Source organism: Pseudomonas sp. NFIX10, assembly GCF_900111955.1.
Taxonomy (GTDB): domain Bacteria; phylum Pseudomonadota; class Gammaproteobacteria; order Pseudomonadales; family Pseudomonadaceae; genus Aquipseudomonas; species Aquipseudomonas fluorescens_AA.
In genome coordinates this window covers 1-57,671 of record NZ_FOKH01000033.1, presented here as the reverse complement: position 1 = coordinate 57,671, position 57,671 = coordinate 1, and the positions used below count along the sequence as shown (strand labels likewise).

The 57,671-nt window shown below is 61.6% G+C and carries 45 protein-coding genes, 3 tRNA genes and 3 pseudogenes; 20 read left to right on the top strand and 31 right to left on the bottom strand.

Annotated features, from left to right (window positions below):
- Nucleotides 1-31: 31 nt before the first annotated feature.
- From BM321_RS24325 to nudC, 9 genes are all read left to right on the top strand, one after another.
- Nucleotides 32-526: a hypothetical protein gene (locus tag BM321_RS24325; protein WP_092445276.1), complete on the top strand. Its 495-nt coding sequence runs from the start codon at nt 32-34 to the stop codon at nt 524-526.
- 91 nt (nt 527-617) lie between these two features.
- Complete coding sequence (locus tag BM321_RS24320) at nt 618-1,289, top strand: DUF3313 domain-containing protein (protein ID WP_092445274.1); 672 nt, start codon at nt 618-620, stop codon at nt 1,287-1,289.
- A 118-nt stretch (nt 1,290-1,407) separates the two neighbouring features.
- Nucleotides 1,408-1,908: a thiol peroxidase gene (tpx, locus tag BM321_RS24315; protein WP_018602018.1), complete on the top strand. Its 501-nt coding sequence runs from the start codon at nt 1,408-1,410 to the stop codon at nt 1,906-1,908.
- Between the two features lie 191 nt (nt 1,909-2,099).
- Complete coding sequence (locus tag BM321_RS24310) at nt 2,100-3,413, top strand: MdtA/MuxA family multidrug efflux RND transporter periplasmic adaptor subunit (protein WP_092445272.1); 1,314 nt, start codon at nt 2,100-2,102, stop codon at nt 3,411-3,413.
- Nucleotides 3,410-6,505, top strand: coding sequence for an MdtB/MuxB family multidrug efflux RND transporter permease subunit (locus BM321_RS24305; protein ID WP_092445270.1), 3,096 nt, complete (start codon nt 3,410-3,412; stop codon nt 6,503-6,505). Before BM321_RS24310 ends, BM321_RS24305 begins: the two co-directional genes overlap by 4 nt.
- 199 nt (nt 6,506-6,704) lie before the next feature.
- A complete protein-coding gene (locus BM321_RS24300; protein ID WP_092445268.1) occupies nt 6,705-9,809 on the top strand; it encodes an efflux RND transporter permease subunit in 3,105 nt (1,034 codons plus the stop codon).
- Nucleotides 9,806-11,281 carry an efflux transporter outer membrane subunit gene (locus BM321_RS24295; protein WP_092445265.1) on the top strand — a complete coding sequence of 492 codons (1,476 nt, stop codon included), beginning with the start codon at nt 9,806-9,808 and terminating at the stop codon, nt 11,279-11,281. Before BM321_RS24300 ends, BM321_RS24295 begins: the two co-directional genes overlap by 4 nt.
- 220 nt (nt 11,282-11,501) lie before the next feature.
- Nucleotides 11,502-12,314 (top strand): crotonase/enoyl-CoA hydratase family protein, encoded by an 813-nt coding sequence (locus tag BM321_RS24290; protein ID WP_092445263.1) that lies wholly within the window; start codon nt 11,502-11,504, stop codon nt 12,312-12,314.
- A gap of 6 nt (nt 12,315-12,320) precedes the next feature.
- Nucleotides 12,321-13,151 (top strand): NAD(+) diphosphatase, encoded by an 831-nt coding sequence (nudC, locus tag BM321_RS24285; RefSeq protein ID WP_092445261.1) that lies wholly within the window; start codon nt 12,321-12,323, stop codon nt 13,149-13,151.
- Here nudC and BM321_RS24280 read toward each other — a convergent pair.
- The 3 genes from BM321_RS24280 to BM321_RS24270 all read right to left on the bottom strand — a co-directional run bounded on the left by BM321_RS24280 (nt 13,119) and on the right by BM321_RS24270 (nt 16,004).
- On the bottom strand, nt 13,119-13,898 hold the full coding sequence (locus tag BM321_RS24280) for a TSUP family transporter (protein ID WP_072405699.1): 780 nt from the start codon (nt 13,896-13,898) through the stop codon (nt 13,119-13,121). The genes nudC and BM321_RS24280 overlap by 33 nt on opposite strands.
- A gap of 112 nt (nt 13,899-14,010) precedes the next feature.
- A complete protein-coding gene (locus BM321_RS24275) occupies nt 14,011-15,183 on the bottom strand; it encodes a zinc-dependent alcohol dehydrogenase (RefSeq protein WP_072405698.1) in 1,173 nt (390 codons plus the stop codon).
- A complete protein-coding gene (locus BM321_RS24270) occupies nt 15,183-16,004 on the bottom strand; it encodes an SRPBCC family protein (protein ID WP_175534961.1) in 822 nt (273 codons plus the stop codon). The genes BM321_RS24275 and BM321_RS24270 overlap by 1 nt, the downstream gene beginning before the upstream one ends.
- Nucleotides 16,005-16,366: 362 nt before the next feature.
- Between BM321_RS24270 and BM321_RS24265 the strand changes: the two genes are divergently transcribed.
- Both BM321_RS24265 and BM321_RS24260 read left to right on the top strand, forming a co-directional pair.
- Nucleotides 16,367-16,440 (top strand) — tRNA-Cys (locus BM321_RS24265).
- 192 nt (nt 16,441-16,632) lie between these two features.
- Nucleotides 16,633-16,719, top strand: a tRNA-Leu gene (locus BM321_RS24260).
- Nucleotides 16,720-16,794: 75 nt separating this feature from the next.
- Here BM321_RS24260 and BM321_RS24255 read toward each other — a convergent pair.
- Nucleotides 16,795-17,157, bottom strand: a complete 363-nt coding sequence (locus BM321_RS24255) for an NUDIX hydrolase (protein ID WP_092330303.1) — start codon at nt 17,155-17,157, stop codon at nt 16,795-16,797.
- A 283-nt stretch (nt 17,158-17,440) separates the two neighbouring features.
- Between BM321_RS24255 and BM321_RS24250 the strand changes: the two genes are divergently transcribed.
- Nucleotides 17,441-17,626, top strand: coding sequence for a hypothetical protein (locus BM321_RS24250; RefSeq protein ID WP_092330377.1), 186 nt, complete (start codon nt 17,441-17,443; stop codon nt 17,624-17,626).
- Between the two features lie 84 nt (nt 17,627-17,710).
- Entirely contained in the window at nt 17,711-17,938 is a 228-nt protein-coding gene (locus BM321_RS24245) for a PLD nuclease N-terminal domain-containing protein (RefSeq protein ID WP_092445256.1), read from the top strand.
- Nucleotides 17,939-17,971: 33 nt separating this feature from the next.
- Here the strand turns inward: BM321_RS24245 and BM321_RS24240 are convergent, their stop codons facing one another.
- The 3 genes from BM321_RS24240 to BM321_RS24230 all read right to left on the bottom strand — a co-directional run bounded on the left by BM321_RS24240 (nt 17,972) and on the right by BM321_RS24230 (nt 19,153).
- Nucleotides 17,972-18,397: a hypothetical protein gene (locus tag BM321_RS24240; protein WP_092445254.1), complete on the bottom strand. Its 426-nt coding sequence runs from the start codon at nt 18,395-18,397 to the stop codon at nt 17,972-17,974.
- Nucleotides 18,398-18,515: 118 nt separating this feature from the next.
- Nucleotides 18,516-18,746, bottom strand: a complete 231-nt coding sequence (locus tag BM321_RS24235; RefSeq protein ID WP_092199408.1) for a hypothetical protein — start codon at nt 18,744-18,746, stop codon at nt 18,516-18,518.
- A gap of 152 nt (nt 18,747-18,898) precedes the next feature.
- Complete coding sequence (locus BM321_RS24230; RefSeq protein WP_060742222.1) at nt 18,899-19,153, bottom strand: DUF6555 family protein; 255 nt, start codon at nt 19,151-19,153, stop codon at nt 18,899-18,901.
- Nucleotides 19,154-19,392: 239 nt separating this feature from the next.
- Here BM321_RS24230 and BM321_RS24225 point away from each other — a divergent pair, with 239 nt between their 5' ends.
- Both BM321_RS24225 and BM321_RS31075 read left to right on the top strand, forming a co-directional pair.
- The gene (locus tag BM321_RS24225) at nt 19,393-20,292 is read left to right on the top strand and encodes a polysaccharide deacetylase family protein (protein ID WP_092445252.1); all 900 of its coding nucleotides are present in this window, start codon (nt 19,393-19,395) and stop codon (nt 20,290-20,292) included.
- Nucleotides 20,293-20,393: 101 nt separating this feature from the next.
- Nucleotides 20,394-20,585, top strand: a complete 192-nt coding sequence (locus tag BM321_RS31075; protein ID WP_092445299.1) for a DUF2188 domain-containing protein — start codon at nt 20,394-20,396, stop codon at nt 20,583-20,585.
- Between the two features lie 166 nt (nt 20,586-20,751).
- Here BM321_RS31075 and BM321_RS24215 read toward each other — a convergent pair whose 3' ends face one another.
- The 3 genes from BM321_RS24215 to BM321_RS24205 all read right to left on the bottom strand — a co-directional run bounded on the left by BM321_RS24215 (nt 20,752) and on the right by BM321_RS24205 (nt 23,901).
- Nucleotides 20,752-22,569 carry a DAHL domain-containing protein gene (locus BM321_RS24215; protein ID WP_092445249.1) on the bottom strand — a complete coding sequence of 606 codons (1,818 nt, stop codon included), beginning with the start codon at nt 22,567-22,569 and terminating at the stop codon, nt 20,752-20,754.
- A gap of 265 nt (nt 22,570-22,834) precedes the next feature.
- The gene (locus tag BM321_RS24210) at nt 22,835-23,689 is read right to left on the bottom strand and encodes a prohibitin family protein (RefSeq protein WP_092445246.1); all 855 of its coding nucleotides are present in this window, start codon (nt 23,687-23,689) and stop codon (nt 22,835-22,837) included.
- A 124-nt stretch (nt 23,690-23,813) separates the two neighbouring features.
- A tRNA-Ser gene (locus BM321_RS24205) sits at nt 23,814-23,901 on the bottom strand.
- 124 nt (nt 23,902-24,025) lie between these two features.
- Here BM321_RS24205 and BM321_RS24200 point away from each other — a divergent pair.
- On the top strand, nt 24,026-24,697 hold the full coding sequence (locus BM321_RS24200) for a Bax inhibitor-1/YccA family protein (protein ID WP_025213780.1): 672 nt from the start codon (nt 24,026-24,028) through the stop codon (nt 24,695-24,697).
- A gap of 383 nt (nt 24,698-25,080) precedes the next feature.
- On the top strand, nt 25,081-26,427 hold the full coding sequence (locus tag BM321_RS24195) for a hypothetical protein (RefSeq protein WP_092445244.1): 1,347 nt from the start codon (nt 25,081-25,083) through the stop codon (nt 26,425-26,427).
- Between the two features lie 41 nt (nt 26,428-26,468).
- Here BM321_RS24195 and BM321_RS24190 read toward each other — a convergent pair whose 3' ends face one another.
- Entirely contained in the window at nt 26,469-26,906 is a 438-nt protein-coding gene (locus tag BM321_RS24190; RefSeq protein WP_092445242.1) for an Lrp/AsnC family transcriptional regulator, read from the bottom strand.
- Nucleotides 26,907-27,039: 133 nt separating this feature from the next.
- On the opposite strand from BM321_RS24190, the gene BM321_RS24185 reads away from it, so the two are divergent.
- Complete coding sequence (locus BM321_RS24185; protein ID WP_092445240.1) at nt 27,040-27,933, top strand: DMT family transporter; 894 nt, start codon at nt 27,040-27,042, stop codon at nt 27,931-27,933.
- A 15-nt stretch (nt 27,934-27,948) separates the two neighbouring features.
- On the opposite strand, the gene BM321_RS24180 is transcribed toward BM321_RS24185, so the two are convergent.
- The 17 genes and pseudogenes from BM321_RS24180 to BM321_RS31385 form a co-directional block, all read right to left on the bottom strand.
- On the bottom strand, nt 27,949-29,574 hold the full coding sequence (locus BM321_RS24180; RefSeq protein WP_092445237.1) for an NADP-dependent glyceraldehyde-3-phosphate dehydrogenase: 1,626 nt from the start codon (nt 29,572-29,574) through the stop codon (nt 27,949-27,951).
- A gap of 242 nt (nt 29,575-29,816) precedes the next feature.
- Entirely contained in the window at nt 29,817-30,731 is a 915-nt protein-coding gene (locus tag BM321_RS24175; RefSeq protein WP_092445235.1) for an autotransporter domain-containing protein, read from the bottom strand.
- Between the two features lie 293 nt (nt 30,732-31,024).
- Complete coding sequence (locus BM321_RS24170; RefSeq protein WP_092445231.1) at nt 31,025-33,484, bottom strand: autotransporter family protein; 2,460 nt, start codon at nt 33,482-33,484, stop codon at nt 31,025-31,027.
- Between the two features lie 180 nt (nt 33,485-33,664).
- The gene (locus BM321_RS24165) at nt 33,665-34,429 is read right to left on the bottom strand and encodes an endonuclease/exonuclease/phosphatase family protein (RefSeq protein ID WP_371856648.1); all 765 of its coding nucleotides are present in this window, start codon (nt 34,427-34,429) and stop codon (nt 33,665-33,667) included.
- Between the two features lie 252 nt (nt 34,430-34,681).
- On the bottom strand, nt 34,682-35,446 hold the full coding sequence (locus tag BM321_RS24160; RefSeq protein ID WP_092445226.1) for a PIG-L deacetylase family protein: 765 nt from the start codon (nt 35,444-35,446) through the stop codon (nt 34,682-34,684).
- A 251-nt stretch (nt 35,447-35,697) separates the two neighbouring features.
- The gene (glgX, locus tag BM321_RS24155) at nt 35,698-37,857 is read right to left on the bottom strand and encodes a glycogen debranching protein GlgX (protein ID WP_092330264.1); all 2,160 of its coding nucleotides are present in this window, start codon (nt 37,855-37,857) and stop codon (nt 35,698-35,700) included.
- Nucleotides 37,858-38,086: 229 nt separating this feature from the next.
- On the bottom strand, nt 38,087-38,440 hold the full coding sequence (locus BM321_RS24150) for a DUF2934 domain-containing protein (protein WP_092445224.1): 354 nt from the start codon (nt 38,438-38,440) through the stop codon (nt 38,087-38,089).
- A gap of 20 nt (nt 38,441-38,460) precedes the next feature.
- On the bottom strand, nt 38,461-41,247 hold the full coding sequence (locus tag BM321_RS24145) for a malto-oligosyltrehalose synthase (RefSeq protein ID WP_092445220.1): 2,787 nt from the start codon (nt 41,245-41,247) through the stop codon (nt 38,461-38,463).
- Complete coding sequence (malQ, locus tag BM321_RS24140) at nt 41,244-43,322, bottom strand: 4-alpha-glucanotransferase (protein WP_092445217.1); 2,079 nt, start codon at nt 43,320-43,322, stop codon at nt 41,244-41,246. The genes BM321_RS24145 and malQ overlap by 4 nt, the downstream gene beginning before the upstream one ends.
- A complete protein-coding gene (gene treZ, locus BM321_RS24135; RefSeq protein WP_092445215.1) occupies nt 43,319-45,121 on the bottom strand; it encodes a malto-oligosyltrehalose trehalohydrolase in 1,803 nt (600 codons plus the stop codon). The genes malQ and treZ overlap by 4 nt, the downstream gene beginning before the upstream one ends.
- A 7-nt stretch (nt 45,122-45,128) precedes the next feature.
- A complete protein-coding gene (glgA, locus tag BM321_RS24130; protein WP_092445213.1) occupies nt 45,129-46,700 on the bottom strand; it encodes a glycogen synthase GlgA in 1,572 nt (523 codons plus the stop codon).
- Nucleotides 46,701-47,348: 648 nt separating this feature from the next.
- Nucleotides 47,349-48,311, bottom strand: coding sequence for a D-2-hydroxyacid dehydrogenase family protein (locus BM321_RS24125; protein ID WP_092445210.1), 963 nt, complete (start codon nt 48,309-48,311; stop codon nt 47,349-47,351).
- 11 nt (nt 48,312-48,322) lie between these two features.
- On the bottom strand, nt 48,323-49,354 hold the full coding sequence (locus BM321_RS24120) for an alpha/beta fold hydrolase (protein ID WP_092445207.1): 1,032 nt from the start codon (nt 49,352-49,354) through the stop codon (nt 48,323-48,325).
- An 85-nt stretch (nt 49,355-49,439) separates the two neighbouring features.
- Complete coding sequence (locus tag BM321_RS24115; RefSeq protein WP_092330245.1) at nt 49,440-49,874, bottom strand: YqaA family protein; 435 nt, start codon at nt 49,872-49,874, stop codon at nt 49,440-49,442.
- Nucleotides 49,874-50,320 carry a DUF411 domain-containing protein gene (locus tag BM321_RS24110; protein ID WP_060742242.1) on the bottom strand — a complete coding sequence of 149 codons (447 nt, stop codon included), beginning with the start codon at nt 50,318-50,320 and terminating at the stop codon, nt 49,874-49,876. Before BM321_RS24110 ends, BM321_RS24115 begins: the two co-directional genes overlap by 1 nt.
- 223 nt (nt 50,321-50,543) lie before the next feature.
- A pseudogene (locus BM321_RS31390) lies at nt 50,544-51,071 on the bottom strand (methyl-accepting chemotaxis protein); the annotation flags it as partial.
- Between the two features lie 333 nt (nt 51,072-51,404).
- Nucleotides 51,405-52,484: pseudogene (locus tag BM321_RS31385) on the bottom strand (cache domain-containing protein); the annotation flags it as partial.
- 292 nt (nt 52,485-52,776) lie between these two features.
- On the opposite strand from BM321_RS31385, the gene BM321_RS24100 reads away from it, so the two are divergent.
- The gene (locus BM321_RS24100) at nt 52,777-52,965 is read left to right on the top strand and encodes a hypothetical protein (protein WP_042731964.1); all 189 of its coding nucleotides are present in this window, start codon (nt 52,777-52,779) and stop codon (nt 52,963-52,965) included.
- A gap of 9 nt (nt 52,966-52,974) precedes the next feature.
- On the opposite strand, the gene BM321_RS24095 is transcribed toward BM321_RS24100, so the two are convergent.
- Nucleotides 52,975-53,355, bottom strand: a complete 381-nt coding sequence (locus BM321_RS24095) for a fe2+ zn2+ uptake regulation protein (protein ID WP_092199469.1) — start codon at nt 53,353-53,355, stop codon at nt 52,975-52,977.
- 296 nt (nt 53,356-53,651) lie between these two features.
- Between BM321_RS24095 and BM321_RS24090 the strand changes: the two genes are divergently transcribed.
- A complete protein-coding gene (locus BM321_RS24090; RefSeq protein ID WP_092445205.1) occupies nt 53,652-56,000 on the top strand; it encodes a bifunctional acylase PvdQ in 2,349 nt (782 codons plus the stop codon).
- 193 nt (nt 56,001-56,193) lie between these two features.
- Here the strand turns inward: BM321_RS24090 and BM321_RS24085 are convergent, their stop codons facing one another.
- Complete coding sequence (locus tag BM321_RS24085; RefSeq protein ID WP_092445203.1) at nt 56,194-57,195, bottom strand: FecR family protein; 1,002 nt, start codon at nt 57,193-57,195, stop codon at nt 56,194-56,196.
- 133 nt (nt 57,196-57,328) lie between these two features.
- Nucleotides 57,329-57,671 (bottom strand): annotated as a pseudogene (locus tag BM321_RS24080) (transposase); the annotation flags it as partial.

Below are 57,671 nucleotides of genomic sequence, written 5' to 3'. Positions count from 1 at the left end.
TTCGCAGCACTCCCTAACCGAGGATCGGCCCATGGACGATGTACAGCAACTGGGCGAGATGCTTCGTCACTACGCCGACAGCGAAGCGCACAAGAAACAACTGCACCAGGCCCAGTCGGCGGTTTGGGTGCAACAGATCAAGGCGCTGTACGGGCAAATCGAACAATGGCTGGCGCCGGTCATGGCGCTCGGCCTGCTGGAACTGAGCCGTGAGGCGTATGTGGCCCACGGATCGAACGTTCCGGTAGAAACATCCGCTTTCAAGACTGAAAAACTGACCTTGGCCATTACCGGTAAACCGGTGGAGTTCGTGCCGGATGTGATGGGGGTGGGCGGCTTGGTTTCTTTGTCGATCATCGGCCTGGCCGCGACCCGGCACGGCAGCATTTCCCTGGTGTGCCAGCCGCCATCGACGCAATGGCAATGGCGCCGGACCAATGGGTTGAAGGACCCCGACACGTTTGCCTTCGATGCAAACTTCCTCGCACAACAATTGCAGAGCCTGATACCTCGCGAGCGCGGCTGAATCACTTGTTTTTTCAGGGCAGGCAAAAAACTGCCCATTGGCTATACCTGTAGTTCCGGCCCCGCCTCGTGTGGCTTACAGGAGTGACAGCATGAAGTTCGCGTCAATGGTTGGCAGCATCTGCATAGCCTCGCTCGTCTTGGCGGGTTGTTCGAGCAAAGTCACCCAGCCGGATGAATATTCCGGGTTCCTGGGAGATTACAGCCGGCTCAAGGAAGAGAAGTCGCCGTCGGGGGCCGAGGTCATGCGTTGGGTCGATCCGAAGATCGATCTGAACAAGTACACCAGCCTCTATATCGAGCCGACGCAGCTTTATCCCAAACCGCAGCCGACCGTGAAGATCCCCCAGGCCACGCTGTCGGGCATCACCGCGTATTACGATCAGGCCCTCATGCGGGAGGCGGGCAAGTCCTTGCCCCTGGCGACCGTCCCAGGGCCAGGCGTATTGGTGATACGGGCGGCGATCACGGCTGTCAGTAGCAAGACCGAAGGCTTGAAACCGTATGAGGTGGTCCCGATTGCGCTGGTGGCGGCCGCTGTCAGCACCGCCAGCGGTATTCGCGACCAGGAAACCACCTTGGGCACCGAAGCGGTTTTTCTCGACGGAGGCAACAACGCGGTGGTCGCCCAGGTGGTGCGCAAGGGCACGGGCAAGCCGCTGTCCAACGAATCCCAGGTCATGAAGCCCGATGATGTCAAAGGGGTCATCGATGGCTGGGCGTCGGATTTGCATCAGTCGTTTCTGCAGCTCAAGGCCAAATAACCATTACCGTCGTCGGGGTGTCGGCGCCACGTCTTTTTATGTCCGCCCATAGGTCGCGCGAGCATTTCGTGGTTAACTCCGGCCTCACCATTTTCAAACTGTCAGAAGGAATCCGTTCATGGCTCAAGTCACCCTCAAAGGCAACCCGGTCCAAGTCAACGGTCAGTTGCCACAAGCTGGTTCCAAGGCCCCAGCCTTTTCCCTGGTCGCCGGCAATCTGTCGGACGTTTCCCTGAAGGACTTCGCCGGCAAGCGCAAAGTGCTGAACATTTTCCCAAGCGTCGACACGCCGACCTGCGCCACCTCCGTGCGCAAGTTCAATGCCCAGGCCAACGAACTGAACAACACCGTGGTGCTGTGCATCTCCGCCGACCTGCCATTTGCCCAGGCGCGCTTCTGCGGTGCCGAAGGCCTGGAGAACGTCCAGAACCTGTCCACGCTGCGCGGTGCCGAGTTCATCCAGGACTACGGCGTGGCGATTGCCGACGGTCCATTGAAAGGTCTGACCGCCCGTGCCGTGGTCGTGCTGGATGAAAACGACACTGTGCTGCACAGCGAACTGGTCAAGGAAATCGCCGAAGAGCCGAACTACGACGCGGCCCTGGCTGTTCTGAAATAAGTGGAATGAAATAAGGTATTTATTACAATTGTTAACGGTCTGGCCCTGTCCAGGCCGTTTTCTTTTGTGCTTCAAGGTCTTAGCCGACTATTCGAAAGGTAAGCCCAACGTAAATTGCCGGTAAAGGCGCTTTGCTAAATACCCGTCAGTGCTTATCGTTCAGCCTCCCGTAAAAGAAGTCCACGCGCCCAATGGTTGATCACTCCATGCAATCGTCTGTTTCCCGCAATTCCCGTCGCTGGCTGTTCGGCCTGTTCGTCCTGTTGGCCGTCGCGGCGCTGGCCTGGAAGTTCTGGCCCAATGGTTCGGCCCAGAAGCCGGGGGCGGGGGACAAGGCCGCGACGGGGCACGTGGGACGCTCGGGTGGCACGCGGCCGGGGTTCGGTGGGGCGACGGGGCCGATTCCTGTGCGGGTGGCGCCGGCGGTGACCGGGGATTTCCCGCTGTACTTCAAGGCGCTGGGTACGGTCACGGCCCTCAACACCATCAACGTGCGTAGCCGCGTGGGTGGCGAACTGGTCAAGATCGCCTTCGAAGAGGGGCAAATGGTCAAGGCTGGGGACTTGCTGGCCGAGATCGACCCACGCCCGTACCAGAACGCCTTGCTCCAGGCCGAAGGCACGCTGTTGCAGAACCAGGCCCAACTGAAAAATGCCCAGGTCGACCTTGAGCGGTATCGCGGCCTGTACGCCGAAGACAGTATTGCCAAGCAGACCCTCGACACCGCCGCGGCCTTGGTGGGCCAGTACCAGGGCACGGTCAAGACCAATCAGGCGGCGGTCAACGACGCCAAGCTCAACCTGGAATTCACCAGGATCCGCGCGCCGATTAGCGGCCGCGTGGGCTTGCGCCAACTGGACATCGGCAACCTGGTGGCGGCCAACGACACCACGGCCCTGGCGGTCATTACCCAGACTCAACCCATCAGCGTCGTGTTCACCTTGCCGGAGAACAACCTCGACACCGTGCTCACCCGTTATCGCAGCGGGGCGAAGCTGCCCGTCGAAGCCTGGGACCGGGGTGACGTGAAGCGCCAGGCCAGTGGCGTGTTGCAAAGCCTGGACAACCAGATCGATGTCACCACCGGCACCTTGAAGTTCAAGGCTCGCTACGAGAACCGCGACCAGTCGCTGTTCCCCAATCAGTTCGTCAACGTCCACCTGCTGGCCGACACCCTCAAAGGCGTGGTCCTGGCGCCGACGGCGGCCATTCAGTTCGGCACCAATGGCACCTTCGTCTACGCCCTGGAGGGCGACAAGAAGGTCACTATCAAGAAGCTGAAGATCGGGGCCAGCGACGGCACGAACACAGTGGTCACCGAAGGCTTGGCCGCTGGCGACCGGGTGGTGCTCGAAGGCACCGATCGCCTGAAGGAAGGCAGCGAAGTGGAGGTGGTCAACGACAGCCAGGAGGTGCCCATCACGCCGACCGAGCACTTGCAGGGCAAGTCTGCGGCGGTGCCTGAGCCGGTTGAGGCCGACAAGGCGAACAAGGGCGGCGCATGAATCTCTCGCGGCTGTTCATTCTTCGCCCGGTCGCCACCACCCTGAGCATGCTGGCGATCATCCTCGCCGGCCTGATTGCCTACCGGTTGCTGCCGGTGTCGGCATTGCCCCAGGTCGACTACCCGACCATCCGCGTGATGACCCTGTACCCGGGCGCCAGCCCCGATGTGATGACCAGTGCGGTCACCGCGCCCCTGGAGCGGCAGTTCGGGCAGATGCCGGGCCTGACGCAAATGGCCTCCACCAGTTCCGGCGGCGCGTCGGTGATCACCCTGCGCTTCAACCTGGACATCAACATGGATGTCGCCGAGCAGCAGGTGCAGGCCGCGATCAATGCGGCCACCAATCTGCTGCCCAAGGACCTGCCGGCGCCGCCGGTGTACAACAAGGTCAATCCGGCCGACACCCCGGTGCTGACCCTGGCTATCACCTCCAAGACCATGCTGCTGCCCAAGCTCAATGACTTGGTGGACACCCGCATGGCGCAGAAAATCGCCCAGATCAGCGGCGTCGGCATGGTCACCATCGCCGGTGGCCAGCGCCAGGCCGTGCGAATCAAGGTCAACCCCGAGGCCCTGGCGGCCAACGGCCTGAACCTGGCGGATGTGCGCACGTTGATCGGGGCTTCCAACGTCAACCAGCCCAAGGGCAACTTCGACGGCCCGACCCGGGTCTCGATGCTCGATGCCAACGACCAGCTGACCTCGCCCAAGGACTACGCCGAGCTGATCCTGGCCTACGCCAATGGCGCGCCGTTGCGGCTCAAGGACGTGGCACAGATCGTCGACGGGGCCGAAAACGAACGCCTTGCCGCCTGGGCCAACGAAAACCAGGCCGTGCTGCTGAACATCCAGCGCCAGCCGGGGGCCAATGTCATCGAGGTGGTGGACCGGATCAAGGCCTTGCTGCCGAGCATCACCGATAACCTGCCGGCCGGCCTGGACGTCACCGTGCTGACCGACCGCACCCAGACCATCCGTGCTTCGGTCACCGACGTGCAGCATGAATTGCTGATCGCCATCGCCCTGGTGGTCATGGTGACGTTCCTGTTCCTGCGTCGCGTCAGTGCCACGATCATCCCGTCGGTGGCCGTGCCGTTGTCGTTGATCGGCACCTTCGGCGTGATGTACCTGGCCGGTTTCTCCATCAATAACCTGACCCTGATGGCCCTGACCATCGCCACCGGTTTCGTGGTGGACGACGCCATCGTCATGTTGGAGAACATCGCCCGCTTCATCGAGGAGGGCGACAGCCCGTTGCAGGCCGCGCTCAAGGGTGCGAAGCAGATCGGCTTCACGCTGATTTCCCTGACCCTGTCGTTGATCGCCGTGCTGATCCCGCTGCTGTTCATGGCCGATGTGGTCGGGCGCTTGTTTCGCGAGTTCGCCATCACCCTGGCGGTGGCGATCCTGATTTCCCTGGTGGTGTCCCTGACCCTGACGCCGATGATGTGCGCCCGCTTGCTCAAGCGCGAGCCCGAGGAAGCAGAGCAGGGCCGTTTCTACCGCGCCAGCGGCGCCTGGATCGACTGGTTGATCGCTGCCTACGGGCGCAAGTTGCAGTGGGTGCTCAAGCATCAGCCACTGACCCTGCTGGTGGCGGTGGGCAGCCTGGTGCTGACGGTCGTGCTGTACCTGGCCGTGCCCAAGGGCTTTTTCCCGGTGCAGGACACCGGGGTGATCCAGGGCATTTCCGAGGCACCGCAATCGATCTCCTTTGCCGCCATGAGCGAGCGCCAGCAGCAGTTGGCCAAGGTGATCCTCGCCGACCCGGCGGTGCAGAGCCTGTCGTCCTACATCGGCGTGGACGGCGACAACGCTACGCTCAACAGCGGTCGCCTGCTGATCAACCTCAAGCCCCACAGCGAACGGGACGACAGCGCCGCCGAGATCATTGCCCGCTTGCAGCCACAGCTGGATCGACTGGTGGGCATTCGCCTGTTCATGCAGCCGGTGCAGGACCTGACCATCGAAGACCGGGTCAGCCGTACCCAATACCAGTTCAGCCTGTCATCGCCGGACGCCGAATTGCTCAGCCTCTGGAGCGGACGCCTGGTCGAGGCCCTGGGCCGCCAGCCGGAACTGACCGACGTGGCCAGCGACCTGCAGGACAAGGGCTTGCAGGTCTACCTGGTGATCGACCGCGACGCGGCGTCACGCCTGGGCGTCTCGGTCTCGAACATCACCGATGCGCTCTATGACGCCTTCGGCCAGCGGCAGATCTCCACCATCTACACCCAGGCCAGCCAGTACCGCGTGGTGTTGCAGGCCCAGGCCGGGGAGCGGCTCGGGCCCCAGGCGCTGGACCAGGTTCATGTCAAGACCACCGATGGCGGGCAGGTGCGGTTGTCGAGCCTGGCCCGGGTCGAAGAGCGCCAGGCGCAATTGGCGATTGCCCACATTGGCCAGTTTCCAGCGGTGATGATGTCGTTCAACCTCGCGCCGGGCGTGGCCCTCGGGCATGCGGTGGAGGTGATCGAAAAGGTCCAGCGGGACATCGGCATGCCGGTGGGCGTGCAGACCGAATTCCAAGGCGCGGCCGAGGCGTTCCAGGCGTCGTTGTCGAGTACCTTGCTGCTGATCCTGGCGGCGGTGGTGACCATGTACATCGTCCTGGGTGTGCTGTACGAAAGCTACATCCATCCGATCACCATCCTTTCCACCTTGCCCTCGGCGGCCATCGGCGCCTTGCTGGCGTTGATCCTCAGCGGCAATGACCTGGGCATGATCGCGATCATCGGCATCATCCTGCTGATCGGCATCGTCAAGAAGAACGCGATCATGATGATCGACTTCGCCCTCGACGCGGAGCGCAACCAGGGCATGGACCCGCAGACGGCGATCTACCAGGCGGCGTTGCTGCGCTTCCGTCCGATCCTGATGACCACCCTGGCGGCGTTGTTCGGTGCCATACCGCTGATGTTCGCCACCGGTTCCGGTGCCGAATTGCGCCAGCCGCTGGGCTTGGTGATGGTGGGCGGGTTGTTGGTGAGCCAGGTCCTGACGTTGTTCACCACGCCGGTGATCTACCTGTACTTCGATCGCTTGGGCCGCCGGTTTGCCAGACCGGAAGGGAAAGAGGTGCGGGTATGACGGTCGGGAGCTTCCGGCTGGACCCTACGCCGGAGAACTTGGGGCAAGCGCGCTTTTTGTGGCGAGGGGATTTATCCCCGCTTGAGTGCGCAGCGCTCATAAAAGGGGCCGCTACGCAGCCCAGCGGGGATAAATCCCCTCGCCACAAAAGCCCGGTCATTCTTTTCGGTCTTCGGTCTGAAGCCCGGAGCGGTTGCCGATGAACCTCTCCGGCCCCTTCATCCGCCGCCCCGTAGCGACCATGCTCCTGAGCTTCGCCATCATGCTGCTCGGTGGCGTGTGTTTCGGCCTGCTGCCGGTTTCGCCGCTGCCGCAGATGGATTTTCCGGTGATCGTGGTCCAGGCCAACCTGCCAGGGGCCAGCCCCGAGGTGATGGCTTCGACAGTGGCAACGCCCCTGGAGCGTTCCTTCGGCGCGATCGCCGGGGTCAACACCATGAGCAGCCGCTCCAGCCAGGGTTCTACGCGGGTCATCCTGCAATTCGACCTGGACCGCGACATCAACGGCGCCGCCCGGGAGGTGCAGGCGGCCATCAACGCGTCGCGCAACCTGTTGCCCAGTGGCATGCGCAGCATGCCCACCTACAAGAAGGTCAACCCGTCCCAGGCGCCGATCATGGTGCTGTCGCTGACCTCGGATGTATTGGAAAAAGGCCAGCTCTACGACCTGGCGTCCACCATCCTGTCCCAGAGCCTGTCCCAGGTGTCGGGCGTCGGCGAGGTGCAGATCGGCGGCAGCTCGTTGCCAGCGGTGCGCATCGAACTGGAGCCACAGTTGCTCAATCAGTACGGCGTGGCCCTGGACGATGTGCGCACCGCCATCGCCGACAGCAACGTACGCCGGCCCAAGGGTTCGGTGGAGGACGACCGGCGCATGTGGCAGGTGCAGGCCAATGACCAGTTGGAGAAGGCCAAGGACTACGAAACGCTGATCATCCGCTACCAGGACGGCTCGGTCCTGCGGCTCAAGGACGTGGCGAAAGTCACCGACAGCGTCGAGGATCGCTACAACAGCGGTTTCTTCAACAACGACGCCGCCGTGCTGCTGGTGATCAACCGCCAGGCCGGGGCCAACATCATCGAGACGGTCAACGAAATCAAGGCGCAACTGCCGGCGTTGCAGGCGGTGCTGCCGGCCAGCGTCAAGCTGAACCTGGCGATGGACCGTTCGCCGGTGATCAAGGCCACCCTGCATGAAGCGGAAATGACCTTGCTGATCGCCGTGGCCCTGGTGGTGCTGGTCGTGTTCCTGTTCCTCGGCAACTTCCGCGCCTCCCTGATCCCGACTCTGGCGGTACCGGTGTCGCTGGTGGGCACGTTCGCGGTGATGTACCTGTACGGCTTCTCCTTGAACAACCTGTCGCTGATGGCGTTGATCCTGGCGACCGGGTTGGTGGTGGACGACGCCATCGTGGTGCTGGAGAACATTTCCCGGCACATCGACGAAGGCGTGCCACCGATGAAAGCTGCCTATATGGGCGCCGAAGAAGTCGGCTTTACGTTGCTGTCGATGAACGTCTCGCTGGTGGCGGTATTCCTGTCGATCCTGTTCATGGGCGGCATCATCGAGAGCCTGTTCCGCGAATTCTCCATCACCCTGGCGGCCTCCATCGTGGTTTCGCTGGTGGTCTCGCTGACGCTCACGCCGATGCTCTGCGCCCGCTGGCTCAAGCCTCACGTACCGGGGCAGGAAAACCGCTTGCAGCGCTGGAGCCAGGGGCTCAACGAGCGGATGGTCCGTGGTTACGCCACCAGCCTGGACTGGGTGCTGCGCCATCGGCGCCTGACCTTGCTCAGCCTGCTGGTGACCATCGGCGTGAACTTCGCGCTGTACGTGGTGGTGCCGAAAACCTTCATGCCACAGCAGGACACCGGCCAACTGATCGGTTTCGTGCGTGGCGACGACGGGCTGTCGTTCAATGTGATGCAGCCGAAGATGGAAATCTTCCGCCGTGCCGTGCTCAAGGACGAGGCAGTGCAAAGTGTCGCCGGCTTCATCGGCGGCAACAACGGCACCAACAACGCCTTCATGCTGGTGCGCCTCAAGCCGATCAAGGAGCGGGGGATTTCCGCGCAGAAGGTCATCGAGCGCCTGCGCAAGGAAATGCCCAAGGTCCCCGGCGGCCAGTTGATGCTGATGGCTGACCAGGACCTGCAATTTGGCGGTGGCCGCGAGCAGACCACCTCGCAATATGCCTACATCCTCCAAAGTGGTGACCTGGCTTCCCTGCGCATGTGGTATCCCAAGGTGGTGGCGGCCTTCCGCGCGCTGCCGGAACTGACCGCCATCGACGCCCGTGACGGCGGCGGCGCCCAGCAGGTGACGCTGGTGGTGGACCGCGACCAGGCCAAGCGCCTGGGCATCGACATGGACATGGTTACCACCGTGTTGAACAACGCTTACAGCCAGCGGCAGATTTCCACCATCTACGACAGCCTCAACCAATATCAGGTGGTGATGGAGGTCAATCCCAAGTATGCCCAGGACCCCAAGACCCTCGAACAGGTCCAGGTGATTACCGCCGACGGGGCGAGGGTGCCACTGTCGGCCATTGCTCATTATGAAAACAGCTTGGAGGACGACCGGGTCAGCCACGAGGGCCAGTTCGCTTCCGAAGGCATCTCCTTCGACATGGCCGAAGGCGTGACGGTGGAGCAGGGCACCGCCGCCATCGAACGGGCCCTTGCCAAAGTTGGCTTGCCCGAGGATGTCATCGCGAAAATGGCCGGCACCGCCGACGCATTCGCCGCCACCCAGAAGAGCCAACCGTTCATGATTCTCGGCGCGTTGCTGGCGGTGTACCTGGTGCTGGGCGTGCTGTATGAAAGCTATATTCATCCGCTGACCATCCTGTCCACCTTGCCATCGGCCGGGGTCGGCGCCTTGTTGTCGATCTACGCATTGGGCGGCGAGTTCAGCCTGATCTCGCTGTTGGGGCTGTTCCTGCTGATCGGCGTGGTGAAGAAAAACGCCATCCTGATGATCGATCTGGCGCTGCAACTGGAACGTGCCGGGCAGACGCCGCTGGAGTCGATCCGCAGCGCTTGCCTGCTGCGATTGCGGCCAATCCTGATGACCACGCTGGCGGCGATCCTGGGTGCCTTGCCGCTGCTGCTCGGCGCCGCCGAGGGCGCGGAAATGCGCCAGCCGCTAGGCCTGACCATCATCGGCGGGTTGGTGTTCAGCCAGGTGCTGACGCTCTACACCACGCCGGTGGTTTACCTTTATCTCGACAAGCTGCGCCATCGCTTCAACCGCTGGCGTGGCGTGCGCACCGATGCTGCCCTGGAAACTCCGCTATGACCGACCGTCCGCCTTTCAATCTTGCCGCAACGCTGGCGACCGCCCGTGGCTCGCGGGTGCTGAGCCTGGTGCTGTGCGTGGCGATGCTCAGCGCCTGCGCCGTCGGCCCGGATTACCAGCGCCCCGCGGCAGCCGCCCCGGTGCAGTACAAGGAGGCCCAGGGCTGGCGCCAGGCGAACCCCAGCGATGCCCTGGGCCGGGGCGCCTGGTGGGAGCTCTACGGCGATACGCAACTCAACGGCCTGGTGGACAAGCTCAACGCCTCCAACCAGACCGTAGCCCAGGCCGAAGCCCAGTACCGGCAGGCCCGGGCACTGGTGCGCAATGCCCGTGGCGCGTTTTTCCCCACCGTGGACCTGACCGTTGGCAAGACGCGCTCCAGCCAGGGCACCGGCAGCAGCAGTTCGAGCCTGAGCAGTTCGTCCAGCGGCATTCGCGACACCTACAACGCCCAGGCTGGCGTCAGCTGGGAGGCGGACGTGTGGGGCAAGTTGCGCCGCACCCTGGAAGCCGACGAGGCGAGCGCACAAGCCAGTTTCGCCGACCTGGCGGCGATGCGCCTGAGCCAGCAATCGGAACTGGTGCAGAACTACTTGCAGTTGCGGGTGATCGATGAGCAGAAGCGTTTGCTGCAGACCACCGTCGACAACTATCAGCGCTCGCTGAAAATGACCGAAAACCAGTACCGTGCCGGGGTCTCCGGCAAGGACGCGGTGGCCCAGGCGCAAAACCAGCTCAAGACCACCCAGGGCGACCTGATCGACCTGATCTGGCAGCGAGCCCAGTTCGAAAACGCCATCGCCGTGCTCATCGGCCTGCCGCCGGCGGAGTTCAACCTGGCCGAGGTCCAGGACATCCCGGCACTGCCGCAGATCCCGGTGGCGCTGCCCTCGCAACTGCTCGAGCGCCGGCCGGACGTCGCTTCGGCAGAGCGCTCGGTGATGGCCGCCAATGCCAACATCGGCGTCGCCAAGGCTGCGTATTACCCGGACTTGACCCTGAGCCTCAGTGGCGGCTACAGCAGCAGTACCTACGACAATTGGGTGAGCGTGCCGAACCGCTTCTGGTCGGTAGGGCCGCAACTGGCGATGACGCTGTTCGATGGCGGCCAGCGGTCGGCGGAAGTCGACCGCACCGTCGCAGCGTATGACCAGACCGTCGCCACCTATCGCCAGACCGTGCTCGATGGCTTGCGCGAGGTGGAAAACTACATGATCCAGCTCAAGGTGCTGGAAGACGAAGCCCGCGTACGCCAGGAAGCCCTGGACGCCGCCCGGGAATCCCTGCGCCTGACGCAGAACCAGTACCGGGCCGGATTGATTGCCTACCTCGACGTGGTCACCGTCCAGGCCACCGCGTTGAGCAACGAGCGCAGCATGCTGAGCCTGCAACAGAGCCGCTTGATTGCCAGCGTGCAACTGATTGCGGCGTTGGGCGGTGGTTGGGATGGGCAAATGGAGGCGCGCGAGTAATCACACATCGATGCCCCCTGTGGGAGCCGAGCTTGCTCGCGATGGGGGTGGGTCAGCTTGCATCAATATTGAATGTTCAGCCGCCATCGCGAGCAAGCTCGGCTCCCACAATGAATCCTGCGGTACGCAAGTCCCGCTTTTGGCCGATGCACTGCCTACGTCCTGTCGCGATGGCTTGGTATAGTTCAGGCCTCTTTTCAGCCGGTAAAGGATCACTGCCATGTCGAAATACCAAGCGTTCAACGTCGAACTTGCCGACAACATCGCCCATGTGCAGATCAATCGCCCGGAAAAGATCAATGCGATGAACGTTGATTTCTGGCGCGAGATCATCGAGATCTTCCAATGGATCGATGACACCGATGAGGCGCGGGTGGTGGTGCTCAGCGGTGCCGGCAAGCATTTTTCCTCCGGCATCGACCTGATGATGCTGGCCGGTGTGGCCAACGAGCTGGGCAAGGACGTGGGACGCAATGCGCGCCTGCTGCGGCGCAAGATCCTGCAACTGCAAGCCTCGTTCAACGCCGTGGACAATTGTCGCAAGCCGGTGCTCGCGGCTATTCAAGGCTATTGCCTGGGCGGTGCCATTGACCTGATTGCCGCGTGCGACATGCGTTATGCCGCCGAGGACGCCCAGTTCTCCATCAAGGAAATCGATATCGGCATGGCTGCCGATGTTGGCACATTGCAACGCTTGCCCCGGATCATCGGGGACGGCATGCTGCGTGAACTCGCTTATACGGGGCGCACCTTCGGTGCCGAAGAAGCGCGCAGCATCGGCCTGGTCAATCGCGTCTACAGCGACACCGCCAGCCTGCTCGACGGCGTGCTGGGCATTGCCCGGGAAATCGCCGCCAAGTCGCCGATCGCCGTGACCGGCACCAAGGCAATGATCAGCTACATGCGCGACCACCGCATCGACGACGGCCTGGAATACGTCGCCACCTGGAACGCCGCCATGCTGCAATCGACCGACCTGCGCGTGGCCATGGCCGCCCATATGAGCAAACAGAAACCCGAATTTCTGGATTGACTGACCATGACTTCACGCTGGACCACCGCAGTACTCGATACCGATCTTCCCGGCGGCTGGGCCGTGGCCCGTAGCCCGGAAGGCTTTCTGTTCGACGACAACGGCGCGCTGTTCCCCCGCGAGTGGCTCAAGCGCCAAGACCTGTCGATCCTCGCCGAACACGGCATCGGTCACCTGGATGGCGAGCCGGTCTACCTGTTGGAGTTGCACAGCCCGCTGGACATTCCTGGCTGCCACTGGAAAGGCCTGCGGGCCTTCATGCTCGAGGGCGACCACACGCTGTACAAGGTGTTGGGCTATGCGGCACAGATCGGCACCTGGGCCCGGGAGCATCGCTTCTGTGGCAGTTGCGGCAAGCGCATGAGCCAGATTCCGTTGGAGCGGGCCATGTATTGCGACGCCTGTGACCTGCGTCACTACCCGCGGATTTCACCGAGCATGATCGTGTTGATTACCCGCGGCGATGAAGTCCTGCTGGCCCGTTCGCCGCGTTTCGTCACGGGCGTCTACAGCACCCTGGCGGGGTTTGCCGAGCCCGGCGAGTCGGCCGAGGATTGCCTGGTGCGGGAGGTGCGTGAAGAAGTCAGTATCGAAGTGAAGAACATCCAGTACATGGGCAGCCAGTGCTGGCCGTTCCCCCATTCGATGATGCTCGGTTTTCACGCTGAATATGCCGGCGGCGACATCGTGCCCCAGGAAGATGAAATCGAGGACGCCCAATGGTTCAACGTCCACGACCTGCCACCGTTGCCGGCCTCGCGCTCGATCGCTCGCTACCTGATCGACCTTTATGTGGCGCGGCGCTTAGGCCACGCTGAACCAGTGTTGCCAGGCTAGGCGCACGGTCAAGCCCAGCACCACGGTGATGAACACCGGTCGGATGAACTTCGCGCCGCCGCTGATGGCGGTGCGAGCGCCGAAGAACGCGCCGATCATCACCGACAGGCCCATGCTCAGGCCGATCACCCAGTCCACCTGTCCGGAAAAGATGAACACCGACAGCGCCGCAATGTTGCTGACGAAATTCATGCTGCGTGCCACGCCACTGGCCTTCACCAGGTCGATGGGGTAGAGCAGCAGGCTGCTGACCGTCCAGAACGCACCGGTACCGGGCCCGGCCACGCCGTCATAGAAGCCCAGGCTGAAACCCTGGGACGACTGCCATGTCTTCTTGATCGGTGCGTCGCTGTCCAGTGGTGCCTTGGGCGTGCCGCCAAACAACAGGTACAGGCCGCAGGCGAAGACGATCACCGGCAGCATCTTGTTCAGCCACTCGGCAGGCAGGTAATGGGCGACGATGGCACCGGTCAGGGCCCCGACCAATGTGCCGACGAGGGCGTGGGTCCATTGCCTCGGGTGGAACAGCTTGCGCTTGTAGAAGGTGAAGCTGGCCGTCGCCGAGCCGAAGGTCGAGCTGAGTTTGTTGGTCCCCAGGACCAGATGAGGCGGCAAGCCTGCGGTCAGCAGCGCCGGCGTGGTCAGCAGCCCACCGCCACCGGCAATGGCATCGATGAAGCCGGCAATGAAAGCGACAACGGCAAGGATAGCGAGGGTAGTGAGGTCAACGCTGAGTTCGAAAGGCATGGAATGGGCTTATTGGGCAGGTCGCAGAAGGGCTGCGGGAAGGCCTGTATGTTACCCATAATGGTGCAGGGCTGCGACTGCTGGTGTGTGCGCAGCCCTGCAAACAGCGCAATCACTCAGGCCGAAACACTGCCCGCACACAATTCTGTGTCTTCTCCTTGAACATTGCATAACCTTCCACCGACTGTTCGAGCCCCATTGGATGAGTCAGCAGGTAGGAGGGGTCCAGTTCACCTTTCTGGATGTGCTCGAACAATCGTTCCACGTAACGCTGTCCGGGCTGTTGGCCGGAGCGCAAGGTCAAGGCTTTATTGACGATGGCCCCCATGGGAAATTTGTCCAGCAGACCGCCATAGACGCCGACCACCGAGACCGTGCCGCCTTTGCGACAGGCTCGGATCGACTGGCGCAGCACCGTCCCGCGCTCGGTGTGCAGGCGCAGCATTTGCTTGGTCTTGTCGTAGAGATAGTCGACCTCTGTACCATGGGCCTCCATGCCCACACAGTCGATGCAGCGATCCGGGCCCCGGCCGCCGGTGAGCTCCAGCAAGGCGGCATGCACGTCCGTGGTTTCATAGTTGAGGGCGATGGCGCCCGTCTTTTCTTCGGCCAGTTGCAAGCGATCAGGCAGGCGGTCGATGGCAATCACCCGTTCGGCCCCCAGCAAATAGGCACTGGACATCGCCATCAACCCGACCCCGCCGCACCCCCATACCGCCACGGTGTCGCCCCGTTGGATATTGGCGTTATCGGCGGCGAAATAACCGGTGGGCACCGCGTCGGAGACGAAGACCGCCTGCTCGTCGCGGATGCCTTCGGGAATCTTGAACAGGTTGACGTCGGCAAACGGCACGCGAATATAGGTCGCATGACTGCCTGCATAGCCGCCAAACGCATGGCTGTAGCCGATAATCCCGCACGCCGGTTGGCCGTAGGCGATATCCGTGGCGCTGGGATTGGGGTTGGAGTTGTCGCAGCAGGAAAAATCCGAGCGCCTGCAATGTTCGCACTCGCCGCAACCCAGGATCGACACCGTGACGACCCGGTCGCCTTTGCGCAATGAGCTGACGGCTGAACCGATCTCCACGACTTCACCCATGAATTCATGGCCAATGATATCGCCGGCCTGCATAGTCGGTACGTAGCCCCCCAACAGATGCAGGTCTGACCCACACACCGACGACATCTTCACCCGGACGATAGCGTCGCGGGGATTGATGATGGACGGGTCATCGACGGTTTCAACTTGTAGCTTGTTCGGGCCTTGCCAAGTCAATGCGCGCATCAGGCGTTACCTCCAGTGGACGGCTGGTGGGTCGGTGTTTGAGGGGTATCGGTGGCCGGATGGACGAACAAGAAATCCTTGGTGCCGGGGGCGTGCATTCGATGCGTGGCCACCTCGCCGGTTTCCAGTTGTTGCTTGATGCTGCGCAGCAGGTGCAACAAGGCTTTGTCCGAGAACTTCGAAAGGGCGGCTGCCAGGGCATATCCCGCAGCACCGGGGAGCGTCTGGCAGGCGACGATGACCTTGAGCTGCGTGCCTCGGCCGGCCGGTGCATCAGTGAAGTGCATCTGGATGTCATGCTTGAATCGTGTATCCGGAGCGGCCGTCCAATGCAGCTTGCGGCCGTCCTTGGGTTCGTCCTGTTCGATGTCGCAATGCAGGGTCTTATCCATCGGCCCGTGGGCGACCCAGCGATAGGTGCGTTCACCGGTCTGTTCGATTGCATCGACCCAGGGCAGCAACGCACCGAGATTACCCGGGTTGCGACAGAACGCGAAGACCGCTTCCCTTGGTTTACCCACGGTAATGCTACGAGAGATCACCTTGCTGCCGTCCCAGTCTCGATCCTGTTCGAAAGCTTGTTCGAAGGGGGTGTGGGTCAGCGCGCGCTTGATCCTGCATGTGCCTGAATAACCGCGCCAGGCGGCACAGGCACCCAACAGCACCTGCGGCCAACCCTGGAGCCCGCCCTGGCGCAGTCCATTGGCGATCAATAGCGTGCCGGCCAGCAAAGACACCGCACGCTCCGGTGTGCCGAGATTGGGATGCGACGGAGTCGGCACCGCTGCCCGGCTCGCAACCAGTTTGGGTCGTTCAGACATGATGGTTTCCTCATTCTCCAGGGGCGACATAAGGAATGAGCCGGGGGGAGGTGCGGTTGTTCCGTCGACGTGCGAGCTTTCCGATGAGGCGAATCATGGCGCTGCAGTTCAAGCGTTTGCCAGGGCGGTCCGGGATTCGCTGGCTGGTTTGGCCAGGGGAGGAAAAGCTGATCGTTCGACGAATTTTTTTTGAAATCAAGGGGTTGTCAGCCTAGGCAAATGAGTACATAATTGCGCCCATCGAACGCACTGGGACGTAAAAAATCTCAATGTTTTCAAGGAGATAGCGCTGAGCAAGTGGCTTATTTCCTGATCAGGTTTGTACCGCGGTTGATGTAGCTGCATTGCATCGAGCGTCTTGAGGCCGAATAGCAAAATGGTTATGCAGTGGATTGCAAATCCACCTACGCCGGTTCGATTCCGACTTCGGCCTCCACTTTTAAAAAGCTCTGTAGATCTATGATTTACGGAGCTTTTTTATTTTCGAAGCATTGAAAGGTTTTGTCTTGAAAAGGGCATAAGCGACCTTGCTTCACAGGGGAGGGATGTATATATTCCCCCTCTTGCTGCACCAGCCAGGACTTCGGCCATTGGATTTGCCGACGTTCCCATGGCTAATCGCGCTACCGCCCGAATGGCGAAACTGGTAGACGCATGGGACTTAAAATCCCCCGCTCGTAAGGGCGTGCCGGTTCGATTCCGGCTTCGGGCACCATCTAAAATCAAGGGTTTGCGGGCGAAAGCTAATGCAAACCCTTGTTCGTTTCGGTTTCCCGCTTGTACTGACTCATCACAATCGCCGGCGAAACGCCTCGAGGATATCCCGCATGCCCTTTTTCATTTGCAATTGGGCAATGGCATCCAACGGGTGCCAGAGGCAATCGCTGATTTCATTCTGTGGCCGGGCCGCCGTCGAATCGCGGACTGACGCTTCGAACACGTGATGCTCGGTTTGCCCGTCATTGATTCGCATCAGGTAGAGCAGGTTCTCGACGTCCAGGCCAGTTTCCTCTGCCAGTTCCCGGATGGCCGCCCCCGCATGGGTTTCCCCCCGTTCGACGGTACCGCCGGGAAGCGCCCAGCGGCTATTGGCTTTGCGAACCAGCAGGACGTGGCGATTGTCTTCGCAGATGACGGTCGCTCGAATTTTCATGGTGGTGCTCGATCCGTGACTGTCATTAAACTGAAATATATCTGCAATATTTGAGCCTGGCATCAGTCGCTCGTTCAAATATCGATTATTCAGGGTCCTGTCCGTACGACCACCACGGGGTGGAAAACACTGAGTTCATTTGAGTCTGTCATCGCTTCAGTCGATCTTCCCTACCGTCAGCGCCCGGCTTTCGACCGGCTATCGCCTCAAAGGGAATCAGCTTCGAAAAAAAGAATCCATGTTGGGTGCAATGGCTGCTCCCGGTAGGGGGAAGGACAGGCAGATGACCACCGTTGAAGACTTCAAGATCAAATCCCATGAACTCCTGGTGGAACTCGATATGGCGACAGCGGAAATGATGAAGCTCATATGCGTCCATCAAATGAGCGGATCGACTTGGGATGAGGCGGTTCAGCGTCAACATGAAGCCTATGAACGGTGGGTCGCTTATCTGAATGAGCGGGGGTAGCTGCCGCACGCGCCATGGGCGAAATTCTTTGAACGGCGCCTGAACGGCTGTGCCTAATCTTTAAACCGAGAAGAGGATTAGGCCATGTCTGAATTAGCCAGTTACTTCTGGATCGCTGTCGCGGTGCTGTTGCTGCTCGTGGATCTATGGGCGATCGTCAGTGTCTTGCGAAGCGACAAGTCGGTCGGGACCAAGGCCGGCTGGGCGCTGCTGCTGATCATCCTGCCGGTGTTGGGGCTGATCATCTGGGGCGTAGCCGGGCCCCGTGGCATCAAGGAGGGGCCGTCATCACCGGAGCACAGCAAGGGCTAGGAACGAACAAGCTGCGCCGCACATGCCGGCCTGTCACTGTCTTTTCCACTCGCCGCCGGTGCTTTCGCAGTCTTCCTGGGCCTGCTGTAGCTGCTCGACATCGTAGTAATACCAATTCACTTTGGCATTATCGGGAAGGTTGGCCGATCCACCGTGCTTGTCTTTGCTGGTCGAGCGGGGGTTGGCTAACGCTTCCTGGGTCAGCCTAGCCTGGCAGGTCGCCACATATCCTTCGGCACAACGCTCGACTTTACGCTTTTGGGTGCTGAGGGTTCCCTTGGTTTCATTGCTGCAAGACCAATCCAGGGTTTCGGCGGGCATGCCTTTGTATTCGTAGCAGCTATGGCTTTCGATCACCGGGACCGACTGGCTCTGGGATTGAGTGGTGACGTCGCAGCCTTGGGCCATGACGGCGGCGGGGCTTGCACAAGCGATCAATAGCAGGATTCTGGCATTCATGTGATTTTCCCTCTGCGGCTTTTGCACTGGTGCCTATCCATTTCGAGGCGCAAAAAATGGCCGCGTTCCATCGGTTTTCCAACCGGTAGAACTCAAGGGAAATCTCTGACGTAGCGTGTCAGCGGAACTTGGGCAGCGGTGGTTCAGCGGGCTTGAGTGACGTCAGCGCGCTCTGGATCGACGGAGCGTCTTTGTCGATGTCGGCGAGCCGGTCGCGGATACGCACCGCGGTAGGGTGCCCACCTTGGTGGTCGACCCAATCGGCGATTTCCTTGCAGGCTGCCGTGAGCCTGGCCTGACGTGACTCCAGCAGGGTGAGCAGGGTGGTGATGGACTCTTTTTCGGACATGTCGCACCTCCATTCAGGGTTGATGAGGCAGCACGAAACCCGCCAGGGGCGGGTCATGCTGTGGTTTAAGCGTAGTTGAGTTGTTGCGGATCTGTCGAAGAATCCGGCGCCCGGCCAGACAACCGGCGCGCCGGAAAACGGTGCGCGTTATTTCAGCCGGACTCCTTGACCCAGGTCGGCGCGACGCTGGCCCGCCAGCGTACATCGGTAATGCCGTATTTTTCCGCCAGGGGCTTGGAAACCCGTTTGACCTTCTCCCTGCCGAATTTCGGTATACGCCCAACGCCCGCGTCGCAACTGGCCCAATGCCAAGCCTCGGAGTTATTCATCACTTCTGCACGAATAATGAATGACTTGGGTTCGCCATGGAGTATGTAGTCAATGATGTAAAGCGATGGCCCGCCCATAAATCCTCCCTAATATAGTCCTATACGGATGGATGCAAAGGCATTGGGAAAATTCCATCGAATTTCCAGACGGTCAAATTAATACCGCTCAAGCTCAAGCAGGGGGGCGACAACAAATTTTGCGAACGGCCATTGTTAGTGCAAGGAACCAAACCCGGTTACCCTTCTCCAAGGTGGGCTTCAACACCGTCTGCCAGGGATCAAAGGCGAAGCAACGCGGCATCAACTAAAGGCAAAACATGAAAAAAATCGCCAGGGTCCTGTCCATCGCAGCCCTCGCCATCGGTTTATCGGGCTGCATTGGTGCCCCCATCGAACTGACGCCGCAAACCGAACAACGCTTGCTCGAACAACCCCCGATCCGTTTCCTGCTGACATTCGACGATGGACCCAGCGCATCGTCTTTCTGGAACCCTAGCCTGCAAGTGCTGGACGCGCTCGCAGACAACCCGATACAGCCCGGCATCAAGGCTGTGTTTTTTCTGCAGACCCGCGGGCCGCGGGGCGGCGGCAGTGATATCGGCCGCTCGGTGATGCGTCGGCAGCAGCAGGAAGGCCATGTGCTGGGTTTCCATACGGCGACCTACTGGCACACCAATCATCGGTTCCTGAGCCCTGATGAGCTGGAGCAATCGCTCACCCGCGGCGGGAGTGATATCGCCGCCATGACCGGCGCGGCACCGTCCCTGGTCAGGCCTCCTTTCTGGAGTTTCGACAGGCGTACTGCGGCGGCCTACCGACAACATGGCCTGCACATTCTGTTGACTGACCTGAGCGCCAATGACGGCAAGGTCTGGGGCATCACGATGAGCCCTCGGCGGCGGATCAACCTGACCCGACAACTCTCCGAGGTGCGCGAGCGCATCGCCGCCGGACAACTGCCAGCGGTGGATGGGGTCATCCCGGTGGTGGTGACCTTTCACGACATCAATCGTTATACCGCCCGACATGCCCGCGAATACCTGCAGATCCTGCTCGATAGCGCCAAGGCGACCGGCATGAGGACCGCCGCCAAGCCGTTCTACGATGACCACCAGGCATTGGAGCGAGCGGCCTTGGCCCGGACGGTCGATCACAGTGCAGAGCCCGTGCATTTGCCGGGCTTGTGGGACTGGCTGTGGGATTCGGATTCCCACTGAGGGCACCACGGGTGCAGTCGGCTTCGCGACGTCCGGTCGGCAGCCTTGGATCATCAGCGTGTATGGTAGGTGATGCACCCTTGTTAAAGTCGGAGGTGATCATGAGTACTGCGATGATGACGAAAATACACGTCAACGGTTATGACGTGCTCAGCGTAAACAGTGGCCCATGGCGAGTCTGTACCCAGGCTGACCGTTTGGGCTCCTTTGCTTCCCGTGAGGAAGCGCTGGCCTACGCGGCGGCATTGCCGACCCGGAGAAGCCGTAGCGTTCGGCCTGGGAATACGAAATAGGCGGGGGCGAGCTTGCTCGCGATGCGGTCAGTGCATTCAAAATCTGGGTGACAGCCACACCGCTATCGCGAGCAAGCTCGCTCCCACAGGAGCTCTCTGGTGGGCACATTCTTGATGCGCACCCTAGGAAAACTGTGGGAGCGAGCTTGCTCGCGATGGCGTTAGGTCAGCCTGCATCCTTCGCTGATCGGGTGCGCGCCAACTCCAGCGGGATTTCCAGGGTAAACAGCGCACCTTGCCCAGGGCCGTCGCTATGGACATGGAGGCGGCCGTTCATTTCAACCGCCGCCAGGGCGCAGCTGTGCAGGCCAAAGCCATGACCGTCCTTGCGGGTGGTGAAACCATGGTTGAAGATGCGCGCCAGGTTCTCTGGGGAAATGCCTTCTCCGCGGTCCTTGACGCTCAGGCACAGCTTGGTGTCGTCGAGGATACGGATCCCCAGGGTCATTTCACGCGGATGTTCGCTGATGTGCGACATGGCGAATTTGGCGTTGCTGATCAAGTTGATCAGGATCAGCAATAACCTGTGCTTGTCCCCCATGATCGCGGGTACGTCCTGGTAATCCTTGATGACGGTGACGTGATGCCGGCTCAGGGCGCCCGAGTTCATGCGCAGCGCATCCTCGAACAGGTCGCTGACATCGAGTGGTTCGATCAGCCTGGCGGCCCCTGCGTAAGTCTGTTGAGTCGTGACGATTTCCTTGATGTGATCGATGCTCTTGGTCAACTGTGCCAATTCATCGATAAGCAGTTTCTGTTCGGCGGCTATGGAGTCGACCAACTCGTTGAAGTAACGCGGCAGCAACCGGCCTTTTTCATCCAGGGTAATGAACCGGCCAAGGTCTTCGGCATGTTCGTTCATCATGTTGACCGCTTTGGTGAGTCCGAGTGTCTTGCTGCTTCTCAACTTGCGGGTTACCAGCTCGGCGGAAATATTGACGCTGTTGAGCACATTGCCGACGTTGTGCAACACATTCGTCGCGATTTCGGCCATGCCCGCCATTCGGGCCGCATCCACCAGTTCGCGTTCGGCTTCCATCAACTCACGGGTACGTTCCTGCACGCGCTCTTCCAGGCGTTCGTTGGACGATTGCAACGCTTGGTTGATCTGATTGATCACGGCATAGCTGCGAACCAGGCGCACCGCCAGGTAGATCATCAACAGTGCCATCAGACTGGCGCATACGGCCAGGTAGATGTGGTATTGACGGTCGGTGGCGGCAGTCCTGCGCTGTGTCTCGTTCAACAGCTCATTGATGCTGTCCAGTTCCTGGGCAACCGGAATGACGCTGATGCGGTCAAGCAGGTCATTGACCACCGGTTGCTCCTGGACAATGGTCCTGACGTGCTGGATGAGGCTGATGAAGGGCGCCTGATAGGTGGCGGGCAACGGGTGAATGTACGGCTCCAGCTCAGTCAACTTGTCTTGTACTTCCCGGGCTTTGTCTGTCGTGACATAAAGCCCGAACTCCAGTGTCGTCAGGGTCAATTCGAGCACATTGGACGCCGCGGTCAGGCGCTCCATGGGGCTTTCGATGTGCATGTCCTCGAGCAGCGTTTGAATCTGGTCTTCGACCTGCGGCAGCGCATCCAGGGAGGTGCGCAGACGGGCGTTGTGTTGTTCGAATTGCTCCACCAGTAAGGTCTTGTTCTTGACGGCATCCACATAACCCTGGCGCCGGGACGCCCAAAGCGCCGCCAAGGGGCCGGAGTTGTTGAGTCGTTCCAACTGCTGCCAGCGACTGTCGGCCTCCGGGGGCGGCGCCAGTGACAGATTGTTGTTGATGCCGATCTTTTTCCTCAGGATCTTGCCGTTCCAGTTCGCATCGGATTGTTTGAGTTGACGAATGAAATCGCGGGACTCGAAGTAGGTCGATGAGTCGTACGTGTATGACTTGATCAAAAAGAATATCAGTGCGGAAAACACAATAAGCGCGACGGCCAACAGGGCAGGCCATTTATATTTCTTGATAAGAGTGGTCACGCGACTCTCCTGTCCAGGATGCTTATCGAATGCGTCGGTGAATTGCCGGGGGGGAGGGAGTTGCTCAAGGCCTGAGCCGAAGGGGAGGCGAGGTAATCGTCGTACGGTGGTGCGTGTCGGTCTGCTTTTGCCTGGGTACACGTTGAGCTCCCTGCTAACGATGAACGTCGGGTTCATTGGCAGTGTAGCGCTAGAGAGGGGCGACGCTTGCTCGGGGGCGCTCCGGGATGGAGCTGGCGCGGCCAGGGAGGCCGCGCCTGGGGTGTCACTTGATGTCGATGAAGGGCATGGCGCTGTTCGGCAGCACGGTGGTGGGCAGCACGCCATTCCAGCGTTCGGCCTTGGTCAGTTCCACCAGGTTCTGGTTGCTGGCCAGGGCCTGGGCTCGCGCCTTGATGGCTTCGGCTTCGGCTTTGCCGCGCAGCTCGGTTGCCAGGGCGTCCGCCTTGGCCTGGGCCACTTGCGAATCGGCTTCCGCCTGCGCCTGGGTCACCCGAATCTGCGCCTGGACCTGCTCGGTGGCGAGTTGTTGTTCGCGGGTCTTGACCTGGACTTCAGCGGCCATGCGCGCTTCGATGGCTTTTTCGTAGGCATCGCTGAAATCGATGTTTTCGACCTGGACGCTGTCGATGATCACCGGCCCGGTAATGGTGGCCTTGATGGCCGTGGAAATATCGTTGACCAGCTGGACGCGGTTCTGCACGGCAGCCACGGCGTTGAACTTGCCAAAGACGTTTTCCACCTGGGTCGGCACCTGGCGGCTGATCATACGGTCGCGGATGCCTTCAAGGTCCTTGAACTGGGTGTAGACCTTCGCCACATCGGAAGGGGCGATATGCCAGGACACGGACACTTTGAGCTGGGCGGACTGTTGATCCTTGCTGTAGGCCTGCAGGTCTTCGTAAGCGGTGACCTGGCTCTGGACGCTGATCATGCGTACGGATTCGATGAAGGGCGTCTTGAAGGACAATCCCGGTTCAACCACCCCGACCAGCGCCCCGTTGCGCAGCAGCACGCCGCGCTCGGTCTCGTCGACCGTGTACCAACTGCCGAACAGTACGCACAACAAGACGATGCCGATGATTGCAGCAACGATGGAGCCGATGGTTTTGCTGGTCACTTTTCTTTCCTTGAGTGGCGGTGCGGGGTTTGCCATAGCGATATCCAATGCTGAAGCTGCCATAGGCATTCTGAATGCCGGACACGAAAAAGCCCTGAATAATCAGGGCTTTGACGTTGGAAAATGGCGGAGGCGATGGGATTCGAACTCATGGACCTGTTACAGTCGACGGTTTTCAAGACCGTTGCCTTAAACCACTCGGCCACACCTCCGTATTGCGTTGCGGGCGCCATAATACCGGAATGAAACACACTGTCAAACTCTCTACGTAGCTTGTTACAGAGCGTCTGTTATGATCCTTGCCACTGAATGTTTCAAAACCGGAGGAGTGTCGCCATGCGCGAACAGGATTACGCAGTGAACAACAGCGTGCAGGCTGAGCAGCTAGAGGTTAGCCGCGTCCTGCGCAACACTTATGGCCTGCTGGCACTCACACTCGCTTTCAGCGGTGTGATGGCCTACGTCGCACAACAGATGCGGGTGGGTTACCCGAACATCTTCGTCGTGCTGATCGGTTTCTATGGTCTTTTCTTCCTCACCAACAAACTCCGTGATTCGGCCTGGGGCCTGGTGTCGGCTTTCGCCCTGACCGGCTTCATGGGCTTCCTGCTCGGCCCGATCCTCAATCGCTACCTGCAAATGCAGGGCGGTGCCGAAGTGGTCAGCTCGGCCTTTGCCATGACCGCCCTGGTATTTGGTGGCCTGTCGGCCTACGTGCTGATTTCCCGCAAGGACATGAGTTTCCTCGGCGGTTTCATCACCGCAGGTTTCTTCGTCCTGATGGGGGCCGTGCTGGCCAGCTTCTTCTTCCAGATCAGCGGCCTGCAACTGGCGATCAGCGCCGGCTTCGTGCTGTTCTCGTCGGTCTGCATCCTGTATCAGACCAGCGCCATCATCCACGGCGGCGAGCGCAACTACATCATGGCGACTGTCAGCCTGTATGTATCGATCTACAACCTGTTCGTCAGCCTGCTGCAGCTGTTCGGCCTGATGGGTCGCGACGACTGATCGCATCCGCGATGAACGAAAAAGCCCGCTTCGGCGGGCTTTTTTTCGCCCGTGTTTCGAGTTGTGGCCAATGGCCAACAAAAAATCTGAAACTGATGGCACCTTTGAATAAATGATCTACACCTATGGAAATGGAAGCGTATTGCCATGGGAGGCAAGAAGTGGATCGCTTGGTTACCTACCTGAAGTTCCCCCATCACGTATTCGGCTAGCGAGCCCGGTCTGGTCGTGGCCGTTCGTTGGGGGCGGGAGGCTATCAAGGCGACTCCGCAGGACCGTGAGCAGGCTTGGGCATCATGCTGCAGCCTGATAACAGAAGGAGGCCCTGCACATCGGCCAGGAATCCGATGCGATAGCAGACGCTTCCCTATAAGGAGATATTGATGAAGCAGTCTCAAGGAAAGATCATTGCGTGGCTGGCCCTGACGGGGGCATTGTCCACCGCTAGCGTCCATGCCGGAGTCTTCCCCGATTTCGGCTACGCCCCGCCCAAGAGTGCATACGCCGGAGCGCCGTTCCAGCTCAGCCAGGACTATCCGAAGGTGGCCCCGGGCGCATCGTCGGTACCGGCATTCTTCCAACATTTGCCCAAGACATTCTCCAATGACTTTGAAACCTGGCGCCCGTACATGGAGGAAGTGAAAAAGTATTGCTTGGAAGGCAATACTGAAATCGGCTGGAAAGTACAGAACAACAAGATTCGCCGGTGGTATCACATGCCTTGGCAGCATTACGGTCCCAACGGTCGTGAAGGCATCAGCGGGCTGACCAAGGAGGCACCGATTCAGCCCGGGCAGCTGGCAAGTACGCAAACCGAGAGCGGGCAGACCTACGCGGTGGGTATCTATAACGACATAGGGGCCTACACCATCGGCCAGGTCTGGAAAGACCCGGATAATCCAGACCCAAGCTATACCTCCAAACCCAAGAGCTTTGCCAACGGCACGGTGGTCTGCAAGGCGCTGTTCGCCGATATAGACGTCAAGACGGTGCCGTTCCTGGCGAATCCGTTGCTCTGGAAAGCCTACACAACCGAAACCTTCAGCTCGACAAAACGGTCCGTCACCAAGGTGGCGCTGATTCAGATGGACATTGCCGTGCGCGACACCCGCGTGAGCGATACTGGCTGGCTGTTCGGCACGTTCCAATACAACGGCGCCAAGACCGGCAAGGCGAACTGGAACAATCTGGTGCCGGTGGGGATCATGTGGGGCAATGATCCCCAGGAAACCGGCAACGACTTCACCAACCCCAAGCCGGTGGTCACCAAGATCAACCCGGCCCTGAAACAGACCGCGATCAACGCCACCCAGGAACTGCCACCGACCCACCTGGGTTGGAACGGGCGACTCAATGGGCCGGTGGACAACCCCCAGGCGTCCTGCCTGAGTTGCCACATGACCGCCGAGTACCAGCAATTGGCGATCATGAACCCGACGTTCCAGGCCAACCCGCCACCTGTGGGAGGCGATGTCTGGATGCAATGGTTCCAGAACATTCCGGCCGGTCAACCGTTCAGCCCGGGCACGCAAAGCACGGACTACAGCCTGCAACTGTCCGGAGCCCTGGCCAATTTCTATGACTGGAAGTGCAACCACAGCGGCGTCTATGCCGATGGCGTCAATGCCTGCACCAAACTCCAGACGCTCAGGTTGATCAAAGCGAGCAACGCGCCTGAGGAACAAGTGCACAAAGTGCAGCGCAGTCCCGAGTTGGAAGAGCTCGAATAACCCTCTTTCCCGGCCTCGGATGACCCGAGGCCGGTTTCCACTCACGCCATCGGCGGCAACCGCCGCTTGACCGGGGTCTTCTTGACAATGGCCGTATTGGTCTCGGCGTGGATATTGAGCTTGTCCAGCAAGGTATCCAGCTGTTCCATCGAGCGCACATGCAGGCGCGCGATGAAGCAGTCGTCGCCGGTAACCTTGTCGCATTCGGTGAATTCAGCGTTGGCCTGGATCTGCCGCTCCACTTCCTGCAACTGCCCTGGCAGCGGGCGGATGCGCACGATGGCCTGGAGTTGATAGCCGAAGCACTTGGGGTCCACCTCGACGGTGTAGCCCCTGAGCACGCCGCGTTCCTCGAGCCGGCGAAGACGTTCGGCGACACTGGGGGAGGACAGGCCGCTGAGGTTTGCCAGGGCCTTGAGGGAGCGTCGGGAGTCTTCCATCAGGGCGCTGATGAGGATCTGGTCAATGTCGTCAGTCATTTCAGCTCCATTAGGCGAATGCGTGAAGTTGCCTTGATAAAAAAGGCCGAAACGCAGTTTAGCCTTTTTCAAGTCATGGAGAAGGCTCCGGTCGGCTCGGCATACTGTGCCCACTTGCTGAAGGAGCCTGAAGATGGACAAGACCTTACGCCGCGGTTCGCTGGAAATGACCGCCGCCATGCTGATCTCCGGAACCATTGGGTGGTTCGTGCTGGTTTCCGGTTTGCCGGTGCTGGATGTGGTGTTCTGGCGCTGCGTGTTCGGCGGCGTGACTTTGCTGCTGATCTGCGCCGGTTTCGGCTTTTTGCGGCCCGGCATCCTCACCCGTACCACCTTCCTGCTGGCGGTGCTCAGTGGTGTGGCGATCGTCGGTAACTGGGTGTTGTTGTTTGCTTCTTATTCCCGTGCTTCGATCGCCATCGGCACAGCGGTGTATAACGTCCAGCCGTTCATGTTGGTAGGGCTGGCGGCGTTGTTCCTGGGGGAGAAGATCACCGCGCAAAAACTGTTCTGGCTGGCGGTGTCGTTTCTCGGAATGCTGGCCATCGTCAGTGCCCATGGTGAGCAAGGGCAGGGCGGTGGTGACTATCTGCTGGGCATTGCGTTGGCGTTGGGGGCTGCGTTGTTGTATGCCGTCGCGGCGTTGATCATCAAGCGCCTGACGGGCATGCCACCCCATCTGATTGCCCTGATCCAGGTCAGCACCGGCGTGTTGCTGCTGGCGCCCTGGGCGAACTTCTCGGCGTTACCGCAACACACCCAGGCCTGGGCCAGCCTGTTGACCCTGGGGATGGTGCACACCGGCGTGATGTACGTGCTGCTGTACAGCGCCATCCAACGGTTGCCGACCGCGTTGACCGGGGCGCTGTCGTTCATCTATCCCATCGCGGCGATCTTCGTCGATTGGTTCGCCTTCGGCCATCGCCTCGAACCGCTGCAGTGGCTGGGGGTGGCGGCGATCCTGCTGGCGGCTGCCGGCATGCAACAGGGCTGGGGCATCAAGTGGCGTCGCCCAGCCCTGTCGTAGCCCACCGGGCGTGGCTCAGAAGATGTAGTCCGTGGTCAGGAAGTTGGAATCCCGCTCACGGATGATGTCGCTGATCAACGCCTTGTTGCTCTCCTGGAACTTGGTCGCCACCAGCGTGCGGATGGAAAAGGTGCGCAGCGCATCGTGGACGGACAAGGTGCCCTCGGCCGAGTTCTTCCGGCCATTGAACGGGAAGGTGTCCGGGCCACGCTGGCACTGGGCGTTGATGTTGATGCGGCCGACCTGGTTGGCGAAGGTGTCCACCAGCTTGCCGACTTGTGCCGGGTCGGTGCCGAAAATGCTGAGCTGCTGGCCGAAGTCGGACTCCAGTACGTAATCGATCACGGTATTGAGGTCGCGGTACGGCACGATGGGCACGACCGGGCCGAACTGTTCTTCGTGGTAGACCCGCATCGCCGTGTTCACCGGGTACAGCACCGCCGGATAGAAGAATGAGTTGCGTGACTCGCCACCGTGGACATTCTTCACCTCCGCACCCTTGGCGACCGCATCGGCGACCAGTGAATGCAGGTAGTCGACCTTGCCCGCCTCGGGCAATGGCGTCAGCGCCACACCCTCTTCCCACGGCATGCCGGCTTTCAGGCCGGCCAGCCTGGCGTTGAATTTCTCGATGAATGCCGGTGCCACGTCTTCATGGACAAACAGGATTTTCAGCGCCGTGCAGCGTTGGCCGTTGAAGGACAGCGAGCCGGTCAACGCCTCGCTGACCGCGTTGTCCAGGTCCACGTCCGGCAGCACCAGCCCGGGATTCTTCGCATCCAGCCCCAGGGCGGCACGCAGGCGGTGCGGGCGCGGGTGGAGTTTCTTCAGGTCGCTGGCGGCCTTGTTGGTGCCAATGAAGGCGAAGATGTCGATCTTGCCGCTGGCCATCAGCGCGCTGACGGTTTCCCGGCCGCTGCCGTAGATCACGTTGATCACACCCGCCGGGAAGCTGTCGCGGAAGGCTTCGAGCAACGGCCGCACCAGCAGCACACCGAGCTTGGCCGGCTTGAACACGACGGTGTTGCCCATGATCAAGGCCGGAATCAGCGTGGTGAAGGTTTCGTTCAGCGGATAGTTGTAGGGCCCCATGCACAAGGCCACGCCCAGGGGCACGCGGCGGATCTGCCCGAGGGTGTCCTGTTCCAGCTCGAAGCGGCTGGAGCGGCGGTCCAGTTCCTTGAGGGCATTGATGGTGTCGACGATGTAATCGCAGGTGCGGTCGAATTCCTTCTGGGAGTCCTTGAGATTTTTGCCGATCTCCCACATCAGCAACTTGACCACGGCCTCGCGCTGCTCGCGCATGCGCGCCAGAAAGGTTTCCACATGGCGGATGCGCTCGGCGACGCGCATCGTCGGCCACTGGCCCTGGCCGCGATCGTAAGCCCGGACGGCGGCGTCCAGGGCGGTGAGGGCGGTCTCGGCATCCAACAGGGGCGTGCTGCCGAGAATCACTTGTTCATCACCCAGCTCGCCGGTCAGGTAGACGGGGCTGCGGACGACGGCCAGTGGCCCTTGCCAGGTTTCCAGGGTACCGTCGACCAGGTATTCGCGCTGCTCGATCCGACCTTCGAGACGGTAGGCGTCGGGGATGTCGGCGGCACCGGGGAACAGGTTGGCGAGGAAGGGGGCTGTGGTCATGTCGTTACTCCATCAATGAAATGAGCCATGGGCGGGCGGCTTGCAGGCATGAAACGCTTTTAGCGTTATACGCCTTAATGGAGGTGTTTTTTAAGTGGCGGCAGATTGCTTGCGCCGGACGACGTTGTAGGAGCTGCCGAGCGAAGCGAGGCTGCGATCTTTCCCTAGACACTTGAGTCTCAAGCGAAAGATCAAAAGATCGCAGCCTCGTTGCACTCGACAGCTCCTACACAGCTCCGGGATCACCAGCGCATCCGCACCCCCATGCTGGTAATGATGCCGTTGAGGTCGTTATCGTCGACGTCACTGCTGTAATCGGCGCTGACATACAGGCTTACCGCTGGCGTGACCCGGGCCACCAGGCCCAGGCCGACTTCGACGGTGGAGGATTTTCGACTGCTGCTGATCTTGTCGACCTTATCCAGGGACACCGTGCTGGCGTCCTGGACGGTGTGCCAGAGGTTGGTTCGCAGGTAAGGCTCCACACCGAGGCCGTTGACCTGGTAGTTACCTTTGAGGCGTGCGCCAACGCGGCCGCTCCAACTGCTCAGTTCGTCGCCGGAGCCGCTTCCGGCATTTGGCGTATCGAGGGTGACGCGCTGATTGATCAGCTGCGCTTGGGGTTCGACCACCCAGTGGGTGCTGATGCCAATAGGGAAGCCACCTTCGACCGATAGCGTCACCGCATGGCCTTCGGTGGCCTGGCGCTGGCCTTGTTCGATGCGGCTGTAGCCGTTGACCCGGCCGCCGCTGGCGCTCAGGTCGACGTGCCAGCCCGTGGGACCGGTCAGGCTCCAATAGGCACCGAGGCTCGAACCTTTCAGGTTGAGGGCATCTTTGTCCGGGTCGGCCAGCGCGGGCATCACCAGCAGGCCGCCGCCGGTTGAAACGATCTGGTGTTGGCCACTGATCAGTCCCATGCGCTGGGTATGGCCGTCGCCGTGGCGCAATGTGAACAGGGCGGGGCTTTTGCCGGAAGAAGGTTCGCTTCCAACAAGTGCGGTATTGAGGCGGGTGGATGACGTTCGATCGTACCAGGGTTGCAGGCTCTCCTCGGCAGGCCAGGCCTGGACCTCCATGGATGAAAGCAACAGCAACGATGTCGAGACGGTATGGAAAGTGGTGGTGAACGCTTGTGGACGGAGGGAGGTTCTCATGGGGGCCTGCCTTGCAATCGCATGCATTTCTCGCTTTTTTGGCGTCTCTCCTACCCCGAATGAGGGGCGACCGAATGGATTGGGGCAAGCCTCTGGCGGCCCGTCTTGACGGGTTCCAGAGGCCTGCCCCTGACTGTATTTCCGGGGGTAGTATGGTGTAGTCAAGAAGACTGATGGCGGCGCGTCAAGAAAATGAACGATGAGTGGCATGATGAAATCAGCGCTAATAAAGCGCTGATTTCAATTGGTTGTTGTGGTGATTATTTGGGCGTCAAACCTCTGTCGTACCCTGCCTACCAACTGATCCGCAAACCGACGTTCCCCATGACACTGTGTTGCTGGTTGCTGTCGAGGTTTTGGCTGTAGTTCGCGCCGGCGTACAGGGCAACGGTGGGCGCCAAGCTCACGGTGACGCCAATCCCGAGGTCACCGGTGGAGGCGCGTTGTTGGGTCTCGACCCGTTCGCTGTCGTCGAATATCACCGAATCGGTGCCGGAAAACGTATGCCAGAGATTGGCGCGCAAGTACGGTTCCACGGGCATGCCGCTGACCTGGTAGCGGCCCTTGAGGCGCGCACCGAGGCGGCCGGTCCAGGCACCGTCGGAATCGAATTCGACCTTGGAGACCCCGTCGTTTTGCGTATCCAGGGAAACCTTTTGGTAGATGATCTGGGCCTGGGGTTCAAAGTCCCAGTCAGCGGTCACCTTGAAGGGGTAGCCAGTCTCTGCCGAAGCGGTCAAAGCGTGCCCGCGATTATCGATTTTCAGGCCGCGCTCGGAACGGTTGTCGCCGTTCAATCGGGTGCCCATCACCACGGTGTCGACGTAGCCGCCATTGGGGTCGGTGAGCGTCCAGTAGAGCCCGTAGCTGTCGCCGTCGAGCTCTATCTTGCCGGCGTGCCGGCCTTCGAACCCCAGGTTGAAGCCTTTGACATCGCCGTTCAATTCCGTGTGCCCGACGAAGAAGCCAATGCGCTGGGTCTGGCCGCCGGACAGAAGCGAGCTGTACAGATCGTTGCCCACCTGGAACCCCTTGATCGACCCATCGAACTGCGGCGTCACCGTGCCGGCCCAGGTTTTATCAAGGTCTACGCCATAGACCCGGCCCCAACCCGCGCCGAACGCGCCGGTTTCCGTGAGCAGGCGCTGGTCACCCTGACGGTCATGGAACGTACCGAGGGCCATCAACGTCAATTGCGCCGCCGCCGGAGGCAGCACCGACCAGGTCGGCACTTCCGGGCGATACAACGGGATGGGGGCCGCGCCGGGCACTGCGGTTGGCAAGGGCGGCAGAGCCGGGACGGGGGGCGCGCCCGGCGCGGGAGGCGCCGTCGGGATGGGCGCCGCTACCGGCCCGGCGACCACGGTGGAGCGCAGGTACCAGTTGTCTGGGTTGCCGCTCACGCCGCCCTTGAACAGACGGTAGTCGAACGCACCGGCCGAGACGGACTGCGCCAGCGAAAAGGCATTGACGTTACTGACCGCGCCACCCAGGGCCTGGACCACTTCGATGCCATCCTGGGTCGTCAGTGCACCCGTACCACCCAGGTTCGTGACCGTGATAGCGGTATTGCCGGTGAGCGTCCCGCCGTTGACCACCAGTTTGTCGCTGGCGGAGCCATCGGCGCCGACGGCCGTTTGCACATGCAACTGGCCATTGTCGCCGACGTAATTGCCCTGGACGGTAAGCGTGTCGTTGGTGCGGGTGTTGCCCTGGGTAAGGTCTATCGTGCCGGCGTTATTGAGTGTCGCCAGTTGACCGGCAGTAAAAGGGGCAATGACGCCTTGGGTCGCCGTCAGCGTACTGCCGCTCTCGATGTTGAGCGTCCCGGTGCCGGTGGCGCTGTCACCCAAGGTCAGCGTGTCGTTGAGGTCCAGTTGCGAGCCCTGGGTGAGGTTGACCGTTTCCCAGTTGAGATAACGGGCGCCGGTGCTGGAGGTGCTGCCACTGAAGGTCAAGACGTCCTGGCCCGCGCCACCGTTCAAGCTGGGTGTGGTAGCGAGCTGGGTTTCATTGAGGTTGCTCAATAATGCTGTGTCGCTGCCGTCACCCATCAGGATGGCCGAGTGAATGAGGCCGCCGCTCCACTGAAACTGGTCATCGCCGGCACTGGCCCGGACCTCGCCGAGGATTTCGCCACCGCTGACGGTAATGCTGTCGTTGCCGCCGCTGACACTGACATTGCCGCCGATGCGTCCCGCGGAGAGGATGATGGTGTCCTGGCCGAAACCGGTCACCAGGTTGCCGATGATGTTGCCGCCGGACATATCGAAAACGTTGTCGTCGAGCTTCATGTCGACCCGGCCGATGGTACCGCCCGTCATTCTGGCGATGTCGCCGTCTTCGAACGCATCGACGATGGTGCCACCGGTCATCAGGAATTGATCGAGGCCGTCGCCTTGGGCCAGGGAGAGGATCCTGCCGCCGTTCATGACGAAAGAGTCGGCTTCCGAGCCTTGCTCGACATCACCGTCAATCACGCCGTTGGCGTTGATCTCGAGGGTGTCGACGCCGGTGCCGAACGTGACATCGCCGGTAATGATGCCACTGCCGTTGGCGGGCATGGTCAGGCGGTTGTTACCTGAAAGATCCGTCAGCCCGGGACTGGTGCCGCTGTCGCAGACATAGGTGTCATCGCCTGCGGTTGGCGCCAGCGTGCAAGCCGCCATGGCGGCGGGTGCGGGTAACAGGAAGGGGGCTGACACCCACAAGGCGTTGAACAGCCGATTGAATCCTTTATCGTGCCGAATCATGTGCTATCCCTCTGCATCGGCATCCCCATGGATGCCGTTTCAGCATCGGTTGCGCAACAGATGGCACACAGGGCCTGGCAACGCTCGCTGTATGGAATGGCACGCTAACAACGAATAAAGGGCGTCGCTACTGTCAGAACTTACAGGTCCACGGACAGAAAGCGTAGGGGAAGGCGCGCTCTACAAATGCACTTCCACCGAAAGCGGCAGATGATCGCTCAGGTGGGTCCAGGGCTTGTTGCCCAGTATTTGCGGGGAATGGCTGCTGGCGTTGCGCAGGTAGATGCGGTCCAGGCGCAACAGCGGGAAGCGGGCCGGATAGGTCCTGGCGGGGCGGCCCAGGTGGTGCTCGAAGGCTTCGTGCAAGTAACCTCGGCGGGCGAGGGCGAGGTTGCCGCGCAGTTGCCAGTCGTTGAAGTCACCGGCAATGATCACCGGGGCGTCTTCGGGCAGCGAATCGAGCAATTGGCAGAGCAGTTTGAGCTGCAACTGGCGATGGCTTTCCAACAGGCTCAAATGCACGCAGATCCCGTGGACCGCGGCGTGGCCTGGCACATCCAGCACGCAATGCAACAACCCGCGCCGCTCGGGGCCGGTGATGGACACATCGAGATTGCGGAACTGGCGGATCGGGTACTTGGAAAGCAAGGCGTTGCCATGGTGGCCATTGGGGTAGACCGCATTACGGCCATAGGCGAAGTCGCTCCACATGCTGTCGGCGAGGAATTCGTACTGGGACGTCTGGGGCCAGTTGTCGTAGCGTGAGGCGTGGCGGTCATGTTCGCCGAGCACTTCTTGCAGGAACACCAGATCGGCGCCGGTACTGCGTACCGCTTCGCGCAATTCGGGCAGGATGAAGCGCCGGTTGAGGGCGGTGAAGCCCTTGTGAGTGTTGACCGTCAGGACCCGCAGCCGATGAACCGCCGCAGGCGCGTCCGATGGCATGGGTTCGACAGCTCGCCGATCGGGATCTTGAATCACGTTCACTCCTGAATCAGACGTACTTGTTCATGCGACTGATCCAAGACACCGGCAGTTCCGGATTTTTCGTGTCCCCACCGGGTTCATCGCATCTGGCCTGCCGCTATCGCGAGCAAGCTCGCTCCCACAGGGGGAGGTGCAAATCCAATGTGGGAGCGAGCTTGCTCGCGATAGCGGTGTATCTGACCACCGCCATCGCGAACAACAGGCAGGCGTTCAAATGAAGACAATCTCATAGGGCAAGCCCATCCGGTCAAGGATGACCCTGGGCAACAGTGGGGCGATGCCGCTCGCCGGTTCGCCGCTGAGTTGGCTGACATAGGCGTGCATGGCGTGACGTTTGCGGGCGGTGGTCCAGACGTCGAGGCGCAGTTTGCGGGCCCGGTGCCAGGGGATTTTATTCTGCTCGCGGACCGGCCAGTGCCAGGCCCATACCGGCAGCTCGTTGAACGCCACTCCGATCCTGTCGGCGGCCAGGGCTCCAGCGCGTCCGACAGTGTCGTGGTCGCTGTCGCCGTCCTGGCGCCAGGTGCTGAACACCACGTCACCGGGGTGCAGGTGACGGGCAATAAACGTGGCCAGTTCGGTTTCATGTTCGGCCAGGTTTTTTTCCGGGAAACCGCCGCGCACCCATTGCAGGCCATGGGCAGCGATGCCCAGGCGATGCAGGGCGTCGACGCTTTCCTGGGGGTGAGGGCGGTGCGCGCGCAGGCGTTCGTCGTTCCACAGCGGTGAGCCGGGGTGGGCGAGGGCGCCATCGGTGATCGAGATCAGCAACATGGGCTGGTCCAGGTTGTTCAGCAACTGCAGCAATCCGCCACAGGCCCCGATCTCATCGCCCGGGTGCGGGGCAAGGATGACGGCGCGTGCGCCGGCGGGAATGAGTGTCTGGGTACTGATGATCGGAATATCGGCCAGTTGCGCGGCACTGTTCCAGATTTGCGGGTGCTGCCGGCCAGGCAGGCGAGAGGCGGGCTTCATAAGCGACATCCTTGTGTGTATTCAATCTTTCAGCCATGCACCGGGCCTACTGTCCGATGGCACCGATGGGGCATGACTGCGATTCACAGCGCTCCGAATCCTGGAGACTACCGCAGGGGGAAGTATTGACCATGTCAGCCGATCCGTCTCGTGACATGTGCATCTGAGCTGCATTTTTTTCTTGAATCTGGACGGTGTGGAATAAAAAACCGCGTCCTTGCGGTTCCTTATGGCTGTTTACAGCAGGTATTTCAATCCTCTTCTTCGCGTTGCAGCTCGAACAGCAGCAGCGAGCGTCCGGTGACGGAGTATTCGGAATCGAAATCGAAGCGCTCCTGCCCACGAACGGTCGGCTGGTTGGTGTCGACCATACAGGTCCAGAAACTTCCCTCCGGGACCTCCGGCAAGCGGAAGTTGACGATGTCATGATGCGCGTTGACCACCAGCAGCAGTGTCGCATCGCCCCCTTTGCGCCGAATACCGGTTTCCTGGGCGCGGCCGTCCATCAGCATGCCGAGGCAGCGACCATGGCTGTCCTGCCATTGTTCGATGGTCATTTCGCTGCCGTCCGGGGCCAGCCAAGTCACGTCCTTGACGCCAATGTCCTCGTTGTAATTACCCACCAGGAAGCGTCCGCGTCGCAGGATCGGGTAGGTCAGGCGCAACTTGATCAGGCGCTTGACGAACTTGAGCAGCGTCGCGCCATCCTCGCTCAGGTCCCAGTTGACCCAGCCGATCTCGCTGTCCTGGCAATAGGCGTTGTTGTTGCCGTGCTGGGTACGGGCAAACTCGTCGCCGGCGACGATCATCGGCGTGCCCTGGGCCAGCAGCAGGGTGGCGAAGAAGTTGCGCATCTGCCGATGGCGCAGCGCATTGATCTCCGGATCATCCGTCGGGCCTTCGACGCCATGGTTCCAGGACAGGTTGTTATTGCTGCCGTCCTGATTGTTCTCGTCGTTGGCTTCGTTGTGCTTGTCGTTGTACGACACCAGGTCATGCAAGGTGAAGCCGTCGTGGGCAGTGACGAAGTTCACCGAGGCATACGGCCGCCGGCCACGCTGGTTGAACATCTCGCCCGAAGCGGTCATTCGGCTGGCAAAATCGGCGAGCTGGCCGTCATCGCCCTTCCAGAAGGCCCGTACCGTGTCGCGGAACTTGTCGTTCCACTCGACCCAGCCCGGCGGGAAGTGTCCTACCTGGTAGCCCCCAGGGCCACAGTCCCAAGGCTCGGCGATCATTTTCACCTGGCGCAGTACCGGATCCTGGCGGCAGGCGACGAGGAAGCTGTGGCGCTCGTCGAAACCGTCATGGTAACGGCCGAGAATGGTCGCCAGGTCGAAGCGGAAGCCATCGACATGCATTTCCGTGGCCCAGTAGCGCAGGGAGTCGGTGACCATCTGCAGCACGCAGGGATGGCTCAGGTCCAGGGTGTTGCCGGTTCCGGAGTCGTTGATGTAGTAGCGCTTGTCGTCGGGCATCAGCCGGTAGTAGGAGGCGTTATCGATGCCGCGCATGGACAGGGTGGGGCCCTGTTCGTTGCCCTCGGCGGTGTGGTTGTAGACCACGTCGAGGATGACTTCCAGGTTGGCCTCGTGCAGGTGGGCGACCATCTCCTTGAACTCGGCGATCTTGCCGCTGGCCAGGTAGCGCGGGTCGGGCGCGAAGAAGGCAATGCTGTTGTAGCCCCAGTAATTGGTCATGCCTTTGTGCAGCAAGTGCTGGTCATTGACGAAGGCATGGATGGGCAGCAGTTCCACCGAAGAGACACCCAGCTTGCGGATATGCTCCAGCACATCGTCGACCATCAGCCCGGCGAACGTACCGCGCAGGTTCTCGGGCACCGACGGGTGACGCATGGTGAGGCCGCGCACGTGGGTTTCATACAGGATGGTCTTGTCCCACGGCACGCTGACGCGCTGGTCGTGGCCCCAGGTGTGCGCGGGGTCGATGACTTTGCACTTGGGCACGAACGGGGCGCTGTCGCGCTCATCGAAACTGAGGTCGCCGTCGGGGTGGCCGATGGTGTAGCCGAACAGGGCTTCGGACCACTTCAATTGACCGACCAGTTGTTTGGCGTAGGGGTCGATCAGCAGCTTGTTCGGGTTGAAGCGATGGCCGTTCGCCGGATCATAGGGGCCATAGACCCGGTAGCCATAGATCAATCCCGGATGGGCATCCGGCAGATAACCGTGGTAAATCTCGTCGGTGTACTCCGGCAGCTCGATGCGTTCGAGTTCGACTTCGCCGGCATCATCGAAAATGCACAGTTCGACCTTGGTGGCATTGGCTGAAAACAGCGCGAAGTTGACCCCGAGGCCATCCCAGGTTGCACCCAGTGGAAAAGGCAGCCCTTCACGAATCCGCGAAGCCTCGATAACGGGCGGCGGCGTGGTTTTGTTTGGACGGGTCATAGTTGCTCCTGCAAAAAAACAGACAGATACAGCGATGCGGTTCACTCGAAAGGGATGGCATCACCCTTCAACTGTGGCGAGGGGTATTTATCCCGTTACGTGGAACAGAGTTGCTTCTTTGTGAGAGCAAGGCTGGCCCGCGACGAAGCGATGGGTTCCTCCGGACATCGAGGCGCCTGTTTCGCGAGCAAGCCTTGCTCCCAGCTGACGAGGAGATCGATAGGACGAATCAAACCGCCGGCGGCTTGCGCGGTGCCCGAGGTTTTTTGTCAGCGGCCTTGTTCGCCGGTGGCACGACCGCTGCGGTCGTCGCGGAAGGCTTGGCCGCTGGCTTGGCCTTGGGCGTGGTGTTTTTCGCGGCGGTCTTGGCCGCGGTGCCCTTGGTTGCGGCAGGCTTGGCGCCATCGGTCTTGCTGGCCGCCGATTTACTCGCGGCCTTGGGTGGCTTGCTCGGCGCCAGCGCTTCGGCTTCGGCCAGTTTGCGCGCCATCTCCCAGTGGCGTTTTTCCTGCCCGGCAGGCTTACCTTCGGACTCCCAGATCTGATAGGCGAATTCGCGAATGCGTTTATCGTCGGTACTCATCGCAGTGCTCCTGATTCAACTCAAGGTTGGATAAAGACATTGACCGGGAAATTCCCCAGCGCGGTGCTGATCAGCAGCTCCCTTTGGGGTGTGACTGTTGCGCTTGAAAAAAGTCCCTTCAGTTTTTCATCCTTGGCGGCGAACGGTAACGATACGCGGGTATCGCCCCAATCCGACGCAGCCACCAGCGGCACGGCACTGTTTTCCAGCAAATGCGCCGCATGGACAGGTACGACAACGATCGCTCGATGTTGCGAGTCCTCACGCATGAAGGCCAGTACCCGATGGGCCTGCTCACCGAGCACTTCCAGCGGTTGGTAGCGGCCCTGGCGCCACAGCTGCGGATACTCGGCTCGCACGGCCAGTGTCCGGGCGATCAATGCCTGTTTGATCCGGCCGTCACGCCAATCGCGTACCAACGCGGCTGGGGTGTTGTCGGCCTGCATCGCTTCGCGGCGTGCCTGGAAATCCACCGGGCGGCGGTTGTCCGGGTCCACCAGGCTGAAGTCCCAGAACTCGTTGCCTTGGTACAAGTCCGGTACGCCGGGTACGGTCATGCGCAGCAAAGTTTGCGCCAGACTGTTGAGGGCGCCCGCCGGCGCGACGGCCTGGACCGCCTCGGCGATGGCGCTGCGCAAGGGCAGCCCCTCATCGCCCAGCAGCAGGCGTTCGAGGAACATCTGGGTGGCTTGCTCATAAGCGTCGTTGACCGCCGCCCAGCTGCTTTGCAACTTGGCTTCGCGCAGGGCCTTGCGTTGCCATTGCCACAGGCGCTCGTTGTAGGCGGCCAGCGCCTGGTGGTCCTGGAGGTCGAGGTCCAGCGGCCAACTGCCGAGCAACGCCTGGTACAGGATCAGTTCATCACCGGCCGAGGGCGCCGCCGGGTCGCTGTGTAGCGAAGGCGAGAGGATGCGCCATTGCTCCACGCAGGCGGTGTACCAGTCGGCGCGCTCGCTGAGCACGGCCAGCCTGGCGCGGGTGTCTTCGCCGCGCTTGTGGTCGTGGGTGGCGGTGGTCATCAGGTTGTCGGGAAAATGCTCGAGGCGTTCGGCGCACACTTGGTGGAACGCCTGCGCCGGGGCGCTGAAATGCTCGGTGTCATAGCCTACGTCATTGCGCGACAGCAGCACCGCCGAGCGATAGAGGGCGGTGTCCTCCACGGCCTTGGCGGCGGCCGGCGAGGTCAGTTGCTGGAAGCGTACGCAAGCGTGGCGCAGGCGTTTGCGCTGGCTGCCGCGGGGGCGTTGCCGCCAAGGCATGCCACCGAGCCAGCCAGCCAGGCAGTCGAGCACCGGCCAGTCGGCTTCGCCGAGGGTTTGCCGGGCGCCTTCCAGGGCCTGGTTGAAAAACACCTCGTCTTCAGCGGAGCGTCCCAACGGCGTGATGTAGGTGCGATACACCGGGAAATGCACGATCAACTCCTGCAAGGCCCGCCGAATCGCACCCAGGGTCAGGTCGCGGGTCATCACATCGTCCCGGGCCACTTGCAGCAGGGCCTGGGCAACGCTTTCGAAATCCCCGGCCAAGGAGCCATTGAGTATCTGCTGGCGAGCCAGGCGGGCTTCTTCGATGAAGTGCGCCGGCCGCTCACTGTGCCGGCTCCAGAATTCGGCAAGGGGGGCGGCACCGGCCGGGTCATGCTGCAACAGCGAGACCTGGTTCATGAACTCGTAACCGGTACTGCCGTCGATGTTCCAGTCCCGCCGCAACGTCTCGCCATCGCCGAGGATCTTCTCGACGAAAATCGGCAGGTGTCGGGTCGGCGACAGCGAATTCACGCGTCGGCGCAATTTGCGGCAGTAACCACGAGGGTCGGCAAGACCGTCGATGTGATCGATCCGCAGCCCATCCACCAACCCTTCGCCGATCAATTCGAAGATCTTGGCATGGGTGGCTTCGAATACCGCCGGACGCTCGACCCGCAGCCCGCCCAATTCATTGACATCGAAAAAGCGCCGCCAATTGATGTCGTCCGCCGCGGTGCGCCAGCTGGCGAGCCGGTAGCTCTGGCGCTCCAGCAATTGATGCAGGCGTTCGAAACCCTGGGGCTGGGTAGCGTCGTAGCCAGCCAGGTTGGCCTCGATGGCGGCCAGGATGCCGGCGTGTGCCGCCAGGTCCCGCAACTCCGTTTGCAGCGGGCGGGCGAGGGCGTGGGCATCGGTCTGGTAATTCAGCGTGGTGAAGCGCTCAGCCAGGGTCTTGAGTGATTCGGCCTGTTCGACGGGCAGGGTTTCGGCGGGTTTGAGCAGCTCGCCGTAGTGCATCGGGCAAATCGGGAAGCGGTGTTTATAGTGTTCGACGTAGAAGCTGCCATCGGTGGCATCGAAGCGAAGTCGCAAGGTGCCTTCCTGCAAGGCCACGCCGTAGTCGCTGCCCAGGAACGGCAGCAACAACTGGCCTTCCATCAGCGGGTCGGGGGAATGCCACTGGATATCGAAGAACTCGCCGTAGGGGCTGAGTCGACCCCATTCCAACAGATCCAGCCACCAGGGATTGTCATTACCGCCGACAGCCATGTGATTGGAGACGATGTCGAGGATCAAGCCCATCCGGTGCTCGCGCAAGACTGCAACCAGGCGCTTGAGCGCGGCTTCGCCACCCAGCTCGGGGTTGACCAGGGTTGGATCGACCACGTCGTAGCCGTGCATGGAACCGGCCCGGGCCTTGAGCAGCGGAGAGGCATAAATGTGGCTGATGCCCAACGCGGCGAAGTACGGCACCTGGGGTATGGCATCGTCCAGGGTGAAGCCTTTATGGAACTGCAGGCGCAATGTTGCCCGCAGAGGTTGGATCAATGGCTGTTTCATCGGTCACGCTCGTTCGCCTGAAGTCGCGCGCAGGCGAGTATTTCCAGACGCCGGGCGGCGTCCGGGTGATCCAGCAACGCCTGGCTCTGTTGGGCCAGGCGGCGGCGCCAATTGGGATGGGTATCGATGGTGCCGGGCAGGTTGGCCTGCTCCTCAATCCCCAGGGCATCTTCGAGTGGCAGCAACACCAGCGGTGCGCGGGTGTGGCCGAGGAAGCGCACGCTGGCATCCAGCACCTGATCGGTCTCGCGGTGTTCTTCGCGAAAATTCTGCGGATCCTGATTCAGCACTTGGCGCAGACCTTCGCGTTCGCGCTCGCGGTGTTTGCGCCAGTCCATTTCGGTGTGGGAGTCGATCAGGTCCAGCCGGGCGTTCCAGTCGATGTCGTGACCGTGCCACCAGCCGTTGAGCGTCGGCAAGTCATGGGTGCTGGTGGTGGCCAGGGCGTTGTCCGGCCAGTCGAGGATGGGTTTGAAGTGGGTGTTGTCCTGTTCGAACAACAGCACGCGCATGCCGAGGATCGAGCGGGCGCTGAGTTTGTCCCGCAAACCATCCGGCACGGTACCGAGGTCTTCGCCCAACACGATGGCCTGGTGCCGATGGGATTCCAGTGCCAGCAAGCGCAACAGGTCGTCTACCGGGTAATACAGATAGGCACCGTCGCTGGGTGGGGCGTCGTTGGGAATCACCCAGAGCCGTTGCAAGCCCATGACGTGATCGATGCGCAAGCCACCGGCGTGGGCAAAGTTGGCCCGCAGCATTTCAATGAAGGCGCGAAAGCCGTTGCGCACCAGGCCTTCCGGGGAGAACGCCGAAATGCCCCAGCCTTGGCCGGAACGATTGAGAATGTCCGGCGGTGCGCCCACGGTCAACGAGGCGAGCAGCTCATCCTGCCGGCTCCAGGCCTGGCTGCCAGCGCCATCGGCACCTACCGCCAGGTCGGCGATCAGGCCGATGCCCATGCCGCTGGATTTGGCTGCGCTCTGGGCGCGTTCCAGGCAGCGGGCGATCAACCATTGGCAAAAGGCGTAGAAACCGATTTCGTCGGCATTTTCTTCGGCGAAATGGGCCAGGACCGCGCTGCGCGGATCGCGCCATTCTTCCGGCCACTGCCGCCAGTCGAGGCTTTCGCCCCGGGCGGCGCGTTCGGCCTGCAAGGCTTCGAAGCGGCAATGGTTTTCCAGGGCTTCGCCGCTGGTGTGGCGGAAACTGCTGAAGTCTTCATGCAGCGGGTGCGCGCCCTGGCTGAACCCGTCGTACAGGGCGCGGAGGATTTTCTGCTTGGCCTGGGCGGCGACTGGCCAGTCGATCAGCGGCTGCTCTTCCAGGTTGCGCAGTTGGTTGGTCAAGCCGGTGGCGTCGATGGCGGTGCGCAGGGCGCGTTCGCCGAGGATGGTGCCGGGGGCGGCGTACAGGCTGTTGAGGAACAGTCGGCTGGACGGCGAGTAAGGGCTGTAGCGCCCGGTGTCGCTGCTGAACATCGCGTGCATCGGGCTGATGGCAACGGCGTCGGCGCCGCGTTCGCCGGCCACCCGCACCAGTTCCTCCAGGGCCTGGGTATCACCGAAACCGCCGTCCCCGGGGCGTCGCAGGGCATACAATTGCGCGCTCAAGCCCCAGGCTCGGGGCGTCGGGTCGTCCACCGCATCGGCCACGCTGTAGCAGCGGGCAGGTGCGACGGCCAGAGTGAAATGCTGGCCCCGGATGTTGACGTGCTGATAACCCACCGGGACCATGCCCGGCAGCTTGCCGTCGGCATCGAGGTTCAGATTCAGCGTCGCGCCGTCTTCGAGTTTGATTTCGCAGGGTGTCCCGGCCTCGAAGTAGCGGCTCAAGTCCAGGCTGGCCCCGACATCGGCGGTGATCAGCGGTGGCAGTTGATGGTTCTGTTGATCTTTCTGCAACTGCAGCAGGCTGGCGTCGATTTCCTGGGCACTTCCAGCTGGGTGGCCGAGGCCCGTGAGGACCGAGCGCAAGACTGCCGCCGAGACTTTCTGGGCCCGGCCATTGGCATCGATCCAATCCACCGCCAGACCCGCTCGGCTGGCGAGGATTTCCAGTTGCGCATCGCTCATAGGCGCTCTCCAGTGATGTTGGGCAAGGTTGTCGCCTGCGTCAGACTGACCAGCGCGCTGTAGGGCGCAAGGACGCCCTGTTGCAACAGACCCACGACCTGCTGCGGATGTTCGAAAAGAATGCGTGCCTCTTCCGGGGCTTGGTGTGCGACGGGCTGGTCGCCAAGGTTCAGGTCGATGCGCAACACACTGCCATCGCCCAGTCGCCAGCGTGCGCTGACGGCACCATGGCCCAGTACATCGGCCCCCAGGGCCTGGGCACCGGGCAGGCGCGGGACGATCTCTTCACGGCGGATTTTCAGCAGTTGGCGATACAGCGCCTCGCTGGCCTGCTGCTCCGCACGTTGCGATTCCAGGCTTGGCCGTGAAACCTCGAAGGTGCTGGCCGCGTTGGGGTCGGGAATTCGCTCGCGTTTCTGCGGATCGGCAAAGGCACTGAACGCCTTGAACTCGTTGCGTCGGCCTTCGCGCACGAGTTCTGCCAGTTCGCCGTGATGACTGGTAAAGAACAGGAACGGTTGTTCGGCGGCCACCTCATCGCCCATGAACAGCAGCGGAATCATCGGTGACAACAGCAACAAGACAGTCGCTGCCTGCAAGGCCTGAGGCGGGGCGAGCTGATGCAGGCGTTCGCCCAGGGCACGGTTGCCGACCTGGTCATGGTTCTGCAGGAACAGCACGAATGCGCTCGGTGGCAGGTGACCGCTGGGTTCGCCCCGGGATTCGCCGTGGCGATTGGTGTGGCCCTGGAAGACAAAACCCTGGCTCAGGCACCGTGCCAGTTGTTCCGTCGGCTGCTCGGCATAGTCGGCGTAGTAGGCGTCGGTCTCGCCAGTCAGCAGTACGTGCAGGGCATTGTGGCCATCGTCGTTCCACTGGGCGTCGTAGCCCTGTTCCAACAGGCTGGCCTGGTTGTGTTCGTTTTCCACGGTCAGCCAGACATGCCGGCCCGGGTCCACCTGTTCGCGCACCCTGGCTGCCAGCTCCTGGAGAAAGTCCGGGTCTTCGATGGCGTGTACCGCGTCGAGGCGCAGGCCGTCGAAGCGGTATTCCAACAGCCACATGAGCGCATTGTCGATGAAGAAGTCCCGCACTTCGCGGCGGCGGAAATCGATCGCCGCGCCCCAGGGCGTGTGCTTGTCTTCGCGGAAGAAGCCCTTGGCATAGCGATGCAGGTAATTGCCGTCGGGGCCGAAGTGGTTGTAGACCACGTCCAGGATGACGGACAGCCCATGGCCGTGGGCGCTGTCGATCAGATGCTTGAGCTGTTCAGGCGTGCCGTAGGAGGCTTGGGGCGCGTAGGGCAGGACCCCGTCGTAGCCCCAGTTGCGATCGCCGGGAAACTGCGCCAGCGGCATCAGCTCGATGGCGGTGACGCCCAGCCCGGCCAGGCGGGCCAAATGCTGTTCGACACCGTTGAAGCCGCCCAGGGCGCCCACGTGCAATTCGTAGATGACGGCTTCGTGCCAGGGACGGCCACACCATTGGGTGTGCCGCCACGGGTAGGCATGGGGGTCGACCACCACGCTGTGACGGTCGATGTCGCCGGCCTGGGCGCGAGAGGCCGGGTCCGGCACCTCCAGCTCGCCATCGATGTTGTAGCGGTAGCGGGTGCCGGCGGGGCAACGGGTCTGGATCATGAACCAGCCGTCGGCTTGGGGCAGTAGCGGTATTGACTCTCCAGTGTCGAGTTCGACACTGACAAAAAAGGCATCCGGGGCCCAGAGGGCGAAGCGGGTGTGCTCGTCGTCCAGCGTGACCGCCCCGTGGGTCCATGTATCAGGCGTCCTTGACGTCATTGTTACCTCATTGTCTGGCCGATTTTCCCAGTGACTTCGCCACCAGCTGTTCGTAGAGTTCGGCGTAGGGTTCCACGGCCTGGCGCCAGTTGAACGGTGCCGACATGGCCCGGCAGCGCATGGCGTTGAGCAGGTCGGGGAACTCGAAGACCTTGAAGGCCCGGCTCAAGGCCTGCTGGTAGCTCTCCACGGTGGACTCATCGAACAGGAAACCGGTGACGCCATCTTCGATGGTGTCCGCCAGGCCTCCGGTATTGCGCGCCACCGGCAGCGAGCCGAAACGTTGGGCGTACATCTGGCTCAAGCCACAGGGCTCGTAGCGCGACGGCATTAGCAGGAAATCGCTGCCGGCGAACATCCGCCGGGCATCGGTTTCGTTGAAGCCGATGCGCACGCCGATGCGGCCGGGGAAGCGCAGTGCCAGTTCGCGCATGGCCTGTTCTTCCTCCGGTTCGCCGCGGCCGATGATGGCGATCTGGCCGCCGGATTCGACGATGAACTCGGCGACCGCTTCGGTCAGGTCCAGGCCTTTCTGGTAAACCAAGCGCGAAACCACGGCGAACAGCGGGCCAGTGGAGTCGTCGAGGCCAAACAGTTCACGCACATGGCTGGCGTTGACGGCCTTGCCTTCCCAGTCGCCCATGGCGAACTGACGGAACAGGTGGGTGTCGGTGGCCGAATCCCAGCTTTCATCGATGCCGTTGGGGATGCCGCTGAGCAAGCCTTGTTGGGTCTTGGCAGCCAGGAAACCGTCGAGTCCGCAACCAAACTCAGGGGTGGTGATCTCCTGGGCATAGGTGGCGCTGACAGTGGTGATGTGGCTGGAGTAGGCCATCCCGGCCTTGAGGAACGACAGTTTGCCGTAGAACTCCATGCCTTCCTGTTGCAGGGCGTGCTCGGGGATGCCCAGTTCCGGGCAGGACGCCAGGCTGACCACGCCCTGGTACGCCAGGTTGTGGATGGTAAACAGGGTCGGGGTGCGTTGCCCGCGCCAGTGCATGTAGGCTGGCGCCAACCCGGCTGGCCAGTCGTGGGCGTGGACCAGGTCCGGGCACCAGTGGATCTGCGCCAGGTTGGCGGCGATGTCGGCGGCGGCCAGGCCCAGGCGGGCGAAGCGAATGTGGTTGTCCGGCCAGTCGCGACCGTTGTTGGCGCCGTAGGGAGAGCCTTCGCGGGCAAACAGTTCCGGGCAGATCAGTACGTAGATCACCAGGCCGTCGGCCATGTCCATGCGCCCGATCTTGCAGGGCGGCAGTGCTGCGTGGCCACCCAGTTCGCCGACGATGTGGATCGGATTGCCGCTGTTCATCACTTGCGGATAGCCAGGGATCAGCACCCGGACATCATGCAGCCCCGCCATGGCCCGAGGCAGTGCCGAGGACACATCGCCCAGGCCGCCGGTCTTGACCAGGTCGGCGATTTCCGAGGTGACGAACAAGACTTTCTTGCGATTGGGATTCTGTCGAACGACAGGGAGCAGTGCCTTGCCGCCGGTGACCAGCACCGGGGCCGTCGGCGATCCGGCCGCCGGCGGTAATTGAGAACGGACTTGTTGTGGTTCCAAGGCAGCACTGATCATAAATATCTCCCATTTTCTCGATCTGTTTCCGGCACGCGCCAGAGCTGTTGTTTCATTGGCCGAATCCTGCGGCCAGGCGCACAAGCGCTACGCAAGGAAAGCGAACGGCTACCCAAACGCGACGAAGCGAATCAGCTGAAGGAGCTGTTGCAATGACCAGTGCAAGGACTGCACCAGTCGCTGTTGCCCTACCTCTAACCTGACCTGTCGCCGTTGCGAAAAGTTTCGACTTTTTTTCGTCCGGATGACCGGTCGGTTTTCTCCCCGGTTTGGCAGTCTAGGTCATATCCTAGAGCGGTGCGCCTCGGTTCGTCGCATTGTCCGACAATCACGTTTTTTAGCGGCAATGTCTTACACGACGAAGGGGAGTACGCACCGACGAAGTGCAGTTTCCTGCAAAGGAAAAAGTGTAGGGGGAGGGCGTTGGTTCATTGGCGTGCGCGATGGAATGGCGCGATGCACTATTGGAGGGCGGGTGGGGCGATGGCGTTTTGATGCCAACTATGGGCGCTCGAAACACGCAGTTTCGTGGGAGCGGGCTTGCTCGCGAAGGCGGTCTGTCAGTCACACATTTGCCCGACTGATACACCGCCTTCGCGAGCAAGCCCGCTCCCACAGAAGGAGTTGTCCTGAGTATTTGGGTAGGGTTCAGCCCGCCGGCGTCAGCAACCGAGTCGGCTGGCCCGCCGCCCAGGCCAGCAGGTCTTCGATCATCTGGGAATAGAACTGCTGGTAATTCTGTCGGCTGACATAACCCACATGAGGCGTGGCCAGCACGTTCTCCAAGGTGCGGAATGGATGGGCCAGCGGCAAGGGCTCCTGGGCGAAGACGTCCAGGGCGGCGCCGGCCAGGCGCCGCTGCTGGAGGGCCTCGATCAGGGCGGTTTCATCGACGATCGGCCCGCGGGAGGTGTTGACCAGCAGCGCCTCGGGTTTCATCCAGCCCAGCGCCTGGGCATCCACCAGGCCGCGGGTGCGTTCGCCGAGCACCAGGTGGATCGAGAGAATGTCGGCCTGTTCGAACAACGCCTGCTTGCTGACGTAGGTCACGCCCACTTCGGCGGCCCGTTCGGCGCTGAGGTTCTGGCTCCAGGCGACGACCCGCATGCCGAACACCTGGCCGAACTGTGCCACCCGTGTACCGATGCTGCCCAGGCCGAGGAGCGCCAGTGTCTTGCCGTGCAGGTCGCCGCCCAGGCCTTGCTGCCACAGGCCGGCGCGCAAGGCGTTGGCTTCCTGCACCAGATTGCGGACCAGGGCCATGATCAGCGCCCAGGTCAGTTCGGGCGCGGCATGCTTGTAGCTGTCGGTGCCACACACTTGGATGCCCAGCTCGGCGGCGGCCTTCAGGTCCAGGGCGGCATTGCGCATGCCGCCGGTGAGCAGCAGCTTGAGATTGGGCAGGCGGCGCAGCAGGCCTTCGTCGAACACCGTGCGTTCGCGCATCACGCAGATCACCTCGAAGTGCTGCAAGCGTTCGGCGAGGGTGTCGCGGTCGGCGGGATAGTCGTGGAGGAAGGTCACGTGGCCGACGCTGTCCAGCACCGACCAATCCACCACACTGCGTGCCACATCTTGCCAATCGTCTATGACTGCTATTTGCACCGCCATGGAACACCTCGTCAGGGAATGGGTTTGTCCAGCCAGCCCAGCAGGGCCTTGTGGAACCGATCCGGCTCTTCCATCTGCGGGGCATGCCCCAGATTGGGGAACTCCACCAGGGTCGAGCGGGGAATCAGCCCGGCGGTCTGCTTGCCCAATACCTCGTAGCGGCCCAGCTTGGCCTTTACCGCCGGCGGCGCGACGTCGCTGCCGATGGCGGTGGTGTCGGAGGTACCGATCAACAACAGGGTGGGTACGGTCAGGTCCTTGAACTCGTAATAGACCGGCTGGGTGAAGATCATGTCGTAGATCAGCGCCGAGTTCCACGCCACTTGTGTATGACCCGGGCCCTTGTTCAAACCGGCGAGCATGTCCACCCAGCGGTCGAACTCAGGTTTCCAGCGGCCGGCGTAATAGGTCGTGCGCTCGTAATTGCGAATGCCCTCGGCGGTGACTTTCAGCTCACGGGCGTACCATTGGTCCACGGTGCGGTAGGGCACGCCCAAGGCTTTCCAGTCTTCCAGGCCAATGGGATTGACCATCGCCAGGCGCTCGACCTGATCGGGGAACTGCAAGGCGTAACGGGTGGCGAGCATGCCGCCGGTGGAATGGCCGAGGACGATGGCTTTCTGTACACCGAGGGTCTTGAGCAAGGCCTGGGTGTTGGTCGCCAGTTGCTGGAAGCTGTACTGGTAATGCTCGGGTTTGCTCGATGTGCAGAAGCCGATCTGGTCCGCGGCGATGACCCGGTAGCCGGCTTCGCTCAGCACCTTGATCGAATCGCCCCAGGTGGCGGCGCAGAAATTCTTGCCGTGCATCAGCACCACGGTGCGGCCATTGACCTTGCCTTGGGCCGGCACGTCCATATAGCCCATCTGCAACGATTGGCCCTGGGACTGGAAGGCGAAGTGCTTGAGGGTATAGGGGTATTCGAAGCCCTCCAACTGGGCGCCGTAGGCCGGGCCTTCCGGCGGGGTGGCGGCCTGGGCGAGCAGGGGCAGGGCGGCGCTGAGCAAGAGGCTGGGCAACCAGCGCGTGGGGGTTCGGGACATGGTCAATCTCCTTGTGGCCGCCGCCGATCCTGGCGCGACCCGATTATGGCGACATTAACCACAGGCAACCGAACGGCCCGAATGTTCAACCCATCCAGCCCAGCGTGGCCAGGGCGAGAACGCCATAGCGTAAGCCTTTGGCAACGGTCACGATCAGCAGGAAGCGGCGCCACGGCTCACCCATCACCCCGGCCACCAAGGTCAACGGATCGCCGATGATCGGCAACCAACTGAGCAGCAGCGACCAGCGGCCGAAGCGCTGGTAATGCATGCGAGCCTTGTCCAGGTGCGTCGGGCTGACCGGAAACCAGCGTCGGTCCTTGAAGTGTTCCAGGCGTGTGCCCAGCCACCAGTTCACCAGCGAACCCAGGACGTTGCCGAGCGTGGCGACCCCCAGCAACAACCAGACAGCGTGGCGCTCGCCGAGCAACAGACCGACCAACAAGGCCTCCGATTGCAGCGGCAGCAAGGTCGCCGCGCCAAATGCCGCCAGGAACAAGCCGATATAGGCTTGGCCCATCAGTGGGCCGGGTAATCCGCCACTACGGTTTGAGTCCCGTCTTTTTTCAGGCCGATCACTTGATAAGCGTCGCTCATGCCGTCCATCTCCATGCCGGGCGAGCCCATGGGCATGCCCGGTGCGGCCACGCCGAGCAAGTCATCGCGTTTGCTCAGGGCCAGCACCTGGTCGGCCGGGACATGGCCTTCGACGAATTTGCCGTTGATTTCGGCGGTGTGGCAGGAGCGCAGGTTCGGCGCCACGCCCAGGCGTTGCTTGACCGAACTCATGTCGGCCTCGACATGGTCGTTGACCTTGAAGCCGTTTTCTTGCAAATGCGAGATCCACTTTTTGCAGCAGCCGCAATTGGCGTCACGGTGCACATCAATGGTGACCGGTTCGGCGGCCTGGGCCAGGGTGGTCATGAACAGGGCGCTCAAGGCGAGCAGGTGCAGGGGGTTGGCCATGAAGGAGGTCTCGTGTCGAACGGTTTGGCGCAAGGATAACAGAGAGTAGCGAGCACGAGCTGACAGGGGGCTGAGGCAGGGACTACAGAATTGTCAGGTTGGGAGGGCGAATACAGTTCTGTGGGAGCGAGCTTGCTCGCGATAGCGGTTTGTCAGTCACAACCTTGCAACTGATCCGACGCTATCGCGAGCAAGCTCGCTCCCACAGGGGGATGGTGAGGTTTTAGCGAACCTTGAACCTACCCATGATCTCATTCACCCGTGTGTTGGCTTCCAGCAGTTGCCGGGTGTTGGTTTCGCTGGCCAGGCCACTTTCCACCAGTTCCTCGACCATGTGGCGGATTTGCACCATGCTGCGATTGATCTCCTCGGTCACCGCGCTCTGTTGCTCGGCGGCCGTGGCGATCTGGGTGCTCAGGCTGTTGATCTGGCTGACCGAGCCGGCCATTTCGTCCAGGCCCGAGTTGACGCGCGAGGTTGCGTCGGCGGCTGACTGGCAGCTGGCCTGGGTGTTTTCCATGGCCGAGACCGACGAACTCACGCCTTGGGTCAGGCGGGTCAGCATTTCGTTGATTTCCGAGGTGCTGGCCTGGGTGCGGGCGGCGAGGGCGCGGACTTCGTCAGCCACCACGGCAAAACCACGGCCTTGCTCGCCAGCCCGGGCGGCTTCAATGGCGGCGTTGAGGGCCAGCAGGTTGGTCTGTCCGGCGATGGCGCCGATCACACCCAAAATCTCGGTGATGCGCTGAGCGTCCTGTTGCATGCTCTCGACTTTGCGGGTGGCGCTGGCCACTTCGTCGATCAAGGCCACCACACTGTTGGAGGCCTCACCGACCACCACGCGGGAGCGATCGGCATGCTCGTTGGCGCGTTGGGTGAACGCCGCGGTCTCGGCCGCGTTATGCGCGACGCTTTCAGCCGTGGAGCTCATCTGGGTGATGGCCGTCACGGTCTGGTCGGTTTCCGAGGCGTGGCGCATCAGGATTTCGCTGGTGTGGGCCGAGGTCCGCTGCAGATCGCCCAGGCTCGACGCCATGGCGCCGGTGGCCTGGGTGACTTCACCGATCATGCCTTGCAGGTAAGCGATGAAGCGGTTGACCGAGTGCCCGATCGCGCCCAATTCATCCTCGGCCCGGATGGTGATGCGTCGGGTCAGGTCGGCATCGCCAGTGGACAAGGCGTCGATGTTGCCTTTGAGGACCTTCATGCGATGGGTCAACTGGCGGATCGCGTACAGCTGCATCAAGACCAACAGGATGACCATCGGGATCTGCAACAGGCTCAGTGTGCTCAGCACGTCATCGCGCTGGGCCGTGATCAGGCGGGTCGGCAAGGCGGTGGCAAGGAACCACGGCGAACCTTCGATAGGGCGCATGAAGAAGGTACTGGCCTCGCCCTTGTTGTCGAACTCCACGCGTTGCAGCGGTTGGTCGCGCTTGGCCAGGCCCGCCTTGACCTGGGCGGCGAATGGCGAGGTGGCCGCCAGTTCGCTGATGTTCTTCAGCACGATCGGCCCGCTGATGCGCGAACTGTTGCTGATGATCTTGCCGTCGCCCTCGACGATCAGCATCTCGGCGCTCAGCTCGGCTTCCTTGCGTGCCACCAGCTCATTGAAGAAGCCCAGGGTCACGTCGATGGTGGAAACGCCGTAAGGCACGCCGTTTTTCTGGATGGCCATGGCGCAGTTGGTGCGTGGTTCGGCGCTGGCGTCGTCTTTGTAGGCCGCGGCCCAGGCGCATTTGCCCGGTGGAGTGGCCATGCCGCCCTTGTGCCAGGGTTGTTCGTAATAGTTGGGCGCGGCGTCACTGTTCCAGAAGGTATTGACCACCAGTTTGCCGGACGCATCGCGGTGCCAGAACGTGCTGAATTTGCTGCGTCCCTCGGCCCGCTGGTTGGGCAAGGGCCAGATCCCGCCGCCGAAGACTTTCAGCTCGCCGTACTGATCCACCAGCCCCGGCAACACTTTGTCGATGGCATCGCTGTCGAGCAGCGGGATGGTCTGGGTAATGCTGCGTTGCTGCGCCTGCACCTTGTTCAGTTCGCCCTGGATCTGCTCGGCAACCTCGGCGATGCGGTTAAGTGCCACTTCCTCTTCAGTCTGGCGCAGCTTGGGCGCGACCAGGTAACTGATGCCCACCACGGTCAGGAGGGACACCACCAGCATGAAAACAACCAGAAACAGGGTATAGCGAGCCTGGATCGTTCGGAGTGAGGGCATACGGGGAATCCTTGCACGAAGGCGATTTCTGAAACTGGCGGATGGGCAGTTCCGTATATATCGGCCTGAGGGGGCGCAGCTTTAGATGTCAGTCAGCCAAGGGATAAAACGAGCGGATTGCACGAAGACACGCCTTCGGCTGTACCATGGAGCCCCGTTGGTGAGTCGTCATTCCGGTAGATGAGGTATGGATCGGCAAGCCTTCGGATACAGAACGGATACATTCAGGAAATTGGCAATGACTCATTCGCAACGTTTGAAATACTCGATTCTGATCGTCCTCGTCGTCTTGGCAATCATGCTCGGGCTGTCCTGGATGCAGGGCAAGGGCATGATCAGCGAGCAGCTGTTTCAATACATCGCCATTGCCGTGGCGGTCATCGTGGTGGTGATCAACGGCGTGATGCGGCGCAAGGTCAAGCCCTGAGCGCCGGCTTCATTCCTCGGCCTCGAGCACGGCCAGCGCGCTGGGGTGCAGGCGGTAGCTTTTATCGGGGTTGAGGGTCACGACACCCTCGCTGCACAGGCGCTTCAACACCTCGCGCACGCTGAGAAAGGACAACGGAATGTCCAGCCCCAGTAACTGACTGTGCACACCACGCACGCCCAGGCAGCGGTTTTCGTGGGCGGCCTTGAGCAACGCGTCGATGACTTTGAGGCGAATCAGGCTGGTCCTGAGCCCGAAGCTCTTGAGCAGGCGCCTGATATGGTCATTGCCGCCGCGCTCTGGCGGTCTCTCGAATTCACGGTGGGTGGCGCTCAGCGGGACGCCGGTCGGCCTTGGCTTGCCCTCCATGGGCAGTTGCGCGTTACGCATGCAGAAACTCCTTACCAGCCAGATCAGAAAAGGTCACGAATGCTCTCCTGTTATAGGACGAACGAGGATGGGCAATCATGAGGGCGGTGATGTGAAAAAATTGCCCCTGCTTCGTCAAACCCCCGTATTCAAGCGGCGTGCGGCCATTAATTTTTTTTCATCCGGTTCGTTTTCAAGGTAGGCGCATTCCGGTTCAGTACGCGGCGTGTGATTTCCCAGGCGGGCCGAGTGCTTGTTTACTGGCGCACCGGTAGCCGTCCTGGTTTCTGCAGTTTTCATCAGGAGTGAACGTGAGAATGTCCGGGCAGTTATCGAGGGTTGGCCTTGCAGGTGCTTTTCTAGGGATCGCCCTCGGGCTCAGCCCCGTGGTCAATGCACAGGACGATGGGCAACAGGCCAGTGCCGAGATCCGTCGCACCCGTTTTGGCGTGCCACATATCCGGGCTCAGGACGAGCGTGGGCTGGGTTATGGCATCGGTTATGCCTACGCCCAGGACAATCTGTGCCTGCTGGCCAATGAGATTGTCACGGTCAATGCCCAGCGCTCGCGTTATTTCGGGCCCGAGGAGGTCACGGTCGAGCAGCGGCAGAACCGCGTCAGCGATCTGTTTTTCAGTTGGCTCAACACGCCGCAAGCGGTCTCCGGTTTCTGGCAGGCCCAGACGCCTCAGGTGCAGCAGCTGGTCGAAGGCTATGCGGCGGGTTACAACCGCGCGTTGGCCGAGCGCAAGGCCAAGGGCCTGCCCGAGCAATGTGCCAGCGATTGGGTGCGGCCGATCACCGCGCTGGACCTGGTCAAATTGACCCGTCGGTTGTTGGTGGAAGGTGGCGTCGGCCAGTTCGCCGAAGCCCTGGCTGGGGCGCAACCGCCCCAAGGGACGGCACGCGCGGACGCCCCGGTCGCCGGTTTCGCCGTCGCCGCAACCCGGCAGCAGCGTTTTGCCCTGGAGCGTGGCAGCAATGCCCTGGCCATCGGCAGTGAACGTTCGTTCAACGGTCGCGGGATGCTGCTGGCGAACCCGCATTTTCCGTGGGTGGGCGGCATGCGTTTCTACCAGATGCACTTGACCATTCCCGGCAAGCTGGACGTCATGGGCGCGGCGCTGCCAGGCCTGCCGATGATCAATATCGGTTTCAGCCAGCACCTGGCCTGGACCCACACCGTCGACAGTTCCAAGCATTTCACCCTATACCGGCTGCAGCTCGACCCGAAAGATCCGACCCGCTACCTGCTCGATGGCAAATCCGTGCCGATGAGCCAGCAGGCGGTGGCGGTGGACATCAAGCAACCCGACGGCCAGGTGCAGACGGTTTCCCGCGTGGTCTATGGCTCGCAGTTCGGCCCGATCGTGCAATGGCCCGGCCGGCTGGACTGGGACAACCGGTTCGCCTACAGCCTGCGGGACGCGAACCTGGAAAACGATCGCGTGCTGGCCCAGTGGTACGCCATGAACAAGGCCGTTACCCTCAAGGATTTGCAGGACACTGTCCATAAGATCCAAGGCATTCCCTGGGTCAATACCCTGGCGGTGGACGACCAGGGGCAAAGCCTCTACATGAACGTGTCGGTGGTGCCGAACGTCGACGCCGACAAACTGGCCCGGTGCAGCGATCCCAGGGCCGGGTTGCAACTGATCGTGCTGGATGGCAGTCGCAGCGAATGTGCCTGGGGCAGCGATTCCAACGCCGTGCAAAAGGGCATCTATGCCGCCGACAAGCTCCCGCAGTTGCTGCGCCGCGATTACGTGCAGAATTCCAACGATTCGGCCTGGATGGTCAATCCTGCGCAGCCGTTGTCCGGTTTTTCCCCGGTGATCAGCCAGCAAGGCCAGCCGCTGGGCCTGCGGGCGCGTTTTGCGCTGGAGCGGGTGGGCCAGTTGGCCAAGGATGGACCGGTGAAGGTGGAGGATTTGCAGCGCATGGTCATGGACGATCAGGTTTACCTGGCTGACCAGGTGATGCCGGACCTGCTCGGCGTTTGCGCCGGTGACCTGGGGGGCGATGCGTCGGCATTGGCCGAAGCCTGTGCCAGCCTCAAGGCCTGGGATCGCAAGGCCGGCCTGAACAGCGGGCTGGGCTTGGTGTACTTCCAGCAGATCATGGAACGGCTGCAGGCGGTGCCGGATTCATGGCGCGTTGCGTTCGATCCCAAAGACCCGCAACGCACCCCGCGCGGCCTGGCGATCGAGCGACCGCCGGTGCTCAAGGCTGTGCGCGAGGCCATGCTGGCTTCGGTGGCGGCGGTGAAGGTTGCGGGGTTGTCGAAGGACAGCCGATGGCAGGACGTTCAGGTGGCCAGCAGCGGCAGCCGACAGACGCCGATCCACGGCGGCCCCGGGGAGTTGGGCATCTATAACGCGATCCAGAGCGTGCCGGGGGCGAACGGCAAGCGGGAGGTGGTCAGCGGTACCAGCTACCTGCAAGTGGTGACGTTTGACGGTAAAGGTCCGCAAGCCCAGGGATTGTTGGCATTCTCCATTTCCAGCGACCCCGCTTCGCCGTATTCGTCCGACCAGACCCAGGCGTTTTCGCAGAAGCAGTGGAGTGTGCTGCCCTTCACCGAACAGCAGATCAAGGCCGATCCGCATTATCAGGCCGTGATTATCCGTGAGCGTGATGAGGCGGGCAGGGTGGCGACGCAGTAACCGCTGTTGTGCTTGCAGGCATCATCGCGAGCAAGCTCGCTCCCACAGGGGAGTTGCGTCGTTCACATAACCTGAGTCCACCACACTTCCAATGTGGGAGCGAGCTTGCTCGCGATGGGGGCGGTACTTCAAGAACGAGTCAGGCTGATTCACCGCTATCGCGAGCAAGCTTTGCTCCTACAGGGGGAGACTTTCAGTTATGGACCGGCCGCTGCCCGATGGGGTTGAGCACCGGGTTGCCGTCCTTGTTCTGGGTCAGGTAGACCGGCAGGACTTTGGGCAACGAAGCCACGAGGTTCTGTACTTCGCTGATGTTGTAGACACCGCCGACACGCAGGCCGCCGGTGCTGTTGTCAGCGAGCATGACGGGACGCTCGAGGTAGCGGTTGATCAGCGGTAGCGCATCGCTCAGGGCGAGGTCATCCAGCACCAGCTTGCCGGTGCGCCATGCCAGCGAGCTGTCGTTCGCGGCTGTCTCGCGGACTTGGGGCTGATAGTCGCCCGCCTTGTAGCTTGCCTGCATGCCCGGCGAAAGTTGCAGGCCGTTACGGCTGAGCGCTTGGTTGCTGGTGACCCTGACCGAGCCTTCCACCAGCGTGACCCGCACCTGGTCCTGGTACATCCAGACATTGAAGCGAGTACCGGTCACATGCACCTGGCCTTGGCCCGCGCGCACGACAAACGGATGCTGTTTGTCATGGCTGACATCAAAAAACGCCTCGCCCTTTTCCAGGGTTACCCGGCGCTCGTTCTTGTAGTTGGCGAAGGTCAGCTCGCTGCCCAGGTTGAGTTCCACTTGGCTGCCGTCACTCAAGGTGACATGGCGCACGCTCGTGCCGGCTTCGAACCGCTGGTAGGAATTGGCGATCCAGTCCAGGTTCCAGGCGGTGTAGGCAGCCAGGGGCAGGCCGACGACGAACACTGCGGCCGCGACAGCCAACCGGCTCCAGCGCGACCGGAGCCTGGACGCTGGAGTGGCGGCCATGGCCTCGACGCGCGGCAGATGATCGGCGACATCCCAGATTTCCAGCATGGCTTCGTATTCGAAAGCATGCAGGGGATCGGCATCGTGCCACTGCTTGAATGCCTGCCGTTCGGCATCGGTGCAGTCGACGGCATGCAATCGCATGCACCAATGGGCTGCGGCATCGGTAATGGCGTCGTATTCGGCTTCCGAGAGGGTATGTTCGGTCATTGATTCGTCCTGGTTTGCCGCATTCTAACCTTCGGCATGAGCTGCCGAGAACTGCCGTCATGGCGTTTGCGCATCAATGAGCCTGTTTTTTTTGCTCAAACAACAGTCGTAGCCAACCATCGCATGGGGTTGTCTAGTCCTGAAATAGGTTTACACCTGTTTCACCCTAACGCCCGATGCACCGCATCGGGCGTTTTGTATTTCAAAGACAGGTGAGGTCGCTCGCCGTTATAGATCGATATCGACTCACTCACCATCTTCTTCGCTTGCAGCAAACCCTGCGGTCGCTGGAGCATAAGCTCTGTCTTTAGTATCCCGTTGACCCGCTCTGCCAAGGCGTTTTGGTAGCAGTCATAGCCGTCCGTCATTGAACATCGAATACCGTATTTCGCGTGCAGCGCTTGGTACATCCCCGAGCAATATTGGATACCTCTATCTGAGTGATGCACCAACGGCTGCTCTGTCCGACGGTGCTT

Bases quoted from the DNA above. Each gene is read 5' to 3' on its own strand.
- BM321_RS24100 (WP_042731964.1), top strand. From the start codon at position 52,777: ATGACTCATTCGCAACGTTTGAAATACTCGATTCTGATCGTCCTCGTC.
- BM321_RS24145 (WP_092445220.1), bottom strand. From the start codon at position 41,247: ATGAAACAGCCATTGATCCAACCTCTGCGGGCAACATTGCGCCTGCAG.
- BM321_RS24090 (WP_092445205.1), top strand. From the start codon at position 53,652: ATGTCCGGGCAGTTATCGAGGGTTGGCCTTGCAGGTGCTTTTCTAGGG.
- BM321_RS24310 (WP_092445272.1), top strand. From the start codon at position 2,100: ATGGTTGATCACTCCATGCAATCGTCTGTTTCCCGCAATTCCCGTCGC.
- BM321_RS24115 (WP_092330245.1), bottom strand. From the start codon at position 49,874: ATGGGCCAAGCCTATATCGGCTTGTTCCTGGCGGCATTTGGCGCGGCG.
- BM321_RS24095 (WP_092199469.1), bottom strand. From the start codon at position 53,355: ATGCGTAACGCGCAACTGCCCATGGAGGGCAAGCCAAGGCCGACCGGC.
- BM321_RS24320 (WP_092445274.1), top strand. From the start codon at position 618: ATGAAGTTCGCGTCAATGGTTGGCAGCATCTGCATAGCCTCGCTCGTC.
- BM321_RS24085 (WP_092445203.1), bottom strand. From the start codon at position 57,195: ATGACCGAACATACCCTCTCGGAAGCCGAATACGACGCCATTACCGAT.
- BM321_RS24275 (WP_072405698.1), bottom strand. From the start codon at position 15,183: ATGCGCGCATTGACTTGGCAAGGCCCGAACAAGCTACAAGTTGAAACC.
- tpx (WP_018602018.1), top strand. From the start codon at position 1,408: ATGGCTCAAGTCACCCTCAAAGGCAACCCGGTCCAAGTCAACGGTCAG.
- BM321_RS24295 (WP_092445265.1), top strand. From the start codon at position 9,806: ATGACCGACCGTCCGCCTTTCAATCTTGCCGCAACGCTGGCGACCGCC.
- glgA (WP_092445213.1), bottom strand. From the start codon at position 46,700: ATGATCAGTGCTGCCTTGGAACCACAACAAGTCCGTTCTCAATTACCG.
- BM321_RS24165 (WP_371856648.1), bottom strand. From the start codon at position 34,429: ATGCCATCGGACGCGCCTGCGGCGGTTCATCGGCTGCGGGTCCTGACG.
- treZ (WP_092445215.1), bottom strand. From the start codon at position 45,121: ATGACGTCAAGGACGCCTGATACATGGACCCACGGGGCGGTCACGCTG.
- nudC (WP_092445261.1), top strand. From the start codon at position 12,321: ATGACTTCACGCTGGACCACCGCAGTACTCGATACCGATCTTCCCGGC.
- BM321_RS24305 (WP_092445270.1), top strand. From the start codon at position 3,410: ATGAATCTCTCGCGGCTGTTCATTCTTCGCCCGGTCGCCACCACCCTG.
- BM321_RS24325 (WP_092445276.1), top strand. From the start codon at position 32: ATGGACGATGTACAGCAACTGGGCGAGATGCTTCGTCACTACGCCGAC.
- BM321_RS24110 (WP_060742242.1), bottom strand. From the start codon at position 50,320: ATGGCCAACCCCCTGCACCTGCTCGCCTTGAGCGCCCTGTTCATGACC.
- BM321_RS24195 (WP_092445244.1), top strand. From the start codon at position 25,081: ATGAAGCAGTCTCAAGGAAAGATCATTGCGTGGCTGGCCCTGACGGGG.
- BM321_RS24190 (WP_092445242.1), bottom strand. From the start codon at position 26,906: ATGACTGACGACATTGACCAGATCCTCATCAGCGCCCTGATGGAAGAC.
- BM321_RS24225 (WP_092445252.1), top strand. From the start codon at position 19,393: ATGAAAAAAATCGCCAGGGTCCTGTCCATCGCAGCCCTCGCCATCGGT.
- BM321_RS24290 (WP_092445263.1), top strand. From the start codon at position 11,502: ATGTCGAAATACCAAGCGTTCAACGTCGAACTTGCCGACAACATCGCC.
- BM321_RS24170 (WP_092445231.1), bottom strand. From the start codon at position 33,484: ATGATTCGGCACGATAAAGGATTCAATCGGCTGTTCAACGCCTTGTGG.
- BM321_RS24270 (WP_175534961.1), bottom strand. From the start codon at position 16,004: ATGTCTGAACGACCCAAACTGGTTGCGAGCCGGGCAGCGGTGCCGACT.
- BM321_RS24125 (WP_092445210.1), bottom strand. From the start codon at position 48,311: ATGGCGGTGCAAATAGCAGTCATAGACGATTGGCAAGATGTGGCACGC.
- BM321_RS24150 (WP_092445224.1), bottom strand. From the start codon at position 38,440: ATGAGTACCGACGATAAACGCATTCGCGAATTCGCCTATCAGATCTGG.
- BM321_RS24120 (WP_092445207.1), bottom strand. From the start codon at position 49,354: ATGTCCCGAACCCCCACGCGCTGGTTGCCCAGCCTCTTGCTCAGCGCC.
- BM321_RS24255 (WP_092330303.1), bottom strand. From the start codon at position 17,157: ATGAAAATTCGAGCGACCGTCATCTGCGAAGACAATCGCCACGTCCTG.
- BM321_RS24230 (WP_060742222.1), bottom strand. From the start codon at position 19,153: ATGGGCGGGCCATCGCTTTACATCATTGACTACATACTCCATGGCGAA.
- BM321_RS24240 (WP_092445254.1), bottom strand. From the start codon at position 18,397: ATGAATGCCAGAATCCTGCTATTGATCGCTTGTGCAAGCCCCGCCGCC.
- BM321_RS24235 (WP_092199408.1), bottom strand. From the start codon at position 18,746: ATGTCCGAAAAAGAGTCCATCACCACCCTGCTCACCCTGCTGGAGTCA.
- glgX (WP_092330264.1), bottom strand. From the start codon at position 37,857: ATGACCCGTCCAAACAAAACCACGCCGCCGCCCGTTATCGAGGCTTCG.
- BM321_RS24280 (WP_072405699.1), bottom strand. From the start codon at position 13,898: ATGCCTTTCGAACTCAGCGTTGACCTCACTACCCTCGCTATCCTTGCC.
- BM321_RS24300 (WP_092445268.1), top strand. From the start codon at position 6,705: ATGAACCTCTCCGGCCCCTTCATCCGCCGCCCCGTAGCGACCATGCTC.
- BM321_RS24200 (WP_025213780.1), top strand. From the start codon at position 24,026: ATGCGCGAACAGGATTACGCAGTGAACAACAGCGTGCAGGCTGAGCAG.
- BM321_RS24175 (WP_092445235.1), bottom strand. From the start codon at position 30,731: ATGAGAACCTCCCTCCGTCCACAAGCGTTCACCACCACTTTCCATACC.
- BM321_RS31075 (WP_092445299.1), top strand. From the start codon at position 20,394: ATGAGTACTGCGATGATGACGAAAATACACGTCAACGGTTATGACGTG.
- BM321_RS24245 (WP_092445256.1), top strand. From the start codon at position 17,711: ATGTCTGAATTAGCCAGTTACTTCTGGATCGCTGTCGCGGTGCTGTTG.
- BM321_RS24250 (WP_092330377.1), top strand. From the start codon at position 17,441: ATGACCACCGTTGAAGACTTCAAGATCAAATCCCATGAACTCCTGGTG.
- BM321_RS24185 (WP_092445240.1), top strand. From the start codon at position 27,040: ATGGACAAGACCTTACGCCGCGGTTCGCTGGAAATGACCGCCGCCATG.
- BM321_RS24160 (WP_092445226.1), bottom strand. From the start codon at position 35,446: ATGAAGCCCGCCTCTCGCCTGCCTGGCCGGCAGCACCCGCAAATCTGG.
- BM321_RS24180 (WP_092445237.1), bottom strand. From the start codon at position 29,574: ATGACCACAGCCCCCTTCCTCGCCAACCTGTTCCCCGGTGCCGCCGAC.
- malQ (WP_092445217.1), bottom strand. From the start codon at position 43,322: ATGAGCGATGCGCAACTGGAAATCCTCGCCAGCCGAGCGGGTCTGGCG.